The following is a 57,671-nucleotide window of genomic DNA, read 5'->3' on the forward strand; positions in this document are numbered from 1 at the left end:
GCTTCATGCGTTTCTTACCTGCCTTTTGCTTCTCTAGCAATTTGCGCTTACGACTAATGTCGCCGCCGTAACACTTTGCCAACACGTTTTTACGAAGCGCTTTGACGTTTTCACGGGAAATAATATTCACACCAATTGCGGCCTGAATCGCGACATCAAACATTTGACGTGGAATCAGTTCACGCATCTTGGCAGCAACTGCACGCCCACGATGATTACTGTTAGAGCGATGCACAATAATCGCTAAAGCATCGACTTTTTCACTATTAATCAGCATGTCGACTTTGACCACATCGGCTGAACGATATTCTTTGAACTCATAATCCATTGACGCATAACCGCGCGAAGTGGATTTTAGGCGATCAAAAAAGTCCAAAACAATTTCAGCCATCGGCATTTCGTAGATCAGCTTCACTTGCTTGCCGTGATAGTGCATGTCTTTTTGCATACCTCGCTTCAAAGTACAGAGGGTAATAACCGACCCGACGTACTCTTGCGGCATGTATAAATTGACCGTTACGATAGGTTCACGCACCTCTTCGATTCTACTCGGCTCTGGCATTTTTGATGGATTATCGACCATCAAGATAGAACCGTCGCGCAGGACAACCTCATAAATCACCGTCGGCGCAGTGGTGATCAGATCCATATCGAATTCGCGTTCGAGCCGCTCCTGGACGATTTCCATGTGAAGCAAGCCTAGGAAACCACAGCGAAAACCAAATCCTAGTGCTTGTGAAACTTCCGGCTCATATTGCAAAGCGGCGTCATTCAGCTTCAGTTTTTCCAGTGAATCACGTAAAGCATCATACTGATTAGATTCAACCGGAAATAGACCTGCAAAAACCTGAGGCTGAACCTCTTTAAAGCCGGGTAAGGCTCCGGTGGCCGGATTATTTGCCAGCGTCACTGTGTCGCCAACCTTCGCCGCCTTTAGTTCTTTAATACCAGCAATGATGTATCCAACCTGTCCTGCAGACAACGTTTCGCGGACTTGCATTTTCGGCGTAAATACACCAATGCTTTCAGTCAGATGTTGCGAACCGGCGGCCATCAGCTGTATCTTGTCTTTAGGACGCAGGGTCCCATTCACAATGCGCACTAACATCACTACGCCAACGTAATTATCAAACCAGGAGTCTACGATCAGAGCCTGTAAAGGCGCATCCGTATTACCCTTTGGCGCGGGCACCTTAACAATAATGGTTTCGAGAATTTCACGCACGCCTAAACCAGTTTTGGCCGAGCACTGCACTGCGTCGGAGGCATCTATGCCGATAACATCTTCGATTTCTGCTTTTGCGTTCTCTGGATCGGCAGACGGCAAATCGATTTTATTAAGAACCGGCACAACTTCAAGTCCCAGGTCCAGCGCGGTGTAACAATTAGCAACGGTCTGTGCCTCGACCCCTTGTGAAGCATCGACTACCAACAATGCGCCTTCGCACGCAGACAATGAACGACTTACTTCATAACTAAAGTCGACGTGCCCTGGCGTATCGATGAGGTTCAAATTATAGATTTGCCCATCTAGTGCCTTATATGACAAGGCAGCCGTTTGCGCTTTAATGGTAATACCGCGTTCGCGCTCGATATCCATCGAATCAAGTACTTGCGCGCCCATTTCACGATCTGACAATCCTCCACAAAATTGGATGATACGATCCGCCAAAGTAGATTTACCGTGGTCAATGTGAGCAATGATGGAAAAATTACGAATGTTGTTCATTAATGTTGGTCGAGGCAATGCGATTACAAAAAAGGTGCTCTGATCCGGGCTGTTGTCGCCCAGGCGAGCACCATTTATGGCAGGATATTCAATTGACGCCATTTTACCGGATTTTAGTGGCAAAAAACTGACAAATCGGACTTGTGCGAATTCTGGTGAACAGATTTAACGGCCAGATCAACCCCAAACGTCCTACTTCGTCTTATCGAAAATATCCAGGTCTTTCGCCGCGACAAGCCATAAAATCATGAAAACGGCGTCTTAAATCACCCGGGATGCGCACCTTGGGTTCTAAAGCATCCTGACATTAAAGAAATGTTAATTATTCACACGGTTACACAGCGAAACAGTTATTCATTGCTTTAAAAAAGTGTTCACCTTGTCGGAATCCAAAAAATAATGGCAAAGTTGCACAGGTGATTGCCCTTCTTTGTTGCCGATAAGAACAGGGACTAACTCGTCGTAGAGCGCAACCAATTCCGGGGCACCGTCCACATCAATTTGCTCGACAAGGCCTTGCCCGTAAATATTAACCAGTTCTGCCATCGCGGGTAATGCTAATAATGCATGCAACATATCGTCACATAAATGACAATAAGAACGTCCCAAGAGAGTGAAAGTAATTATCGACATCGACTTCCAAAAAAATTCTCATTCGCCACTTAACCCGCGATATGCGCAAATAAAGCGATCTTGTTAGTAGAAAATAAATTACATAAAAAAAGCTGCAAACTTCGCAGTCTGCAGCTTTCATCGCCTTACGGACTATTCTCGCCTGCAGCAAATATCCAGCCTTACAACCCAGCCAAACGTGTTAATTAGTTGGACGTAATGGCACAAACTGCGATGACTCACCACGGCGAACTAACACTACAGCCATTTTTTTCGATTCCAATTTAGAAACTAAAGCATTGAATTGCTTAGCATCCTTCACGTCCGTATTGTTCAAGCGCTGAATCACATCGCCAACCTGTAGACCAACGCGGGCTGCGCTTCCTTCAACTGAATCAACCAATACGCCATAATCAACTTGCATTTCTTTCTTCTTGTCGGCGCTCAAATCACTCACCACCAATCCTAATGCATTGGCTACCGGGCTCGGCTTTGCAGCATCAGCGCTACCAGCCGCGTCATCTGCCTTTTCAACTTTATCCGTTTTCATTTCCGTAATCGTCAACGCTATATCACGACTTGCACCTTTACGCCAAACAGTCAAAACGCCCTTCGTACCCGGTTTGATGTTGCCAACAATGCGCGGGAGATCATTCGCTTTTTCAATCGTCGTACCATTCAATTTCAAGATAATATCGCCTGCCTGAACCCCCGCCTTGGCTGCTGGACCATCAGACTCAACGCGTTCAACTTGTGCTCCTTGCGCTTTCGGTAAGCCCAATGATTCCGCCACCTCTTTAGTGACCTCACCAATCTGGACACCAATACGACCGCGGGTAACTTTTCCTGACGTTTTGAGTTGATCGGAAACCCGCATCGCCTCATCTATCGGTACAGCAAAAGAGATACCCATAAAGCCACCTGAGCGACTATATATCTGGGAGTTAATACCAACCACTTCCCCACGCATATTTATCAAAGGTCCACCCGAGTTACCAGGATTCACGGCCACATCGGTTTGAATCAATGGCAAATAGTCACCAGTATCACGCGCTTTTGCAGAAATAATGCCAGACGTGACCGTATTTTCAAGATCGAAAGGTGATCCTATCGCCAAAACCCATTCGCCAGCCTTGATCTTATCGGAATCGCCCATAGTCAGGCGTGGCAGGTTAGTACCTTCGATTTTCAGCAGCGCAACATCAGTGCGACTATCCGCCCCAATCACTTTAGCTTTAAATTCACGCTTATCTGTCAGCTTTACATATACTTCACTGGCCCCATCAACAACGTGGGCATTAGTCATAATGTAGCCGTCTGCTGAAATAATGAACCCTGAACCAACACCGCGCGGCACCTCTTCAGGTTGCTGCGCCTTGGCACTCGGTTTACGCCCCTTAGGAACAAGTGGTTGTGGCTTACCAGCACCGTTTGGTGGGACGCCGAAGAATCGTCGCAAAAACTCCTGCATTTCATCATCACTCGGCTGACCGGTAGCCGCAGCATCAGCTTTCGCTTTTTCGGTAGTACGAATATTGACGACAGCCGGCCCTGCTTTTTCAACTATTTCCGTGAAGTCGGGCAATCCGACCATAGGAGCCGCGACTGCAGAAGGTAGCGTGTCGAATATGACGGGAACAACAAAAGATACAGTCGCTCCTAACAAAAGTGCTGAAAAAACATGATGAGCAGTGCGAGCCATTTTCATAGTGTATAGGTCTTATTTATTTTTGAGTTCAATCGAATTGGCAACCTGACGAATTGCCACGGCAGGTACTTCACCGACAATTGTCAACCAGAAGTCACCTTGACGTTTTCCTACAATATTCAAAGCTCCTTGCTGCATCGAGCCTTCCGTGCGACTTTGACTACCCGGCTCAATAAACACCGAGATGGCAGCTAATCCATCAGAAAAAACAATTTGCGACACTTCCCGTCTAACCGGTGCTGCCCCTGAGTTCTGCGCGGGCGCATCAACTACTACACGCTTTAATTCCCGCACCTTCTTGAAACCAGGCGGCATTCCGGTAACGGCCCATTCATTCAAATTTGTGGGGCTCATCGCACTATGCTCTACATGCCAACTACTCGTATTGCCAAAACTTGATCTTATGCGGTTACGTGAAATGTTACCGATGAAAATCTCGGTGAACGAGATCTGTTCAACGATCTCGTTTTTATTATTTAACGTCTGGGCTCTCATCAGCAGACCTGACTTTTTTTCTGCCCAAAGTTTATAGCCATAACGCATTTTATCTTTGGGTTCAAGCAGAACCGCCTGACAATCATGACCCGCTACCCGACCTGATTCGCCAAGTTTGACATTGTAATAATCGGTCAAATCGCTGGGAATGGAAGCAAGGATCGCAGGAAATACATCCTGCGTAACCCGTTTCTCAATCGATAACGTCTTGGTGTCGGGCATGTAACAAGTCACGTCCTCATTGTGACGAATATATTCGCGCGGTTTGCCGTCCAACACTTCTAACTTTTCTAACTCATTGCGCCCCTCCAAGATATGCGTAATGCGTGATGTACGCATTTGATTGCCTTGTTGGTATACGAACGTGCCTGAGTAATTAAGCTTTTGTGCCGCAGACTGAATTCTTTTCAAAAGAGTCTGCGCTTCATGATTGTCGGCAAGCTTTTCTGTCGTTACTCCTTCCGCGCGCGCCGAAAGAGCAAATAAAGTCGACAAAATAATGAAAAACCGAAGCAGAAACTTAGTCTGCCGCATATTAGTTATCAGCATCAATGGCAAATGTAGCTGAGCGAGCGTATTGCGCAGTATTGTAAAGTGAAGGAGAGAAACGCTGGTGCGCCGACAAATACTCATCAATACGCGAATCGCGTAGTACTTCAGAATCTGCTGGCAATGTCACGGTTTGAGACCCATAACCCACATTAATGTTAGAAGCTGACGCCAACGTCATTTGCACCGCAGAAAGCATCGCCGGACTTGTAGACTGATTATTTACATTCATCATGTGCGGCACCGTAATAAACGCAACTGCAGCAACCGCTGCAGCCGCTGCCATACTGGGCAGAGCAAAACGTTTTAACGAGCGCGTGCCGATTGCAGCAGACCCACTGCCTATAGCAATGTGTCTCTCTGCAATCGGCACGACCGCCAGTGGTGCAGCGATCATTGCGGGCTCGGCATTCAGCCGTTCAAGCATGCGCGAAGTAAAGTCTGAACTCAATGAAAATGCCATGTCGTCAGAGCGCAATATATCGCCAATTTGATGGTAAGCATCCCACGTGGCACGCCCCTCATTTTGACGCAATGCCGCCAATGCCACATCCACGTAAGCATTAGATAATTCACCATCAGCCAAGGCAGATATCTGCTCTTGGGGTATTTCATTGGTATTCATAAGTCACCTAGTTAAAACCTGGCCAACCCCTTCGTTCCCGAAAATCGCTATTTCGCTTTTACCAACGTTTGTCGATAGCCGTACCTAATAACGGCCTCAACTTTTCTGCGATAGCTTCTCTTGCTCTAAATATTCTGCTACGTACTGTACCGATCGGACACCCCATTGCTTCCGCAATCTCGTCATAACTCAGCCCCTCAATTTCGCGCAATGTTATTGCCGTCCGAAGTTCATCCGGCAAAGCCTCCATTGCGACATTGACTGTTTGCGCTATTTGCTTGGTTGCCAACAACGACTCAGGAGTGTTTATATCCCTTAGTTGCTCTCCATCGTCAAAAGTTTCTGCATCTTCCGAATTTGATTCCGTTGATGTAGGCGCTCTGCGTCCTTGCGTCACCAAATAGTTCTTGGCGGTGTTAATTCCAATTCTATATAACCAAGTATAAAACGCAGAGTCACCTCTGAACTGAGGGAGTGCGCGATAAGCTTTAATAAAAGCTTCTTGTACAACATCCTCAGCTTCTGCTTGATCACGGACGAGCCGCGACACAAGGCGCATTAGCTTACGTTGGTATTTAATAACCAATAGCTCGAACGCTTTTTTGTCGCCGCGTTGCACGCGTTCAACAAGCAGTTGATCAATTTCGCGTTCTGTCGTCAATGCCCATTCCTTTTGCTTTTGCAACATACGCGCATGACCGAAGCATGGACAAAGTGCACCACAATAAGTTCAACCATTTGGTTGTTCATATCTTACTTTCTTTTGACCGTTCGCATGTCCACGAGATGCGATCCAACGACATGCTACAGAGATTGCCCTGAAAACATTTTCAGGTACACAGTCAGCTAGTATAACGACAGACTTTGTCCGCCCGTTATGCAATTGAAGCCGCAATAGCAGTAAATTCCCCCAAAGGGTGGATCCACTCAACAATTGCGCGGCAACTGGTACCTCAATCGTGTCGACAATCGGTGCATTAGGTAAGATTTCCACAATACTTATCTGGCCAGCGCCAGAGATGATGATACGCAGTGGTTGCGTTGTGCCTCGATAACGAAACCAAGCACCAACGCTGATCAGCAGACCCAAAACGCCAAGAATTATTCCAATTGCGGGCAAAAGACGACCGATGAAGCCTAAGCCGATTAACATGCTAATCAAGGCGGCTGCGATTGCTAATGCAGACACCAAAAGGAACAAGCGCCTGGATGGCAGCACCAACGCAGAAACCGCAATCGACATTCGAGGATTAAGTGGCGTCTCGCCGGATGGAAGAGTGTTCATTGATATACTCATTCAAGCGTCACCTGACGTTTGAATGAGTATATACGGAGCTGCTTAGGCTTTACCAAAAACCAACGTCCCGTTAGTACCGCCAAAACCAAACGAGTTTTTTACTGCAATATCAATTTTCATATCACGCGCTGTGTTGGCGCAATAATCAAGATCACATTCCGGATCTTGATTGAAAATATTGATAGTCGGCGGTGAGACCTGATGATGCAATGCCAGAATCGTAAATACCGATTCCAGGCCGCCTGCGCCACCTAACAAGTGACCTGTCATCGACTTGGTCGAGTTGACAACTAACTTGTACGCATGATCACCAAAAACAGCTTTGATCGCATTAGTTTCATTCTGATCGCCTAGCGGCGTCGATGTACCATGCGCGTTCAAATACTGCACCTGATCGCCATTTATACCTGCATCTTTAAGGGCCGAGCCGACACAACGACGAGGTCCATCGAGGTTGGGTGCCGTCATGTGGTACGCATCAGCACTCATGCCAAAACCAAGCAGTTCTGCATAAATTTTAGCACCACGGGCTATCGCATGCTCGCGCTCTTCAAGGACAAGAACACCAGCACCTTCACCTAATACGAATCCGTCGCGGTCCTTATCCCAAGGGCGGGATGCAGTTTCAGGATCATCATTACGCGATGAGAGCGCTCTTGCCGAAGCAAAACCACCCAAACCTAACGGTGAAATGCTGGCCTCAGAACCGCCGGCAATCATAACGTCAGCATCACCGTATTGAATCATACGTCCGGCCTGCCCGATACAGTGCAAGCCGGTTGTGCAAGCAGTAACTATCGCCAGATTTGGTCCTTTCAGACCGTATTTGATCGACAAGTTGCCTGAAATCATATTAATGATCGAAGCTGGAATGAAGAAGGGACTAATGCGGCGTGGACCGCGATTGGTCAACTCGACATGAGTCTCTTCAATCAGCGGCAAGCCGCCAATACCAGAGCCAATGATGACGCCGATACGTTCGGCATTTTCATCAGTGACTTCCAGGCCGCTGTCTTGCATCGCCTGAATTCCTGCTGCCATCCCATAATGGATAAAGGTGTCCATATGCCGCGCATCTTTTGCGGGCATGTAGTCCTCGACATTAAAGCCCTTTACTTCTCCTGCAAAATGCGTGGAAAAAGCAGAAGCATCAAACTTGGTGATGGCTGCGATACCGGATTTTCCTGATATGACTGCATTCCATGCATCGGCAACAGTATTGCCGACCGGTGAAATGCAACCCAGGCCAGTTATCACAACACGACGTTCACGTGAGCGAGTCAAACGATTCTCCTGGATGCGTTTAAAGCAGAACTAGGCCGCTTTAACATGCGCCTTGGCGTAGTCAATAGCCTGTTGCACAGTAGTAATTTTTTCAGCTTGTTCGTCTGGAATTTCCATGGCGAATTCATCTTCTAGTGCCATCACTAATTCTACGGTGTCGAGTGAGTCTGCACCAAGATCATCAACAAATGACGATTCAATTTTGATGTCAGCTTCTGCGACGCCAAGTTGTTCTGCGACGATTTTCTTTACACGTTGTTCGATATCAGACATGTGATGCCTCCAGTTATTAGGTTACAGAAAGTGCGCGCATTTTAGCAGATTTGCGCTGAGAAAATTTACTTTTAGCATCGGCGGTTAATAAATAGCCAACTCCTGCCAAAAGCCCTTAATTATTTACGACATACTTCACTTTACAGCTCAGGACTTCATCCAAAAATATTCGACTGAACACAATGCCCAAGCCTCGAAACATCTTAATCCAAAGACAGATTAGGACAATTTACTCAATTACAATACATACCACCGTTTACGTGTAAGGTCGTACCGGTGATATAACCAGCCTGAAGTGAGGCAAGGAAACCCACCGCCGCTGCAATATCTTCTGCAGCACCCAGTCTTCCCAGAGGAATTTGTTGTAGGAGCGCAGCGGTTTGCTGCTCACTGAGAGATTTAGTCATATCGGTATCAATAAAACCGGGTGCTACACAATTGACCGTAATGTTTCGACTACCTATCTCACGCGCCAAAGCCCGGCTCATGCCAGAGACACCCGCCTTCGATGCCGCATAATTCATTTGTCCTGGATTTCCGGTTGACCCGACTACAGAGGTAATATTGATGATCCGTCCATGTTTGGCTTTCATCATTCCACGCAATACAGCACGGGATAAACGCGCTACGGCGGTCAGATTCGTGGATATCACAGCATCCCACTCCTCATCTTTCATCCGCATAGCTAGCTGATCATGCGTAATACCGGCATTGTTCACCAAAATCGAGAGCGTTCCGAATTGTTTTTGCACCAATTCGACAACTGCCGCACAAGCTAACGCATCATTAACATTGAGTACTACACCTTGTCCACCGCCTAGTTGCTCCTCATTAAGGTACGCCGTGATAGCAGCAGCGCCGACCTTTGACGTGGCGGTACCCACAACTTTTGCACCCCGGCGCGCCAGTTCAAGCGCAATTGCACGGCCAATACCGCGCGAAGCGCCAGTAACGAGCGCCACTTGACCTTCTAAATTTTGTGTAACCGAATTTTGCATTTTAATTATGATTGTTTAGAGTGTTTATTGAGATAACTTATTAGCTAGCTTAATTAGATACTTTTTTAATTATAAATGCCATGCCAAATGCTGGCGCTGTTATAACACTTACTTCAGCAATGCCAGAACTTTATCCAATGAAGCCTGATCAAAAATCGATTCGCCCACCAATTCACCGTTAATGCGCTTGGTAAGGCTAGCAAGAACCTTGCCAGGACCGCACTCGATAACATGCGTTACGCCGCTATTACCGATTTTTTGAATCGTTTCTACCCAACGTACCGGACTGGCAGCTTGACGAACCAAAGCATCTTTAATAGATGCGGCATCAACAGCAGTTGCGACATCGACATTATTTATTAACATGATCTGCGGCGCCTCAAAAACCAGACTCTCCATGTATTCGCGCAAACGATTTGATGCAGGAACCAAAAGCGAAGAGTGAAATGGTGCTGAAACTGGTAATGACAAGGCACGTTTGGCACCTTTTAACTTCGCTGCTTCGCAGGCTCGCTCAACTGCTGCCTTGTGGCCCGCTATCACGACTTGTGCGGGCGCATTAAAGTTAACTGCCTCGACTACTTCACCCTGTGCAGCCTCTGCACAAACCGCCCTTACGTCATCGTCCGATAAACCTAAAATAGCAGCCATTCCGCCCTGCCCAACCGGCACTGCCTGTTGCATTGCCATCGCGCGAAAACGCACCAGCGGCACGGCATCTTTAAAGTTGATCACTCCGGCTGCGACCAACGCAGAATACTCACCTAAACTATGCCCTGCAACGATAGATGGGACGCCTCCACCCGCCGCTATCCAAGCCCGATAAAACGCCACGGCCGCTGTGAGCATGACAGGTTGCGTATTAGTGGTCAGATCTAAATCTTCTTTGGGTCCATCGGCGATAAGCTTCGCGAGATCAAACTGCAGTGCCTCCGAAGCTTCAGCGACAGTGTCCTGCACAACTTGATTATCCGAAAAGCCGTTCAACATACCTACCGCTTGCGAGCCCTGCCCAGGAAAAACAAATGCAAATTTAATCATACGTTTTTTATAATGCTATAAATTAATGAGGTAGACGGAAAATAAAAAAGCCAGCGTATTGGGTAATGTGTGCCAAAAAATTTCAGAAGCGACCATCAAGCATTTTTTCATACTGCGCGCTTGGGAGCCGATCCGACTAGCGACCAACTTACATTCTTGCCACAATAGCACCCCAGGAAAAACCACCGCCAACAGCTTCCATTAGTACATTCTGTCCAGCTTTGACGCGACCATCACGCACAGCCTTATCAAGCGCTAACGGGATTGAAGCGGCAGATGTATTCCCATGCTGGTCAACGGTGACAACCATCCGCTCTGGTGGCAGACCAAGTTTGCGCGCGGTACTTTGCATGATGCGAATATTCGCCTGATGAGGAATCAGCCAGTCGATTTCAGATGCTGAAATACCAGCGATCTCCAACGCTTCCTTAGCGACTTTTTCCAGTACCGATACCGCTAGCTTGAACACCGCCGGGCCATCCATATATAAGAAAGCACTACCATCAACCGCCCCACTACTTACGTTGCCAGGAACGCATAGGATATGCCCATAGCGGCCATCAGCATGCAGCTTGGTAGCGAGAACACCTGGTTCCTGTGAAGCAGTCATCACAACCGCGCCAGCGCCGTCTCCAAATAACACGCAGGTAGTGCGATCTTCAAAATTCAAAATACGGGAAAAGACTTCCGTTCCAATGACCAGAACGTTCTTGTGCGTACCGGCTTTGATGAAGGCATCAGCGATTGAAGCGCCGTATACAAAGCCACTACATACCGCTTGCACATCGAATGCAGCGCCACCGGTGGTAATACCCAGTTTCTGCTGCACCACGCAAGCCGTACTCGGAAAACTCCCAAAATGATCAGGAGTCGACGTGGCGACAATAATCAAATCAATGTCGTTTGGCTCCATCCCCGCCATTTCAAGCGCATGCTTTGAAGCAGCAACGGCGAGATCACTAGATTGCACATCAGCCTCAGCGTAGTGCCGCGCCGATATCCCGCTACGCGAAAATATCCATTCGTCCGAGGTTTCAATACCTTTCTCGGCCAATTGCACTGCGAGGTCCTGATTAGTAAGGCGTTTGGGTGGTAAATAACTACCGGTACCCACAATTTTGCTATAAATAGTCATGCTGTCTTCTGTTGGGGTGGCTCAATATTGGTGGCAGCATTTGCAAGCACTTCAACCTGCACCAAAGCTGCTTCTGTCTGCGGCATCAACGCTGCAATGGTCGTTGTAATACGTGATAACACATCATGCTTGGCTGCATCGAACGCACGCTGAATGGCCCATTCGTAGCCATACACGTCAGCACTACCGTGGCTCTTGAACACTAGCCCACGTAAACCGAGCAAACTTGCGCCATTGTATCGTGATGGATTGAGACGGCGCGATATTGCTTTAATAGCACTTTTCGCAATTAAAGCACCGATCATATTAAGAATACTGCTTTTAAATTCTGTCGTCAGCACACTTTTTACCAGCCTTCCGAGGCCCTCGGAGGCTTTAAGAGTAACGTTGCCGACGAAACCGTCACACACCACAATGTCGGTTGTTCCCTCAAAAATATCGTTACCTTCAACATTTCCATAGAAGTTGATAAGACCTTTTTCGTGATCAGCCCGCAGCAATTCTGCGGTTTGCTTGACCATTTCGTTGCCCTTGATATCTTCCTCGCCAACATTGAGCAAACCGACCGTAGGCTTAGCCTTGCCCTCCATGGCTGAGACAAGTGCTGAACCCATGAGAGCAAATTGGTGCAGATGCTGCGGCTCGCAGTCAACGTTCGCGCCAAGATCAAGCATATAAGTCGGCCCGTCCTTTTGATTTGGAAGGATGGTACAAATTGCTGGCCGATCCACGCCAGGGATAGTTTTTAGCAAATAACGCGAGACTGCCATCAGCGCGCCGGTATTTCCAGCTGAAACGCAGGCACGTACCTTCTCGTCTTTCACTAATTCAAGCGCCACGCGCATGGAGGATTTCTTTTTACGCCGTAACGCGGTTTCAACCGAATCATCCATCGTTATCACCTCCTCCGCGTGCACGACTGACAGACGAGGGTGTTCCTGCGCTTTGTGCTTTTTTAATTCGGCCCGAATTTGATCCTCGAGGCCGACCAATACTAATTCAGCCTCTGGTTCGCGTTTGGCAAATGCAATAGCTGCAGGCACTGTTACAGATGGACCATGATCGCCACCCATACAGTCGATAGAGATTTTAATTGTCATTATTTTGATTCAGTGCCGTTTCCAACCAACATTATGGGGCAGATTTGGCTAGCGTCAAAATCACCGCTCACAATTTTTAACTTACAAAAGAAAAGCGGCATCATTGAGAAGCTCAATGATGCCGCTTTTTTTACTTAAGACAACAAGTAAATTACTCGTCGTTCTTAGTCTTCAATACCTTACGGCCACGGTAAAAACCGTTTGGGCTGATATGGTGACGCAGGTGTGTTTCACCTGTAGTTGGCTCAATCGCCAGAGGAGGCGCTACCAAAAAATCGTGGGCACGGTGCATGCCGCGCTTGGATGGGGTCTTTTTATTTTGCTGAACAGCCATGATAACTCCTGAATCTAAGATCTAAAATTTTAACATATCTGGATTTACTACATAGAAAATCCAGAAATTCCTGCCGCTTTTGGGCGCGGAATCCCTTACTCATTGCTACACTTCATGCCACACTTCGTCACGTTCGGTACTGCATAACATCACAACCGCGACACTTAGCGCAACAACGTTACCGCAATCTGGAACGACAACCCCTACAACCTTGCTACTTCAAATTCTTTAACATCGCAAATGGCGAATCTTTTTTACCGGCCTTTAACGCCTCGAGTGCAGACGTATCGGGGCAAACAGCATGCTTAGGTGACAGTGGCAGGGCCAACAGCGCCTCGTCTTCTACCAATTGAATAATATCGAGTGCTTTGGAGCCGATAATGACATCGATCTGGTCATCGTCGAGCAAAGCGTCAATATCATCTGCGCTCGCCTCATCTTTTGCCAAAATCAACACAGATTCCGAGTCGACATCAAACGCAAAAGGGGACAAGCAGCGTTGACACGTTATTTGTAGTGAGCCGGTCACCGTCAATGTTAATTGTGGATGCGCAACATGGTTTGAACCACCAGCCAGCACCCATTTTAACGTCCCCGAAGGGTCAGCCAGTTCTTCTGCCAATCGCCCCAGATCAGAGACCGGGCTTGCACCTTCACGACGTTCTTTCAGGCGGGAAAACTCAAACGCGTCGATAACAAAAGCACTCATAGGCGAAGCGGAACCCTGAAAACCTGCGATAATAACAGCCTTTCCCCTTATTCGTCAAAGTGTTACGGCGCTTTTGTTGAGCTCTCATTCAAAAAAACGTCAAACTTCGTTCCTATGCCCTCTTCGCAACAGCTTCCAGCGCCAACGCGGTCCGGCGTTATATCAAATATCCACATCTCACCTCGTCTTATTCTTGGCTCTAGCTCCAAATATCGCAAGGAATTGCTCTCCCGCTTGCACATTCCGTTCGAGGTGATATCTCCAGAAATCGACGAAACCCCGCGTTTGGGCGAGACACCAGAAGAAACTGCCATGCGACTTGCCAGAGAGAAAGCATTGGCGGTGGCGTTGATGGCGCCAGAAGCACTGATTATTGCATCAGATCAAATTGCGACGCTAGACGGGGAGCAGATCGGGAAACCGGGGACGCATCAAAATGCCCTCCTTCAACTGCAAAAAATGCGTGGTCGACGAGTTGTGTTTCACACAGCACTATGTCTGCTGGACGGACGCTCAATTAAATCCGAGAGCATAGTGCAACTGGAAAATATTCAGACTTTTGTCACCTTCCGTAATTTGCCAGACGCAGAACTGGATGCTTATTTGCATATTGAACAACCATACGATTGCGCAGGAAGTGCCAAAAATGAAGGACTTGGGATCGCCATTCTTGAAAAAATCGAGAGCAGCGATCCAACTGCGCTGACGGGCTTGCCACTCATTGCACTAACCGGCATGTTACGCCGCGCTGGCGTGTCCTTTTTCACCAATTAAAACGGCGCGCATATCTTCCCGTATCGTGACTCTCACATAATCATTCTCATATAGAAATAAAGGTTAGCATGGCAGGTATCCTGTATTTGATTCCCAATACCCTCGGGCAAACCGACGTCGAGCATGGCAATCCTCTGGCTTCCGTTATTCCGGAAGATGTCCAGGGCCTCACTGCGAAACTAGGTTATTTCATTGCCGAAAACGCTAAAACAGCGCGTGCATTTTTGAAGTTAATCAACGCCTCGCATCCACTGACACAATCGCTGCAAACCATTAATATCGCCGAACTTAACGTTAATACACCGGTTACCGCATTACCGGCACTGTTGGCGCCATTACTGGCCGGTCAGGATGCTGGCCTGGTTTCTGAAGCGGGCGTCCCGGCAGTCGCCGACCCTGGTGCTAATCTGGTGCGAATGGCGCATGCGCATGGCATTCAGGTCAGACCGTTGGTTGGTCCGTCATCATTATTATTGGCAGTAATGAGTAGTGGTTTAAATGGACAAAGTTTTGCGTTTAATGGTTACCTGCCAATTGATGTTGACCAGCGGACCAAGCGCATCAAAGCGTTGGAACTGCGCTCCCGTCAAGAAAATCAAACCCAGCTTTTTATCGAAACTCCGTATCGCAATACTGCCTTACTGGAGGCCCTGAGCGCTCAATGCCAGCCGAATACATTGATTTGTGTCGCAACCGATCTTACGCTATTGACCGAGACAATAAAAACGCAAACGGCCGCGCGCTGGAAGACTGCACTCGGCACGAACAAAGGTCCAGACTTTCATAAAAAACCGACGGTTTTCTTGATACTCGCAGAATAGCTAGGAAAAAATTAGTCGAGAACTATCAACTAAAAATACGGATGATTGGTGAGCTATTGCGCATCCGCGTTAGATAGTCTCAATCAAGTGAAGTCAATACGCTCGCACGAGCGTCAAATCTAAATAAACCTTAGCTAGCAATTTTGCGGATCAGAGCAGCGTCCAAAACGCAAAACGGCGACAGTGTTGCGCTGTCGCCGAATTTGCATGTCTCGAAAGACGTATTCTTGAGAAGTCGAAAACTTCTCGGGGCCGCATTTAATGCAGTGGTGTCCAGCATTTAATCGTCATTCTAGTGCAAGGGGTGTATTGCTCCAGATCCGTCAATTTAATACCGGTTGATTACTGTTGAATGGCTAACGATAGTGTGGTTTCTATATTCGCCTCCTCAAATAATTCTGCTGAATGTGACTTCACTATACGACAAAATCATCAGAGTGCAAGACGACTTATTTTCAAGTCGCCTTTATCAACATAATTATTTACATAATATTAACGAAATTATTTACATTAAATTAACTTAAATAATTTATATGTTATTAACGTAATACCGGTTTCTGCAAACTCATCATCGTCCCCACGACGCCCTCGCCAACCGACACGCCAAATTTCTTCAATACACGTTCAGGCAACCCTTCGCTCTTGGTGTAATCAACCACGTCTTCCGCCTTTAAGATATCGCGTGAGACACTCTCGACCGTACCGTAGCCGTCCGCCAATCCCATATCAATCGCCTTACTGCCAGTCCAAAATAAACCAGAAAATGTTTCCGGCGTTTCTTTCAGGCGCGTTCCGCGACCTTTGCGAACTACGTCGATAAATTGCTGATGAATTTCACCGAGCATTTCTTTCGCAAAGCCCTTTTGAGTTTCGGACATCGGACTAAATGGATCGAGAAATCCTTTATTTTCACCAGCCGTTAATAACCGCCGCTCAATACCCAGTTTTTCCATCAGACCGGTAAAACCAAAGCCATCCATCAAGACCCCAATCGATCCGACAATACTCGCCTTGTTGACATAAATTTTATCGGCTGCGGCAGCGATATAATAACCACCGGAGGCGCACATTTCGTCCACCACGACATATAACGGCTTCTTCGGATATTCCTTACGCAAGCGACCAATTTCGTCGTTAATAATTCCCGCCTGAACCGGACTTCCGCCAGGACTATTGATACGCAATATCACACCGACCGAATCAGTCGCCGCAAACGCATTATCAAGCGCCGGGATCAATACGCTTGCAGATCCGTTGCCGTCTGCGTCAATGACACCATTAAGTTTAACCAACGCCGTATGCCGACCAACCGTGGTCGTATCAGCGCTCTCGTAGTGGGCCGCATACCAAACCCCAAAGCCAATCAAGCATAAAGTCGCCAGCTTAAAGAAAATTCCCCAGCGACGGCGCGCACGCTGCTCGCGCAACGAAGCGGTCGCCAACTTTTCCAGTAAATCACGTTCCCAGCCTTCTTTTTTCGGATTTTCCATATTCTCAATATCGGTTTTGCAATTGTTAGTACGCATTCCGGTTTTCGTCCACCGGGGAAATTAAGCCGCGCCTGGCCGCACTACACTCCAGGTGCATTAACATAGTCATCAGGGCGCCAGAATACCTGATTATCATTTTCTTCTACCGCCACTTTGCGCAAACTCGCCCCACGACAAGGGCCGCCAACGCACTTTCCCTTATCGGGCGTGTAAATTGCGCCATGCGTGGCACACATAAGATACAAGCCGCTGGATTCAAAAAAATCACCTTCATTCCAGTCCAACTCTATCGGAACGTGCGCGCAACGGTTCAAATATCCATGTACGCTATTTTCATAACGAACCACAAAAGCGGTCAGCGCTTCACCATTCACTTTTACGGCAAAGCGCACACCCATCCCACGCTCAACGAGATCAGAAGAAGAGCAGATTGGTATCAAACCAGATGTCATGTTGAATTACGCTGAAATAACTGCATTTCACGCATTGTCATTTAGCCAAGCATGTAACGCTATCGCTGAACTAGCAGTAAAGACCGGATGCAACGGCGTTAGTTCACTGGCTGGATGCGCACCATAATCAACCGCAATCGCTGCGGCACCAGCATTGATAGCCATTTGTAAATCATGCGTGGTATCACCAATCATGACTGTGCGCTTAAGGTCTTGGCCAAGTTCACGCGTCAGTTCGTGCAACATCGCTGGATGTGGCTTTGAAAAAGTCTCATCGGCACAACGCGTGGCATCAAATACAGACAGCAAATTGCTTGAGTGCAGGGCACGATTTAGCCCGACACGACTCTTGCCAGTCGCCACAGCCAGAAAATAGCCTTGCTGCGACAGATCCGCCAACATTTCACGAACGCCATCAAATAAGATTAAATCCTCGTCCTGCGCCAGATAGTGGTGGCGATATCTCTCCACTACACGTGGATATAGATGCGACTCTAAACCCGGGATTGCCATGCGTATTGCCTCAGATAGTCCAAGTCCGATGACATGCGACGCGGCCTTCCGATCAGGAATCGCCAGACCAAGATCTTTTGCCGCCGATTGAATACACTTCACAATTGTCGCGGTGCTGTCCATCAGCGTACCGTCCCAATCAAACACAATTAAATCAAAACTTTTCCGCGCCATATTTCTGACAATAACTTGCCAGCTCCTTGTAATTTCTTAAAAAATGCGTTCATAGGTGAGGATTAGCGAAGACATCCTGACCTGAAACTCCTATTTTAATCGTCCTGCGCTGGTTCTGCTGCCGAGCTTGTTTGCGGCAAACTTTTTAGAAACCGTTCACATTCTGGCGGTAGTGGCGCCTTTAACGTGACCGGCTTTCCACTCTCCGGATGGGTAAAAGTAATCTGATAAGCATGCAAAAACATGCGTTTAAATGCAATTCGCTCGCCATCTGCCTTTTGCAAAGCACGATTTAATGAAAAATCACCGTATTTATCATCACCTGCGATCGCAAAACCACTCGAGGCAAGATGCACCCGAATCTGGTGAGTGCGACCCGTTTTTAACTCAGCCTCAAGCAATGCAAAGTCGCCATATCTGCGGATCAGACTAAATATCGTATGCGAGGCCTGACCTCCTTCTTGCACCCTTACCCGACGCTCACCATCGGCGGCAGTATACTTGCGCAAAGGCAACTTTACATGCTGACGCGCATTTTTCCAATCACCATGCACCAAAACCAAATAACGCTTGTCGGTTTCGCCATCACGCATTTGTTCATGCAAATTAGTCAAAGCGGAACGTTTCTTTGCTAATAATAAAATGCCTGAGGTATCACGATCAAGACGATGCACCAGCTCGAGAAATTTGGCATCAGGACGAGAAGCCCTCAGTTGCTCAATCACACCGTAACTGACTCCAGACCCGCCATGCACGGCAACGCCCGCTGGCTTGTCAATGACAAGCAGATGACTATCCTCCAAGAGAATTTTAAATTCCGCACCCGGTGCCGTCTTTTCAGCTCGCTCTGCAATACGAATGGGTGGTACGCGCAGGATATCGCCTTCCAACAATCGATAAGTCTGATCTATGCGGCCTTTATTTACCCGGACCTCGCCCGAACGCAAAACGCGATAGATATGACTTTTCGGCACTCCCTTGCAAATACGTAATAAAAAATTATCAATCCGCTGGCCCGCTTCTTCGTCAGAAATAGTGATTAACTGGACTTGGGGAGCAACTTCGGGTGGTGCGACAACTTCCGCTACTTTCGTTACTTTAGTTAAATTGGTTAATTTGGCTGCCTCAATCATCTTGCTTTGAAGAACAGTTTTGTACTTGGTAGCGGCTGGGGTCCGCACCTGTGCCTTGCCCTGAGTTCGGCCATCGCGGCGGCCCTCAGCCCTTACGCCAGAAAATCTCGCTAAGTCCTTCATTTTGAATATATAATTGTTTCACAGTGGTTACAAACCGCTGTTGGTGTAAGAATAAAAAGACCATTCTACACAGGGGCGTCTCCACCAGCCTCGCCAATTTGCAAATTTGATGGAAAAATGTGTACGCATCACCCCTGCGCGAGTCAAGGTCGCACCGTAGTTGTCATCGGATAACGCGCAAGGATGTTGGACAGTATGTTTGGATGAATAGGATAAGTCTGATGAGAAAGACACACGATTCAGATTATTGAAACGTTATGTGACTAGCTCATTAGTAAATGCAGTAAACGTAACGCCGGTTTTTTGCTGAACAATGTACTTTTTGACTTACCAAGACGCTCGCCGCCAGAATTCATGCTCGCAATGCGTAATTGCGCTAGGCAGGACCTGATTCGATGCACGCTGGTTACGCTCAGCAAGCGGCGATATTGCATTCGCGCCCCGTTGTGTCTCGCCATCGTTGCGCGGACACACTAAGGCAATTCCCTCCCCCCAAACACTCCTTCCTCGCGTACATCCCTGTATTCTGCTGCTGGAATCATTGCTTAATTGCATGATTAGGTGGCATTAAAAATGGCCCCAGGGCCACGGAGTGAAAAAATGAAACGCATGTTGTTTAATGCTACGCAGCAAGAAGAATTGCGCGTAGCGATTGTTGACGGGCAAAAGCTCATCGATATCGATATCGAAACCACCGGACGCGAACAACGCAAGTCCAATATTTACAAAGGTGTGATTACCCGTATCGAACCGTCGCTAGAAGCTTGCTTCGTCAATTACGGCGAAGAACGCCACGGCTTCTTGCCATTTAAAGAAGTTGCCCGCACCTATTTTAAAGAAGGCGTTGATGTTCGTAGCGCCTCTATTAAAGAAGCGTTGCGTGAAGGCCAGGAAATCATGGTTCAGGTCGAAAAGGAAGAGCGCGGCAATAAAGGCGCTGCCCTTACCTCTTTCGTATCATTGGCTGGTCGCTATCTGGTATTGATGCCTAATAATCCACGCGGTGGTGGTGTTTCCCGTCGTGTCGAAGGTGAAGATCGCCAGGAGTTGCGGGAAACGATGGACAAATTGGACCTGCCTTCTGGCATGTCCGTCATTGCCCGCACTGCTGGCATTGGTCGTAATGTTGACGAACTGCAATGGGATTTGAATTACCTGATGCAACTATGGCGCGCTATCGAAGGTGCTGGTACGCAAGGTAATGGCGCATTCCTGATTTATCAGGAATCATCGCTGGTCATCCGGGCTATTCGCGATTACTTCCAGCCTGATATCGGCGAAATTCTGATCGATACCGACGAAATTCACGAGCAAGCGCAACAGTTCATGGCGCACGTGATGCCGGATATGGTTCATCGGGTCAAACGTTATCACGACGACGTGCCGTTATTTTCCCGATTCCAGATCGAACACCAAATCGAAACCGCGTATTCGCGCACCGTTCCGCTGCCATCAGGCGGCGCGATTGTGATCGATCATACCGAAGCACTCGTATCAGTCGACGTCAACTCGGCCCGCGCAACCCGCGGCAGCGATATCGAAACCACCGCATTTAACACCAATTGCGAAGCCGCTGAAGAAGTCGCTCGCCAATTACGTTTGCGCGATCTGGGCGGTCTGATCGTCATCGACTTCATCGACATGGAGAATGCGAAGAACCAGCGCGAAGTCGAAACACGCCTTAAAGACGCACTGCGCTATGATCGCGCTCGTGTTCAAATGGGCAAGATTTCTCGCTTCGGTCTGATGGAGTTGTCACGTCAGCGTCTACGTCCTTCGCTGTCGGAAGGTAGCCACGTAACCTGCCCGCGCTGTAACGGCACTGGCCACATCCGCGATATCGAATCCTCTGCTTTGCAAGTCCTGCGCATCATTCAGGAAGAAGCAATGAAGGAAAACTCTGCTGCTATTCACGTCCAGGCACCGGTAGATGTTGCTGGGTTTCTGCTGAACGAAAAGCGTGGTGAGATACTGAAGATCGAAACCCGTCATCGCGTGGCCGTTATCCTGATCCCAAACAAGCATCTGGAAACGCCGCACTACAAACTGGAGCGTCTGAAGCACGACGATCCACGCCTTGAAGAAACACAAGCCAGTTACGCAATGGCAGAGCAAGCTGATACCGACATCGGTTATAGCAAACGCCAAAAAGAAGAAGGCAAACCGCGTCAGGAAGCCGTGGTCAAGGGCATTACTCCAGACCAACCAGCACCTATCGTCGAGCGTAAGCCAATAGCTGTCGCCCCTGTTGCAGCCTCAGTAGCAGCGACTGGTGAAGGGTTGATTGCCAAGATCATGGCATTCTTCTTCAAAAAACCAGCATCGACTGAAATCGCCGTTACCCCAACTGTTGCCGCAGCAAAACCTACCCGCGAACGTGGCAATGACCGCAATGGTCGTGGCCAGCGTGGCCGCAATCGTGGCGGTCGTAATCGCGACCGTGACGAAGAAGGCGCACCAGTCGAAGCCCGTGAAGAAAATGCTAACAGCACTAAGAAAACTGTCGTAGCAGATGTCGTCGTTGCGGCTAACTCGGAAACCAAAACGCAACAACGTCAACCACGTCCACCAAGAGAGCCACGTGAGCCAAAAGAAGCGCGCGAAGCACGCGAGCCTCGCGAGCCAAGCGAAGGCCGTCAACGCGGCGAACGGACACCACGTCCACCACGCGAAGAGCGTAAAGAGGTCGTAAGCGAAGTAAAGAAAGATGAAACGCTTCTTCATACTCCGGCTGTCGAAGCACCTTTGGTAGCAGTCGGCATCGCAACAGAGAAAGCCATTGACGCTGAATCATTGGATGCGGCCGCTCCTCGTACAGATGGCGAAGCCGGTGAAGGTGAAGAACCACGTCGTCGTCGTCGTCGTGGCGGTCGTAATCGTAACCGTCGTGATCGCGATAGCACTGAAACAGGTGCTGAAGGTAACGAAAACTTCGTGGATGCGGGATCTGAGTTTGCCTATGACCCAGAAACTGCTCCTGTCAGCCATGCGACAACTCCGATTGGTATGGTTATTGCTGCCGATACCGCTCATGCAATCGCGCCAATCCAGGCAACTGCACCGGAAATCATGGCACCAGTACCAGTGGCCGTGACAACTGCTCCCGCAATTCTGGAAAATGCAATTAAAGAAACACACGACGTCGTTGCTCCGGCAGCACTAGTAGTTGCTCCGGTAGTTGCTCCGGTTGAAGCGGTAGCATCCATCGTTCCAACCACATTGTCCGCCGCTATCGCTGCCCCAATTGCGCCTCAGCACGTTGTTTCTGACGTTGTAGCATCTGAGGCTGTTAAAGAGCCAGCTGCTTTGGAAACAACGCCAGCAGCTCCGGTGGTACCAGCAGTCGTATTACCAGAAGTTATGCCAGCGCCGGTCGTCACCACTGCAGCGACAGTTTATGCTGCTGAAGTAACAACACAGGCTACGCTCTCCTCTGCCAATGCGCCTCTGACCGAGATAGCCAAAGAAACGCATATAGCAGATGTCAACGCCCTCATTCCAGCAACTCCTTCAATTGCTAATGAAGTTGTTAGCAAGGTTGAGCATGAAGTCGTTACGACACCATTTGTTGCGCCAGTAGAAGTAACAGTGGCGGAGATAACAGCGGCGGTAGCGCCAATCGCGTCCTCGCCGATTTCTTCTTCGGTTGATGAACTGCAAAATGCATTGAAATCTGCTGGCCTGACGCTAGCAGGAACCGATCCAGCGAAACTGCGCGCAGCGCAAGAGGCGGCGGCGAAAATTGTCGTTGCACCACGTGCACCACGTGAGCGTAAGCCACAACCGGTGTTGGTCGATGAGCCACTGGTTCAGATCGAAACTGAACTGAATCGGCAATAACACATTCGCAACTGGATAGCGAAAAACCATAGTTGAGGAGTGCGGCTAAACCAACGCCCTCCTTAACTGGCCGAACTAGTTAAATCCAGACTGTGATGGATAAAAAGGGAGTTTTTAAACTCTCTTTTTTAACGTCCAAAATTTGGTCCAAAATACCAAAATTCTGCCGCCGTGGTATCTTCTGTATCGTATTGCCAAGATCATAAAATTCATTACTTTTAGAATTTGTGACAAGCTCTATTGCGCCGACCAGCCATCCTGTCATCATAGGACCATAACGCCGCCGAATCTTTACTCGCGTGAGTAAATGTAGATTTCCAAGCTGTTACCCTAAAGGCTAAGTCAGAGCGAACAAGGCAGCCGATCAACAACAAGATCTTAACGCGCTAAGATATTTTGAGATAATTTGCATATAGACAATATGACTAAAAAAGTCATTCCACTGATTGATCACCGCTTACTCGGCCCCATCGTCCCGACTATTCTTGAGGCACCAACGGGAGTTATCACCGATGCATCAGGCCGACCGTTGCACGATTTGCGGATTTCAGTAACGGATCGCTGCAATTTCCGGTGTGTCTATTGCATGCCGCGGGAAGTCTTCGATAAAAATTACGCATTCTTACCACACAACGCTTTGCTGTCGTTTGAAGAAATCACGCGCTTGGCAAAACTCTTCGTGGCGCACGGTGTCAAGAAAATTCGCTTGACCGGTGGCGAGCCGCTTTTGCGTAAAAATATCGAAAAGTTAATAGAACAACTCAGTGCATTGAGGACACCGGACGGCGAGGATATCGATCTGACATTAACCACCAATGGTTCTTTACTGGCAAAAAAAGCACAATCGCTCAAGGATGCTGGATTAAATCGCGTTACCGTCTCGTTGGATGCGATAGACGAAAAGATTTTTAAGCAAATGAATGATGCCGACTTTCCTGTCGCCGATGTATTGCACGGACTGGATGTCGCCCATCAAGTAGGACTTGGCCCGATTAAAGTCAACATGGTCGTTAAGCGCGGTGTCAACGATCACGAAATAGTGCCGATGGCGCGTTACTTCAAGACCTCACCATTTATTTTACGTTTTATCGAATACATGGATGTCGGCGCGTCGAATGGATGGAAAATGGATGAAGTGGTTTCTTCCTCAGAGGTCGTAAAACGAATCCAAAGTGTATTTCCAATATCGCCGTTAGCGGCTAACTACACTGGCGAAACTGCGCAGCGTTGGCGCTATGATGATGGTGGCGAGATCGGCCTGATTTCCAGCGTCACGCAGGCGTTTTGCAGCGATTGCAGTCGCGCTCGGCTCTCAACCGAGGGAAAGTTATATACCTGTTTATTTGCCAGTGAAGGACACGATTTACGCGCCCTTTTGCGTGGCAATGGCGGCAATTGCAGTGATGCAGAAATCGCGACAGTTATCGGCCAGATCTGGCGGGTACGAGATGATCGTTATTCCGAGCTGCGAACGCTTAATACCAATGGCTTGACCCCGGCAAGAAAAAAAGTAGAAATGTCGTATATCGGAGGATAAGTTTTGATGCGCTAATCTCAGGATACTTTCGTCGTATCCAGTTTTTCTTCATCGTCCTGATTTAAGCTGCAAACTGTCCATCAACAACGCCATCCACGCCACCATCTTATGCATATTAGTCAAATAACAGGTTTAATCCTTGCTGGCGGTCGCGGCAGCCGGATGGGCGGTGTTGATAAAGGCTTACAGACAGTAAGCGACGTCCCAATGGTCGCGCACGTCATAGCAACGTTAGCGCCTCAAGTAGGCTCGCTCATGATCAGTGCCAATCGCAATCTAAGCGCATACGCTACCTTTGGCGTGCCGGTCTGGCCCGATGCAAACAATGACTTTGCTGGCCCGCTTGCAGGTATTCAGGCAGGATTAAAAAACTGTCAGACACCTTATTTAGTCACGGCTCCATGTGACTCCCCGTTTTTACCAGACAATGTAGTGTCTGAATTGGCGAAGGCGTTGGAAAATACCGCGGCAGATATTGCTGTCGCAGCGACCTCCGGCATTAACTCAAAGATCCAGCCACAACCGGTTTTCATGTTGATGCAAACGACAGTACTTATAGATCTGACGGCGTTCATAGACGAAGGTGGGCGCAAAATTGAAATCTGGTATCGGCGCTTGCATTACACTGAAGTCCTGTTTCAAGATGCCACGCCATTTCGCAATATCAATACGCCCAATGAATTACGTGAAGCAGACAACCACCAATGACTAAGCAATCCTATCCTTCGCCATCGCTGCCATCGCGATCCTCACGGTCGTTGTTAAGCGCAGCAATCAGTTGCGTCTCCGATTACGATTCCGACGCGCTGCCAGTAAGTCACGCCCAAGCGATTATCCGGGACTGCATTACGCCGATTCATGCGATAGAAAAGGTTGCCATCCGCACCGCACTTGATCGCGTGTTAGCAATCGATATTATTTCGCCGATCAACGTTCCTGCATACGATAACTCGGCAATGGATGGATATGCTTTTCATAGCGAGAGCTTATGCGCCGACGGTGACACGCTGCTCAGCGTCATCGGTACATCCCATGCAGGACGCGCGCATCAAGGTCCCGTTGCACCGGGACAAGCAATACGAATCATGACGGGTGCGCCAATGCCCGACGGCCTTGATACCGTCATTCCACAAGAATTCGTCAGCGCATTCAACGGCGACGTCACAGAATCAAATGATGCGAACGGCTCGTCACAATTACCCCGCTCCAAGCCTTTCATCACGATCGCTGCGGGCGCAGTCAGAGCAGGCGCTAACCGTCGTCTGGCTGGCGAGGATTTGCAAGCAGGTGCCGCGGCATTAAAGAAAGGACGGATTCTGCGCCCTGCCGATCTCGGCTTGCTGGCCTCATTAGGCATCGCCGAAGTACCAGTCCAACGACGCTTGCGTGTGGCTTTTTTCTCCACCGGCGATGAATTACGTTCAGTTGGAGAGGCGCTTGATCCCGGCTGCGTTTATGACTCCAATCGCTACACACTATATGGCATGTTACGCCGACTAGGTTGCGACATCATCGATCTCGGCGTGGTTGCCGACGATCCTGCAGCACTAGAAATCGCGTTCAAAAGTGCGGCTGATAATGCCGATGCCATTATCACTTCCGGCGGTGTGTCTGTCGGTGACGCTGACCATACACGACAGATGATGGCGCAGTTAGGCGAGGTAGCGTTCTGGAAACTCGGGATGCGCCCAGGTCGCCCGCTCGCATTCGGTACAATTAACAGCTCCAACAAACCGGCCGTCTTTTTTGGACTTCCTGGCAATCCGGTAGCCGTCATGGTGTCGTTTTATTTTTTTGCGCGTGATGCGCTTTTGCACATGATGGGAGCACAACCAGCACCGCTTCCTCTTATGCAGGTAACGTCCGCATCGATCATTCGAAAAAAACCGGGACGCACCGAATATCAGCGCGGCATATTGATCCGTCACGAAAGTGGCCGATGGTCGGTGCGGCCAACTGGTGCGCAGGGTTCTGGGATCCTGCGTTCGATGACTGAAGCCGATTGCATGATCGTTTTAGCACACGATCAAAGGGACGTCGCCATCGGCGATCAGGTTGAGGTCATTCTATTTAATGGCCTGATTTAAAGCGACTTCCAGACGGTGCCTGCCCGAATCAATTTCGCATTGCCGATGCACCGCACCGTCGTACAAATTCGTATTCTCAAGCCCGCTGGCTAAGATTTTTAGAGCTTGCCTGAGCGGTCGCATTACGTGGTTAAGCGGATAACCCAGGTAGCGTACCGATAGAGGTATCGGTGCTTCCGACAGTCTTATATCTCGTCAACAATTGATAAAATCAACTTTCTTCGTCTTGTAATTGTTCTGGCTCCTTCCCCAGCACCAATTGCGCTGCCTCGCTAGGTAGCGCCTCAACCGACTTCAATTTACGCGCCATCTGCCGACTACGAACCTCGGCCTGATCGATGTTTTTTGCTGCCCGCTCAAGAGCCAACTTGGTCGCTGCCAACACGTCACCAAACTTGGTGAACTCGGTCTTCACTGCGCCCAGGACTTGCCAGACTTCGGAAGAGCGTTTCTCAAGCGCTAAGGTTCTGAAACCCATTTGTAGGCTGTTTAATAATGCCGACAAGGTCGATGGGCCAGCGATGCTGATGCGATGGAGTCGTTGCAAGTCATCGGCCAAACCTGGACGCCGCATCACTTCTGCGTACAGACCTTCAGTAGGCAAAAAGAGAATCGCAAAATCGGTAGTAAGCGGTGGTGATAAATATTTTTCCGCGATGGTTTTCGCCTCGCCCCGCACGGCTCGCTCCAACTCACGGCCTGCCAAGGCAACGCCATCGGCATCTGCGCGATCAGCGGCCTCGGACAATCTTTCATACTGCTCTTTAGGAAACTTTGCATCAATCGGCATCCACACCGGCGTATTACCGTCATCATGGCCTGGCAACTTAATCGCAAACTCAACACGCTCGCCACTACCGGGAACCGTCTCCACATTTTTAGCATATTGTTCGGGCGTCAAAACTTGCTCCAACAACATTTCCAGCTGCACTTCGCCCCAAGTACCACGCGTTTTAACGTTGGTAAGAACGCGTTTCAAGTCGCCGACGCCAATTGCCAGTTGCTGCATCTCACCCAAACCTTGATGCACTTTTTCCAGCCGGTCCGAGACAATCTGGAAGGACTCACCCAAACGTTTTTCTAACGTTGCGTGCAGTTTTTCATCCACGGTCTTGCGCATCTCTTCAAGGCGCAGACCATTATCATTTTGCAGATCCTTAATTTTTGCTTCCAGCGTGGTACGAATTTCTGTCATCCGCTGCGCGTTCGACTCAGTCAGCGTGGCCAGGGTCTGATTAAGTGTATCGCCAAAACGTTGCAGAGAAAGTGCCTGCTCTTCACGACTGGTCTGCGCCTGTTGATTCATGGCCAGGCGCATGCTGTCGAGTTGCTGTGCATTGGTCTCATTGAGTCGCACCAATTGTTGGGCAAACGCATCGATCTGACTATTCTGCAATGTCGCCACACTGGTCATTTGGGCTAATACGGTCTGTTGCAATTGCCCAAAACTCGCACCGATTTCCTGACGCGTACTCTGGGCACTACCTTGCACCTGATCGCGTAGCTCTCGCTCATTACGATCACCGATATCTTGTTGACTACGCAACAAATCGTCTTTGATTTGCGTCAATTGCGCCTGCTGCGCATCACCTTTTCCAGAGTGACCGGACCGCCAGATCGACACGACCTGAAGCGCTATGATGATCGCGGCAATAATGAGCAAAACAAATAATTCAGATAACGTCATGCTGTCAGTTCAAAAAAAAGGGGCTGCATCCGCAACCCAGTAAAAAAATCCACGTCTGATAAACTACGCTTGCGTATCCACGTTATCGGGCTTATTACGCATCCAGTCAGCGGTATCAAAGAAAGAACTCATCAAACGCTCCTGCAATTGTTCCTCTAACCCGACATCCTGCATCGCCAGCGCCATACACCGCAGCCATTGATCCCGCTCCGGCGTCGAAATCGCATACGGCAAGTGCCGTGCGCGCAAGCGCGGATGACCAAATCGCTCAACAAACAAGTCCGGGCCACCACTCCAACCCGACAAGAACCAATAGAATTTGTCCCGCGACCCATCCAGCGAAGTGGGATGCAAAATCCGCACACCAGAAAACGCAGGCTCCAGATCCATCAAATCATAAAAGCGATCAACTAGCTCGCGCAAACGCTCAGCGCCACCAATCAATTCAAAGATAGAAGGCGGCGTCAGTTCAACAGAAGAATTTTTATCAATAGTCATAGATCGGAATGATAACGCAAACACCCCCTAAATTCATGCCTCTCGCAAAGTCTCCAAAGGCGGCCGAGACAAAACCCCTCTCAACCCAATCCACCCACCCACAAACGTACAAACCGCCCCAATCACCATCCCGGCAACCCAAATCAACGGACTAAACGCCCAGGTAAAACTAAACACATAATGCGCTAACGCCCATCCTGTAGCCGCCGCGCCAGTTGCCGCCAAAAATCCCGCCAAACTGCCAATCAATGCAAATTCAATCCACTGCGCATGCGACAACTGCGTGCGCGTAGCGCCCAAAGCCCGCAATAAACCCGCCTCCCGCGTGCGCTCCCCTTGCGAACTCAACAACGCTGCATACAAGACCAAGCCACCGGACGCCAACGTAAACAGGAACAAAAATTCAACCGCCGCCACGACCTGATCGACCACGTCCTGCAATTGCTGAATAATACTGCCAATATCAACAATGGTCAGATTCGGGAAGTCACGCGTCAACTGGTTACCAAGATTGCTGTGCGCAGGCGGTAAGCGGAACGCCGTAATCCAGGTTTGCGGTGTATTCACCATGGCCTTCGGATTTAAAATGACAAAGAAATTGACCTGCATCGAGCCCCATTCCAACTTACGCAAGCTGGTAATCGGTGCACTGACGGTCTGACCAGCGATATCAAATGTGAGTTTGTCACCTAACTTCAGGTTCAACGTTTTTGCCAGCCCTTCTTCAACCGAGGCTTCCGGCTGATCGTCTTTATACCAATTACCGGCGACTATCTCATTTTTCAGTGGCACAGCCACCATGGTCGACAAATTGAATTCGCGCTCTACCAATCGTTTAGCACGGTCTTCCTGATACGTTTCCGGGTTGATAACATTGCCATTAATTTCAGTCAAGCGACCACGAATCATCGGATAGAGGTTCGGTTGCGTAATACCAGCTGCAACAAGTCGTCGATTGATATCGGCAAGTTGGTCGGGCTGAATATTAATCACAAACCGGTTTGGCGCATCGGCAGGCGTCGATTGCCGCCATGCGCCGATAAGGTCACCGCGGATCACCGTTAGCAATAGTAACGCCATCAAACCAAGCGCCAACGCGACAATCTGCACAATTGTGGCTCCTGGTCGGCGTTGCAATCCGGTCAGGGCAAAGCGCCAACTTGGATGCTTGAAAGCGCCGCGCGCGGTCCGCAAGGACTTCAGTGCTAACCACGAGATCAGCCCAAACATCGCAAAACAACCCAAAAATCCAAGCGCCGTCAGCAAACCCAACTTTACGTCTCCCGCTTGCCAGAGCAACAAGCCGATAAAGGTGAGCGTTCCCAAACCATAGGTTGCCACGACCGCGACTTGCGGCGGGTCTTGCTCGCGTCGTATGACCCGGTTATGCGGCACGTTGCGCAGCTGCAAGATCGGTGGCAGGGCAAATCCAACTAATAATAGCAATCCGGTCACAATTCCCTGCAAGCCAGGGATAACACTCGGAGGTGGCAAATCATGGGCGACGAACTTACCAAGTGTCTCAAGCAACACAAAATGTGCGCCAAATCCGACTAAGGCACCGAGTACACTTCCAATCAGGCCAATCATTAAGAATTCGTATAGATATAGCTGTGTGACCTGATTTTGGGTCAAGCCGAGACAACGCAACATCGCACACGCATCAAGATGACGTAACATGAAGCGCCGCGCTGCCATCGCTACAGCCACAGCGGCCAACATCGCTGACAACAGACCCACCAACGATAAAAACTGCTGCGCCCGATCCAGCGTAGCGCGCATTTCGGGGCGTCCGGTCTCTAACGACTCTATGCGCACGCCCTTAACGTTATCCCGCGCAATCTCAGCTTCTACCCACCCCTGAAATGCCTGAACTTGCGGGGCCGCGCCGGCCAATAATAAACGGTAAGTAACGCGAGAACCGTCTTGCACTAAATGCGTCGATGCCAGATCAGCGAGTGACAGCATCACGCGCGGCGAAAAGTTGACAAAGCCACTACCGCGATCCGGCTCGACCGAGAGAATGTGTGCAATCGTGAAGGTGCGATCACCGAGCTTAAGCGGTGCGCCGACGCTGATGTTTAATGCGGTCAGGATATTCGGATCAACCCAGACCGTACCGGCAGCGGGAACGGCGCGGGTGATGGTGTCTGGCGTTCCTGGCTTATCGGTAATACTTAAATTGCCACGCAAAGGATAGGCGGCGGAGACGGCTTTTAACGAGGCTAACTGAGATTTGGAATCATCGCCCTCGCCCGATAATGCCATGCTAGGGAATACTACGGTGTCGGCAATGGTCAATCCACGCCGCTGTGCCTCGGCGCGCCAATTCGGGTTGACCGGTTGGTCAGCTCCGATCAATAAGTCGGCACCCAACAATTGGTGGGCATCACGCGCTAATCCCGCGCGCATCCGATCAACAAAAAATCCGACCGAAGACAATGCCGCCACCGCCACAATTAACGCCACCAACAAGAATCGTAACTCACCCGCCCGCCAATCGCGTTGGGTCATGCGCAGAGACTGCAAAATCATGTACTAAGCCTTTGAAAAACCCAGCGCAGACTACGCCACAACTTGGGCAACAACCAGATTGCAAAAATAAAGAATACCAGCAAAAATCCGAATAGGACCCAAGGGTGGTAAAACGCTGCCCATAAAGCGCCCAATACGGTGACATCTTCGGAAAATGAGGCCGCCCAATTACTTAATGGTTCTGGTGAAGTATTGATCATGGCGCGACTACCCGCCTTGGTAGCATGGGCACTGGCGGCAAAAGTGCCACCGACCAGCGCGGCAGCCGTCGTCACTGCAGGGTCCATATGTCCCATCGCGGCGGCGCTTAATACAGCACCGGCAGGAATGCGGATAAACGTCTGGACCGCATCCCAGATTGAATCGAGACCCGGTATTTTATCGGCTAAAAATTCGACCAGCATCAACAAGCCGGTAATACCCAAAATCCAGGGAGACTGCAATACTTCTAGCGTGTGCGGAAGGGTGATCCAACCCAAGCGTCCGAATAGTCCGGCGACGAATAACGCCATATACAGGCGAATGCCGCTGGCCCAGGAAAGGCCTGCTGCCATCGCGGCAGTCGAAAGTGTATCCACCATATCGGCTCCCCACAGGATTCTGCTTCACCATCAATCAAGTCGATCGAGAAGCTAATTACATCGGTTAAATGAGAAAAACCTCGCTAAAACAACGTTTTTATACGATATTCCAACTTTGAAAGGTCGGCAAGCATTGCGTGAGCCGTCCGATAGCGCCAACGCCAATCACTATCAACCACGCAACATTAACCGTCCAGCCAACACAATCAAAGCCAGGCTGAAGCACAATCTCAAGCGACGTTCAGGCAACTGATGCGCCAGCGCCACGCCGGATGACACACTCACTATCCCGCCAATAGCCAGCGGAATTCCCACAATCCAGTTGACATGACTGGCGTAGGCAAACGTGCATAAAGCCACCACCGCGCCAGGCGACACCAGGGCGAGGGCCATTCCCTGAGCCGCGGTTTGCGTCGTACCGAAAAAGGCCACCAGTGCAGGCGGAGCAACGACACCGCCGCCTACGCCAAAAAATCCGGAGACCGCTCCGCCGACAACACCGACCACGGGTAAATAATTCAAACCCAAGACCTTTTTCGTACGGGCCAACGATTTTTTACGCAACAAATTCCATAACAAATAGCAACCCAACACTTCCATAAACACCGCAAATGCAAAATGCAACGTATTAGCGGCAATCACGGTGGCGTACCATGCAGTCGCATACGTCACTAAAACGGCTGAACCACCAAGCATGCTTGCCGCCCGCAAATCCAGGCTATTGCGCTGGCGGTAACGCCAAAATCCAATCAAAACGTTCGGCACCACCATGACCAACGCCGTGCCTTGCGACAATTGTTGATCCATACCGTAAAACATACCGAGGACGGGAATCGCTATAAGGCCGCCGCCTATTCCAAATAACCCGCCCACGCCGCCCAAAACAGCACCTAACAGGAGGTTTCCACAAAAATATATCAATACGTCGCACATACTTTAGTGCTAATAAGCAACAATATAATAGTGAACTTGAAGAAATTTTAAAAATATACTTATACAACTACAGTAGATATCAATAAAACACTGAATTCACACTGTATTTGGTGGCCCACCTTGGTTCTCAACAAAATGAAAAAGCACAACACGTTAACATTACAACGCTGAAAAAATAATCGAAGCCCGAAAAAGATGTAAGTGAAGCGATATTATTTACAGGTAAAACAATGGAGCGTTGCGGGTGGTTAAGTGATTAATCCGTGACGCCGAATCCAAAAAACCGAGACGTAGCCCGGTTTTGGTGGTGTACATCACAATCCAACACGACTTACAACTAAAAAATATATCGACCGCAATTTCGCGCTAACGAGAATAATTAATCAGAGTAGTTATTCCGGATTGACCAGACGCGGAACTTTTACATCACCACACTGAGCACGGTCACGCAAAGCATGATCCATCAATACTAGCGCCAACATCGCCTCAGCAATCGGCGTGGCGCGAATCCCAACGCAAGGATCGTGACGTCCGAACGTTTCCACAATTGTTGGCACACCTTGTTTGTCAATCGACTGACGTGGCGTGCGAATACTCGATGTCGGCTTAATCGCAATGGTCACGGTAATATCCTGGCCGGTTGAAATCCCGCCCAGAATACCGCCGGCGTTATTTGTCAGGAATCCTGTTGGTGTGATTTCGTCACCATGGACTGAACCTTTTTGTACGACGGACGCAAACCCCGCACCAATTTCAACCGCTTTGACGGCATTGATACCCATCATCGCGTATGCAATATCAGCATCGAGCCGGTCATACAATGGTTCGCCCAAGCCGACCGGGACATTGGAAGCAACAACGTTGATGCGCGCTCCGCAAGAATCGCCATCTTTGCGTAAAGCATCCATGTACGCTTCCAGCTCAGGAATCTGCGTCCTGTTCGGCGCAAAAAAAGGATTTTGGGGAACATGTTCCAAGGACTCGAAAACAATCGGAATCTCGCCCAATTGGCTCATATAGCCCTTAATGACAGTACCGTATTGCTGCATTAACCATTTCTTGGCAATCGCCGCGGCCGCTACCGATGGCGCGGTCAACCGGGCAGACGAACGGCCACCGCCACGAGGATCACGGATGCCGTATTTTTGCCAATAAGTGTAATCTGCGTGACCAGGGCGAAAGGTTTCGACAATGTTGCCGTAATCTTTGCTGCGCTGATCTTGATTGCGAATCAACAACATGATTGGAGTGCCAGTCGTTTTACCCTCGTACACACCAGAGAGAATTTCAACGGTATCCGGCTCTTGTCGCTGAGTAACGTGACGCGACGTGCCCGGTTTGCGTCGGTCCAAATCCGTTTGCAGGTCGGCTTCCGATAATTCCAGACCCGGAGGACAACCATCCACGACGCAGCCAATGGCTGGGCCATGAGATTCACCAAAATTGGTAACGGTAAATAATGAACCGAAGGTATTGCCGGGCATGGTGATCCTGATTAATTAAACGTTAAAGGATAATTTTACCAGTGCCAATGACACAGCAGTTATTCCGGTGTCAGTTCTGAGGGTTTTTCACGGTTTCTGAAGGTTTTTGGGCCGGTCTTTGCACAGAAGGGTGGATGAGGCGCATCTGGTCGTCCTGCAAACCGACTAATAAAGCCTGTCCGTCCGAAGCGACGCGGAATTGCCCATACCGTGCGTTCGCAAAAGCCGCACCTTGTCCTTCCTGAAAAAAATAAGCATCAGAAACTACTCTCACCCGTCCATTGCGCAGCCGATATTCAATCAGTGCCTCATTCGCCGCTAACGGCTTGCCGTTGTCGATCCGAACAAATTTTGCCGGTATTTGACCCGACTCATCCGGTACGGATATAACTGCCTTGCCAGTGATTGGCAGAGACAAGGAGGATGCCATGATATCTCTGGATAATTGCCAATCCAGCGCCATGTAATCGCCTTGCATCAACGAGCGCGGATCCACCGGCGCCATCGCCAACGATACACTCCGGCCGTATTTGAGCACCTCTTCTTTATGCCAGATAGCTTGATTGATCGCCGCCAGAATCAGCATTAATCCAATCAATATCAATCCTCCCCGATTACTTTTTACGATGCTGCGATCAAACATTCTTCATCTCCGCAGGCAGGCGACTTAAAAAGAAATAGCCAAGTAATAAGAGGCCGCCGGTGACTATTAGACCAATCGATTTCACAAACAAAGTAAAGTCCAAAGAATAATAAAACCATGACAAATAGCACAGCGAGGCGACAATTCCGAGGGCAATTAACCACCGTCGCCCTCTCGCAAAGCCTAGCAATATCAACATCCCACCCAGTACGAGACCAACCACCCAAACGCCGAGAATGGAAAACACCAATCCGCACGTAAGCGCGACACGCCGCCACGCTACCGATAAGGTAGAGGACAACCGGACAACCAGCTCAAAAAATACAATGCCAACAATCGCCGGATCGAGCAGATATAACCATCGATACAAACTGTCACCCAATCCATCATTGCGGTGTCCGTCGGCAACTTGCGTTAACAACCAGGCAGGGAACCATACCGATGTTAGTCCCAGACACAACAGCGCAACCGTCAGTCCCACGGCGATTGGTAGAAATGTATGTCGCAATCGCATCAGCCAATAAGACTCATCCAACCAAAGTAGCGCAACCAACGCGGCACAAATCGGCAGAATAGGGCTTGGCCCCAGCCACATCAAGAATCCCATATGCAATGCCAGCACAGACAATATGGTGCACAGCAAACGATGTAAAAAATCAGGGTTCAGCACGAACAACAAACATTGGACCAATGCAATACAAAACAACGGCCATGCAACATCCACACCATAAGTCGCAAATAACCAAAATCCCGCCATGCCCTGCCCCGCCAAACTCAAGGCCAGCGCTAACTGTTGCCATAGTTCCGTATGGCCAATTCTATTAATGCCGCATGCCATGCCAATCAGTACCAGCCCCACGACAAGTAACGCGCCATCCTCATGCTGTAACTGATCGATTAAGAAAAAGCCACAAAACGCCATGAGGAACAAACCACCCAACCAGCCGCAAACGCCGAGCATCAAACGTATAAACCAAGGAGCGGACGGTTCTGGGTTCAACCAGACTGGTGTTTCGTTTGTCGTTACTTGACCTTCTGCATGCAGTTGCTGCCAGAGGCGCGAACATCCTACTGAAGAATTATCGGAGTCTTGCATTTCAGCTAAAGGCGCGCCAATTTTCATTGCCGTTCCTGAATCCAGCCACGCTGCACCCTACGCAGCCAAAGCGCTGCCATGCTTGAAGCAATCACTAAAAATAATCCTATCACTATCAAGCCAACCAGCCATGTAGGTCTATGCCCGAAAAAAAGTATCCCAACCAATTGCCCCGTCCCTCCCGCTATCAGCGCAAAACAGCATCCAGTTAATATGACCACCTCGCGACGTCGACGATAAAGTACAAAAAATCCCGACAATACGATCAGCATGACAATAGAACTTAACTGAATCCAATCTGGATGAGCAATGAGGCGACCCGGTAAAAATATAATATGGTAAGTGGCTGAGGCCAATGTCAGCAATGCGGCAAAGCGGATAAAGAATCTGTATCTATACACATTGTCGGCAGCTGCAGATTGAGGATGACTACGATGCAAAACAATTTCAGTGCAAGCCCATATCAAACCATTCAGCCAAAATAACGACACGGATAAAGTATTACCGCCTTCATTACCACCGAACAGGCTAAACAATGCACTACCGGGATACAGCGTCAAGGCCACGTTCAATAAACCCAACCAAAGACACCATGCAATATTTAACCGTGAGACCAACACCCAAGGAAATATCAAAATACTCCAGGTTAAAAATAATTGATAAGGATCTGCACCGGTTTGATAAGTCTGCCCAAAGTAGGCCAGCAGCGCTCCGCATAGCAACATCGCCGCCAGCAATGCCGTTTGCCCCTTTAAAGTATCTAGCGTAAAACGCCTGGCAAGTAAGGCAGCGCTAATCAATAGTCCCTGCAATAAAATGAATTTAGCAAATCGTGGCAACGCTTCCCAATTAAATGCAAAGAAGAAAATAACGCCAACAGTCAAAAACAAAATGCCGCCAAACAAACAAACATTCTTCAGAAAATATTTCCAATCGGACCGGCCCGGCAACTCGCCAGACAACTGCCAAGCACGCTCAGCCGCCATCGGGGTTATTTGTTTTTCTTGTAGCCAATGCGTGATGGCAGGACGTACTGAATATGTTTGACATGTCCGTACGAAATCGGATTCAGAATGTAATTTCGGGCTGAGTGGTGTTGGTGGTGTTAATGGGATTGGTGGCATCGTCACTTCCACGCACCCCGCAAATTCTGGACTTGTTGCTGAAGATATTCAGGTGTCGCATCGGCTGGCATAACGGCCTTTCCTACTGCCAGCTCAAGCACCGACAAGGGGCCACGTTTAAACGAGCGCCCAAAAGGATTACCGTTGCCATGTGTCCACATACTGCCCCACAATCCGCGCAAAGCCATCGGAATGACAGGAACAGGCGTGCGTTCGATAATTTTACTGATCCCACCGCGAAACGCATTGATATGGCCGTCAGTCGTCAATTTACCTTCAGGGAAGATACAGATCAGGTCGCCATCCTCAAGTGCCCTGGCAATATCGGCAAAGCCTTTTTCCATCAACACCGAATCTTCTTTCGCAGATGCGATTGGGATCGCTTTACTATTTCTAAACAGCCACGCGAGAACCGGCATTTTAAAAATTCGATGATCCATCACAAACCGAATCGGCCGCGGGCTGGCTGCCATGATCACAATGGCATCCACAAAACTAACATGGTTGCAGACCAATACCGCTGCGCCGTCCTCTGGAATTCTACTGATATCAACAGTGCGTACGCGATGTATCGTATGGATCAATATCCACGCCAGGAAACGCACCAGATATTCTGGTACTACCGAAAAAATGTAGCCAGCAACGACAGCGTTAAGAATCGCTGTGACCATAAAAATTTGCGGAATCGTGAGTCCCATTTTTAGCAGCACCATCGCCAGTAAAGCGGCGACCACCATAAACAAAGCGTTCATGATATTCATCCCGGCTATCGTGCGCGATAAATGCGCTGGATCACACCGCGTCTGAATCACCGCAAACAGCGGGACGATATAAAAACCGCCAAACAATCCTATCATCAGGCAATCAAACAAGATGCGTATGCTGCTCTGCTGTGCGAAAAACCCAATGAAATCAACCGAACTCGTATTCGTATATCCCTGACTGGCAAGAAACAGATCAAAACCAAACACCGATAATCCAATCGACCCGAAGGGGACCAACCCGATTTCGACCTTGTGGCCGGAAAGCCGTTCACACAGCAGCGAGCCACCACCGACGCCGAGCGAAAATACTGTCAGCAATAAAACAAAAACACTATGATCTCCGTGCAAATAATTTTTGGCATACAGCGGAAATTGCGCCAACATAATCGCACCGTAAAACCAGAACCATGAGTTGCCCATCATCGCCAGAAATACAGGACGATTTTGATGGGAAAAACGCAAATTCCGAACTGTTTCGGTAATTGGATTCCAATTAATGATCAGGTCCGGTTCTGGTGCTGGCGTGAGTGGAATCCGGCGACTAAAAAGCCAACCGACGATTGCAATCAAAATTGTGCCGCCCGCTACGAGCTCGATGCCCCAGGATTGATGAACAACCAGCACCGCGCCAAGAATTTCGCCGACAAGAATACCCACAAAGGTACCCATCTCAATGACGCCATTACCGCCGACTAGCTCGTCTTTTTTTAATTGTTGTGGCAAATAAGCGTATTTGACGGGACCAAATACCGTCGAATGTAATCCCATACCAACTATCGCGCCGACTAAAATCCATAGGTTACGCGTCATCCAGCCGTATGCTGCCAACGCCATAATGGCGATTTCAAACACTTTTACAAGGCGTGCGATACGGGACTTTTCAAATTTGTCTGCGAACTGGCCGGAGGTAGCCGAAAACAGCAAAAACGGCAAAATAAACAATCCAGGGATGAGATTATTTAAAAACCCGGGATCCACGCTAGTCCAGCTTAGTGCGTCATAAGTCAGAATCGTCAGCAACGCTGTCTTAAAGACATTATCATTGAAAGCACCAAAAAACTGCGTCCAGAAAAACGGTGCAAAACGGCTTTGGCGCAGCAGAGAAAATTGATTTGGTCGGTTTGATGGTTGCATGGGCGATCAATAAGCGAAAATTACACTATGAAAATGATGACGTCGACAATTGTACGTGGGCTCCATTAGATTGAGAAATAGGCGCTTTCTCTAAGTTTGGATTTACGTTTGAATTTACGTTTGAATCAACGTTCTAATTGATGTTTTTTTGCCTTAGCTTTACCTTCCAGACGTATCGCCTGTTGATGGTGCAAGGCGTTTAATATTCGTCACCAATTCTTAGTGACTCTCCAGCGCTCCCAGTATATTCAGAATCCCGGCAACCCATCATAGATACAAAAAAACCGTCAGCAGCGAATGTTTGCCACTAACGGTTTTTTTCTCATGCTCGACCATTCTTAACTGAAATAGGCACATAAGTGCGGCAATGTCATATTAAGAACCATGCTGACCGATCAATCATCCGGTGACGGCGTACTGATTGGCCAATCCCGAATGTAAGCTTTGAGCATCTTGTTTTCAAAACCTTGCGCATCCAGCACCGCCTTTGCGACATCATAAAATGACATAACACCCAGCAATGTATTCGCATCCATTACGGGAACATAGCGCGCATGACGCTCTAGCATAATACGGCGCACTTCATTCACCTCCGTGTCGGGTGTGATCGTGATCGGGCTGTCATCCATGTGCTTTCGCACGGTATTGGTCCCAACTTCGCCGCCATTTTCATGGATTGCTTTCAGCACTTCGCGAAACGTCAGCATCCCCACCAACGTGCCGAATTCCATCACCACGAGCGAACCGATGTCCTTTTCGGCCATCGTGTTAGTCGCCTCTAGTAGCGGTGTCTCCGGTGTCACCGTATAGAGGATGTTGCCTTTGACTTTGAGTATTTCAGAAACTTTCATTGGGTCATCCTGCCTTTGCTTGTTATGCTTGTATTGAGAAACCTGCGAATCTCTGCAGCCGGTAGAAAAAGCCTCCGAAAGTTTCATTTTTGACTGATCTTATTATCAAATAGTCCCAATATTGGGGCAATTGACACAAAAAAATCAAAAAATGTATTCGCTTAGCTACTTTTTGCTTCGACTCACTAAAACCTTCAGATGCCTTGAATGTAGCGTAAGCCCGTCGAAAAATCTAGCACTGACTGAAGCACTGGAAATACGCCTTAAGAAAAACGTTCCGGGTTCAATAATAAAACAAACAGATTAATAGGAGAAATCGTCGTCATGAGCAAGCCAACATCCCCTGGTTTTGATACCTTATCACTCCACGCGGGCGCTATCCCGGATCCCACTACCGGGGCTAGAGCGACACCGATTTATCTCAGCTCCGCCTTCGTCTTCAAAGACTCAGATCACGCTGCCTCATTATTTAATATGGAACGTGCAGGACACGTTTATTCACGCATTTCGAACCCTACCAATGCCGTTTTGGAAGAGCGCATCGCAGCGCTCGAAGGTGGAGTTGCAGGAATTGCGGTCGCCAGCGGTCAGGCAGCGCTACACCTTGGACTAGCAACCATTGCTGGCGCAGGATCACACGTCGTCGCATCCCGTGCCCTGTACGGCGGTTCGCATAACCTGCTGGCATACACCATGAAACGTTTCGGCATCGATACCACCTTCGTCGATCCACGCGATCTGGATGCCTGGCGCGCCGCGATCCAACCAAATACAAAGGTATTATTTGGTGAGACTCTGGGTAATCCAGGCCTAGACGTACTCGATATTGGGCGAGTAGCCGCAATCGCACACGAGCACTATCTGCCATTGTTGGTCGATTCAACCTTCACCACACCCTATTTGCTGCGCCCGTTCGACCATGGAGCCGATCTGGTTTTTCACTCGGCGACCAAATTTCTTTGCGGTCATGGCACCGCTATTGGCGGTCTGCTGGTAGATGGGGGCACCTTTGACTGGCAACAAGCATACGAAAAGACTGGCCATTTCGCCGAACTTTGCGCACCCTACGACGGTTTTCACGGCATGGTATTTTCGGAAGAGTCAACGGTCGCGCCGTTCTCTCTGCGCGCCCGCCGCGAAGGTTTGCGTGACTTCGGCGCAGCCATGAGTCCGCACAATGCTTTTGCCATATTGCAAGGCGTAGAGACGCTCGCCTTAAGAATGGAAAAGCATGTCGCAAACACGCGCAAAGTGGTCGAATTTTTAACACGGCAAGACGCCGTAGAGTCGGTCGCCTATCCCGAACTTTCATCCCATCCCGATTATGCGCTGGCGAAAGAACTTCTCCCGAAAGGCTGCGGCGCAGTATTTTCCTTCAACCTGAAGGGTGATCGCGCTGCGGGTCGCCGCATGGTGGAGTCATTAAAAATATTTTCCCACCTGGCCAACGTCGGTGATGCCAAGTCATTGGTAATCCATCCTGCATCAACCACCCATTTCCGCGTACCAAGTGACCAGCTGGCCGCATCCGGGATTGGCGAAGGCACACTCAGATTATCTGTCGGACTAGAGAATGTCGACGATCTGATAGAGGATCTGGCTTACGGCTTGAAAGCCGCGCACCGAACCTCAATTCAACCGAATACAGGAGCTTGAAATGCTGATAAATGTTCAGGGGCATGATGCTTATTGCTACACGGGCGGCAAACCGTTTGACGCTACATTACCGACCGCGGTGTTCATTCACGGGGCACAAAACGATCATTCGGTCTGGATTTTACAAACCCGCTATTTTGCTCACCACGGATTTAGCGTGCTTGCGGTTGATTTGCCAGGACACGGACGAAGTCAGGGCGCGCCACTAACAACCGTTGAGTCGATGTCCGACTGGCTTTTGGCTCTGCTCAAGGCCGCCAATGTCACCAAGGCGCTATTAGTCGGACACAGCATGGGTTCGCTCATTGCATTGGAAACCGCCGGCCGAACACCTTCGTCGGTCTTGATCGGCGGCATCGCCATGGTCGCAAGCGCCTATCCGATGAAAGTATCCGAAGTGTTGCTGGAAGCGGCGAATAGTGACCAGCCGACAGCCATCGCAATGGTCAACAAGTGGTCGCATGCGAGTTTTGTCCAGAAACCGTCCAACCCCGGTCCCGGTTTCTATGTTTTGGGCGGCAGCCAGCGCTTAATGGAACACATCGCAACGCGCGATGAACGCAATGTCGCCAAAGCGACGGATCTGCCGAGCACAGAAAATATACGCAGCGGAGACACCGTTTTTTATACTGATTTCATGACCTGCAATACTTATCAGCATGGCGATGCTGCAGCTTCGGCAATCCGCTGTCCAGCCCTGTTTCTATTAGGAAAACGCGATGCCATGACGCCGCCCAAAGCGGCGAAAACCATCATCAGCAACATTCCGCATGCGAAAGTCGCGCTGATAGACAGCGGACATGCGCTAATGGCAGAGCAACCGGATGCCGTGCTCGATGAATTATTTCATTTCGCAACTGGCATCGACTGGCTAAAATAAATTTCTGCCCCCTAACAAGCTGCATCAAAACTGAGTTGATGTATTTTGTTATGGCATTGAAAACATTTCACGCCCATAAGGCTTCTGAAGGGAGTTCTACATGCCTAAATATATAAAGGATACGGAGGGCAAGAAAGAAAATTTTGCCTCCTTTGCGCAGTTCTATCCCATGTATCTTAACCAACACGGTAACCGCATTTGTCGCCGATTGCACTTTATTGGATCGACCTTCGCCCTTTTATCGTTCATCGCCCTCCTGTTTACCGGAAATGGATGGTGGCTATTGAGCGGCGTTCTGAGTGGATATGGCTTTGCGTGGATCGGCCACTTCTTCATCGAAAAGAACCGGCCAGCGACGTTTCGCTATCCGCTCTATTCATTCATTGGTGATTGGGTGATGTACGGTCAAATGCTGACTGGCAAAGTAACTTTCTAAATATATTTATTTTATTTCAACATTCCCTGCAAGAAAGGATTATTATTTCTCCGGTAAAAGAATACATTTTACTTTTTAGCAGTATCGGTCCTCGAAAAAACGTAATCAAGCGTTAATCGTCAGGCACACAACGCTATCGACATCAAAGCTGCACGCCACGTTATACGTTGGTCAGTTAATACGCGTTAATGACACATTCGACGTCTAAGCACTAAGAAAACAAGCAGGTAGCACGACTCTCAATGTAATCCATGTGGAAATTGTATTTTGAATGATATTCAAACATCTTTTGGAGAAACACGATGAAAATTACGCTCGCGATGCTCACTTTGGCCGCAGGATTAACCTTTGCTGCCAGTGGGTTCGCCCAAACTGCGCCTGCTGCCGCGCCAGCCGGTACTTCTGGAATGTGCAAAGATGGCTCCTACTCTTCGGGCGCCACAAAAAAGGGCGCTTGCTCAAAACATGGGGGAGTCAAAGATTGGTATGTGAAGGCTGCTGACAGCCCTGCCGCAATGGCTGCCGCACCTGCCGCACCAGCGCCCGCCGTCGCAGCCGCTGCAGCATCTCCCATGAAAACGCCCGCCCTTCCGGCGGCGACCCCAGCCGCAGGTGGTGGCGCTGGTAAAGTCTGGGTAAATGCCAGCTCCAAGACCTATCATTGCTCCGGTTCCAAATGGTACGGAACAACTAAAGCAGGTTCGTATATGACGGAAGCTGCAGCGAAAGCCGCCGGTAACCACGCTGATCATGGCAAAGCATGTACTTAAGATGATTTTGTAGATAATTTTTTTGGTTGACCTTTTTGGCCGAATGCAAAAGCGCCCCTTTTTTGGGGCGCTTTTTCTTTCATGCGGTTACTTTTAGACGTCTTTTTAGAATATCTGGGTAAGTTCTGTAGGAAGGAGTTACAACGACTCTTGCGAGGATTGACCAAAATAACGCGCCAAAGACTGGTCCAATCCCAACTCAATCGTTTCTTCTACCCGCTTCGCCAACGGTGGCGCATCAACGGCATACGAAGCAGTATTGAAGACGAACAGGCGATAGATCTCCGCTAATTTTAAGCTATCAGGATTAGCCAGTAAAGTCCACTGATCCAGGTGCGACAACGCATGACGGTTCCAGCGCAAGCGTTTTGGCAGCGCTTTGCTAATCCGCCCGACCCATCCTGCCTCGAGCATTTGTTGCAACAAATTTTCCGACTCATCAAAACCTAATCGCGTCGCACGTCGAATCTGAGTTGCACTCACTGCAGAAGAGCTATTCGCTATTCTAGCCTCATGCAATACCTGCAAAACCGCCATGGCATCAACAAACGCGCTGCCGGGCGTCGGCACGTGCCACCATCGTTCGTGCTTGATCACCGGTAGCGCCGCCACTACCAGCGCGCCGACCAGCGTGATCATCCATAGCATATAAATCCATAGCAGAAAAATTGGCAATGCTGCCAACGCACCGTAAATGATCGTATAAGTCGGGAATTTGATCACATATGCAGCAAAAATCCGTTTAGCAACTTCAATGGCTATCCCCGCGAAGAGTCCGCCCCACACCGCATCGCGCCAATTGACGAACCGATTCGGTACAACTACATACAATAAGGTGAATGCCGCTGTCGTCAAAGAAACCGATACCACTGTGTAAAACCATTTTCCTAACCAGCTGATGACCAGACCGTTGGTGGCTTCTGTCAGATAGGAGGTAGCCGTAATCGAGATACCGATCAGCAATGGTCCTAATGTTACTAGCGCCCAATATACAAGCGCCCGTTGAATAAAGGGACGCTGGGTTTTGACCCTCCAGATGCTATTGAAAACCTGATCTACGGTCGACATCGTCATACCGGTTGTCACAATAAGGGCAACACCACCGACTGCCGACAGGCTTGCAGATTTGCTGGCAAACTGATTCAGGTTACTCAAAATTGTATTGGCAATCCCCTTAGGCATCAGGTTATGCACGAAGTATGCTTCCAGCGATGCACGGAAGGTACTAAAGAGCGGAAAAGCGGTGAAAATTGCCAACGCAATGGTCAGCATGGGAACCAACGCCAAAATAGTCATAAACGTCAAACTACTGGCAACTTGCGGTAAACGCTCTTCGCTCAGGCGGCGACCCGCAAAACGAAATAAGTCGCGCAACTCATCCAATGACAAACCGCGCAAGTGGGAAAATTTAAATGGAAACATATTTTTGTTGTGACCTTTACAGCACGACAGCAAAGTCGGACGCATTTTTAGATGCTTACAAGCGCTATCGGTCAGCGTAAAGTATTGATAAAGCGCCCTATAATACCAACCTATGAGCTCAACCCACACATCCCACAGTATCAACCGCAAAATCGTCATTCTGGTTTTGTATTACTCGCGCCATGGCGCAACCAGAAAACTTGCCGAATTAATCGCGCAAGGTATTGACGCAACACCGGGCTGCGAAGCCCGTTTGCGCACGGTACCAGCGGTGTCCACTGTCACCGAAGCGACCGAATCAAGCATTCCGGAGCAAGGTGCGCCTTACGTTGAATTAATGGATTTGGAGCAATGCGCCGGATTGGCACTAGGCTCACCAACACGGTTTGGCAACATGGCGTCGGCCATGAAATATTTTTGGGATGGTACCAGCGCCCAATGGCTCGGCGGTGCTTTAGCCGGCAAACCGGGTTGCGTATTCACGTCCACAGGCAGTCTGCATGGTGGCCAGGAAACCACATTGATGTCCATGATGACACCGCTATTTCATCACGGTATGTTGATGATGGGTCTGCCTTATACGCTGCCGGAATTGATGACCACCAGTAGCGGCGGCACACCTTACGGTGCCAGCCACTGGGCGGGAATGAATGGCAATCAGCCCATTTCGGCGGAAAGCCGTATTTTGGCAATCGCGCAAGGTAGTCGCCTGGCTGAGACCGCGCGCAAACTGCAAGGAGCATGACATGACAAAAGACGCGAGGAAAGAAGTCAAAAAAGACGTCAAAAAAGACGCCGAAAATAACCTCATCACCAACCCAGCCGGGGCAACCATGGTCGAAGCCCAAACTTCTGCACAACTACGTCCATGCCAGTGGTTTTACTTCGGCACTTCCGGTACGTTGCTGATTCTGATCGCTCTGTGTGTTGCCTGGGAATTATTTTTAGCACCGTTGCGCCCGGGTGGATCATGGATGGTATTGAAGGTTATCCCACTTTTGCTCCCCTTACGTGGCATTCTGAAGCGCGATATCTACACGATGCAATGGTCGTCCATGCTCATTCTGATTTACTTTGCAGAGGGCATCGTGCGCGCTACCAGCGACAGCAATCATCTCTCGGCGATGCTGGGATGGGCCGAAGTGGCGTTGACCTGCCTCTTTTTTGTTTGCTCGATCATGTATTTGCAGCCCTACAAAAAAGTGGCGAAAGCGCTCGCCAAAGCAGCCATCGAAAAAGCTTCCCGATCCCGATCGACGTAACTTCATTCCCACACGCGGTTTCACAATCATCCAGACATGACCAACTCAGCTGACTTTATAAACGCCTGTAAAAAAACCATCGGTGACGCTTACGTGCTGACCGCCAACGATGACAAGGCGTCTTATTTGACAGACCAGCGTCAACGCTTCACAGGTCAGGCAATAGCGGTAGTCAAGCCGGGTAATACTGCCGAGGTCGCCGCAATTGTGCGCCTGTGCAATCAATACAACGTACCGCTCGTTCCGCAAGGCGGCAATACCGGACTCGTTTTAGGCAGTGTTCCCGACACCAGCGGCGTCGCGATTGTGTTATCGCTGACGCGCCTTAGCCGGATTCGATCAGTCGATCCGGTCAACCATACCATCACCGTAGAAGCGGGTTGCATCTTGCAGCACGTGCAAGATGCCGCATTCGCAGCCGAGCGTTTGCTCCCCTTATCGTTAGCTGCCGAAGGCAGTTGCACCATTGGCGGCAATCTCGCAACGAATGCAGGCGGCACGGCTGTTTTGCGCTATGGCAACACGCGTGAGTTATGCCTGGGACTCGAAGTCGTGACCGCACAGGGCGACATCATGGAGGGGCTACGCGGCTTGCGTAAAGATAACACCGGCTATGATTTACGTGACCTATTTATAGGAGCTGAAGGCACACTTGGGATTATTACTGCTGCAGTAATGAAAATATTTCCATTGCCAAAATCGCAATTAACCGCACTGGTTGCGTTACAAACGCCAGTTCAAGCTTTACGTCTGCTGACCTTAGCGCAAGGCCATTGCGGAGCCACGCTAACCGGTTTCGAATTAATGTCCGATCTGTGTTTACAATTGGTAGCCAAACACATGCCGCACCTGACTTTTCCATTCTCGATGCACCATCCGCACTATGTACTGCTTGAACTATCCGACAGCGAATCAGAAGCCCATGCCAGCGCCTTGCTGGAATCCTTACTGGCGAGCGCTCTGGAACACGACATTTGTCAGGATGCTGTCCTGGCGTCCTCTTCCGCGCAGTCAAAAACATTATGGAACTGGCGAGAAAGTATCTCATCGGCGCAAGCTAAAGAAGGCAAAAACATCAAACATGACATCTCTTTGCCGATTTCGCGTATTGCTGAATTCATTACGGTCACCGACGCCCTGTTGCAGCAACATTTTCCCGCATGCCGCAATGTCACTTTCGGCCATTTGGGCGACGGAAATTTACATTACAACGTTTCACCAGCCATCGGCTATTCCGCTGACCTGTTCCTCGCGCAACAATCCAATATCAATCTTGTCGTACACGACAGCGTACACAAATTTGGGGGTTCAATTTCAGCGGAACATGGCATCGGCGTCCTAAAGCGTGAGGAGTTACTACGTTACAAATCACCGGTAGAAATTTCCTTGATGAAAACAATTAAACAAGCATTAGACCCACTCAATCTAATGAATCCCGGGAAAGTCATCTAGGACCGCTCAGTTACAAAGCGCGAACCTCTTAATTATTTACGTTCTTTGTCTCTGGTTTCATACTTCGTGGTTCGCACAACCCATTCTACAAACCTTGGCTTACACACTGTTACACAGAGTTTGTCTACCAAAAAGCAATCGCCACGTTATCCTCTGAAGAACCACGGTCACCATCGCAATTAGCTGGTGTAGTCACAACGAGCTTCTTCACCTTAAGCGGAATAAGATGTTGCCGACCATTCAAAAATCTCGCTTCAACTTGCCATTGGTTACGATCTCATTTTTGTTCAGCGTAGGACTCGGCACACTGAATCCGCTCAGCGCGATTGCTGCGCCAGCATCACCGACACGCACTCCCGACTTCACTCCCCCACTCGCTCCAACCATTGCTCCCACGCCGTCGTCCACCGCACCGTTATGGGAAAACGAAAAAGCACTGCATGTGTTGAATCGTCTGGCGTATGGTCCACGTCCGGGTGATGTGGATGAAATCAAAAAAATGGGCGTAAAACGCTACATTGACCTGCAATTAAATCCCGAACGTATTCCGCTTCCCCAAACGCTAATCGACCAGTTGGCTAGCCTTCCTACCTATCAACTCAGCACCACGCAGCTTTATCAACAATACGGCCCGCCCTCTTTCCCCCCCAATACTGCAACCCCGGAAGAGAAAAATCAGGCACGTCAGCGCGCCAACAAAGAAATCACATTGCAAGCGCATCAGGCCCGATTATGGGAGGCGACTGAAAGCCCGCGTCAGTTGCAGGAAATCATGACCGAATTCTGGTTCAACCACTTCAATGTTTTTGAAGGTAAAGAATGGGTTCGCTACTGGAACGGCGAGTATGAAAAAAATGTGTTGCGTCCCAATGCATTGGGTAATTTCAGGCAATTGTTAGGATCGGTGGCGCATCATCCAGCCATGCTGTATTACCTCGATAACTGGTTGAGTAGTGGCGTCAATACGCCGGAGGCCCGCGGTCGATTTAAAGGTTTAAACGAAAACTATGGACGTGAATTACTCGAACTGCATACACTAGGTATCAATGGTGGCTATACCCAAGCCGACGTGATTGCATTAGCACGCATTTTGAGTGGCTGGACTATTGATGTAAAAGACATGAAAAATGGAGCCAATAACAGCTCCAGTGGCGGCTACAGTTCAGACCAGCCCACCTTCATTTTCAATCCACGCCGCCATGACACCGGTGACAAAATTTTTCTCGGTCAGACCATCAAAGGACTCGCCGGTCAGGACGGTGAACAGGAAGGTGAGCAAGCGCTTGACATCGTAGCGCGGCAACCTGCCACGGCACGGTTTATTTCCACCAAATTAGTCCAATATTTTGTCAGCGACAAACCCGATCCGGCATTAGTTGAAAAGCTGGCGCAGCGGTTCCTGAGCACCAATGGGGATATCAAAGCGGTGCTGCACACCTTATTTGATAGCCAGCAATTTTGGTCTCGTGCCAATTATCAAACCCAGTTCAAGACACCTTATCAGTACATCGTTTCCGCTTTGCGGGCCAGTGACATTCCGGTCATGAATGTCAGGCCGGTTGATAACGCGTTGAATCAATTGGGTCAACCTTTATATGGTTGGCTGACGCCGGAAGGGTATAAATTTTCCGAAGAAGCGTGGCTCAATCCGGATGCGCTATTACGCCGAATCAATTTTGTCAGCAGCCTTGGTAATGGCAAATCGCCGATTGGATTTCCGCCACCGCCGCCCGGACCACCTTCTAATGCAGTCCCATTAGACCCGCAGCAGTTGATAAAAACACTGTCGCCGTTACTCGATCAACGCAGCATCGATACCATCACAACCGCACCCGCCAACTTGCAAGCCAGCATGATTCTGGGTAGCCCCGATTTTATGAAGAGGTAAATCATGAAACGCCGCGATTTTATCCGCAGCATTAGTCAACTTGGCATCGTCGGCAGCGGTGCGATTCTGATTCCGATTGGACTTTCTGGCTGTGTCGTTGCGCCGCCCAACAAGCCAAATACCGCTAATCTGCAAAAGAGCAATCGAGAACCGGCACCACTCGCCTACGGCACACCGCCGAAGCGTGACCGTCTGGCGGGTGACGGCACGCCGCGCATGGTTGTAGTTTTTTTACGCGGAGCGGTGGATGGCCTTAATGTTGTTGTACCGCATGGCGACCAGCATTATTATCAGGCCCGCCCTACCATCGCAGTGGCACGTCCTGGCGACAACAATGGTGCAATCGATTTAACCGGATATTTCGGGCTTCATCCGGCATTGCAACCGCTCAAGCCTTATTGGGATAACGGCCAACTGGCGTTCATTCATGCATCCGGCTCGCCCGATATGTCGCGTTCGCATTTTGAGGCGCAGGACTATATGGAAACCGGTACACCCGGTCAACACAACACACACGACGGCTGGATGAATCGCCTGCTGGGCACTATGCCGCCCAAAGAAGCGCCCATGCAAGCACTGACACTAGGCGAGTCGATACCACGCATCCTGACCGGCCGTGCCGTCGTCGCCAATATGCCGACCGGGCGCGATGCCACCCGACCAACGCAGATCGACAAACCGGACGTCAATCTTGCCTTCAACGCGTTATATCAACAGGATCCAACGTTAGGAAAAGCATTTCGGGATGGCCTTGCAGCGCGTAAGGAAATGATGATGGACCTGAATAGCACGGAACAACGCGCCGCCAATAACGGTGCGCCACTTCCAAACGGACTCTCCATTGATACGACAAGACTAGGCCGTCTTATGCGCAGCAACCCCGCGATCCGGCTTGGCTTTGTCGCCGTGGGCGGATGGGATACGCACGCCAATCAAGGTAACGGTACGGGCCAGTTAGCCAACAGACTGCGCCCTTTGGCCGATGGCTTAACCACGCTCGCGACAGAACTCGGTCCAGCCTTTAACGACACCGTGATCGTCGTCATGTCGGAATTTGGCCGAACCTTCCGCGAGAACGGCAATGGTGGAACCGACCATGGACACGGCAATGTGATGTGGCTGCTCGGCGGCAATGTACGTGGCCGCACGATATACGGCAACTGGCCTGGCATCGATGACAAATCTCTCAACGAAGGTCGCGACCTGGCAATCACCACAGACTTTCGCACCGTATTAGCGACGCTGGCAGAAAAGCACATGCGCGTCGGAGATACCGCGCTCCAACGTGTCTTCCCGCAATTTCCTGGCGCTAATAATCAAAAATTAAACTTCCTGATATAACAAAATTTTTGGGCTCAAGGACGGGCCTCAAAACCAACATAAAAAGGCTCCGTCATCTGCTGTAACATCTCCGTCTATTGCCTATCATCATCTTCAATCGCGTTCACTTTCGACATCAATTCGACATAAATTCGTCATGCGTTGACGGAAACGCCGCCACGCGCATCTGTGCGCGTGGCTATTTCCTACACAAAAATCAGGTTTCTTCCTATACCAATTTCGGCCCGGAAGTCTAAGCTACTTCAATCGGGCAACATCTTGCGCGCGCGTTTTTGCGCCTTTACAGAATCGAAAAGTCCGCTGCACAAGGTGAGTAACTGTGCCGCTTCACCCCAGGGTGGTCGTTTAATTGACGTACTTTTTCCTATGCCTACTTCTATTTCCCTACTTTTTATTGCGAGGTAAAACTAATGGTGACGCGCAAAAAAAATCCGTCTTCAGTGGACGGTGCCGGATCGATTTTCAGTACAATTTCAGGGCCATCAGACGCCGCACCGCCGAGCAGCGTTGGTAGTAAAGATGGTTTACCGAATAAATTACGCGAAAAGGTGATTAGCGGACAAGCCCTATCCGCGCAAATGCCCTATAACGATAGCAAGCAGGCCGAATATGGAAACGGCGAAAGTGGCGCACCCGACCCGCAAACCGGTTCAGTTGGCAAGCCTGCGGGCGAACTAGCTACCGCGAGCACCACAACCGAAAACACTGTATCGCCCAAGGTGGGAGATGGTCACCCACAAATCGGCGGTAATCCGACCTCCGGTCCTCTCGATCGCGTCCGCGTCGACGCGGGCAATCAAGCGCTCACCACCAATCAGGGCGTGCCGGTTGCGGACAACCAAAGCTCTCTTAAAATTGGATTGCGTGGCCCGACTGCATTAGAAGATTTTATTTTGCGCGAGAAAATTACCCATTTTGACCATGAGCGGATTCCTGAAAGAGTCGTCCACGCACGCGGCACGGCGGCGCATGGCTATTTTGAATCTTATAAGGACTTAAGTGATTTAACTCGCGCCGCACCTTTTGCGCAAGCCGGTAAACGCACGCCGGTTTTCGTCCGCTTTTCGACCGTCGCTGGCGAACGTGGCTCCGCCGATACAGCTCGCGACGTGCGTGGATTCGCGGTCAAATTTTATACAGATGAAGGCAACTGGGATCTGGTCGGCAATAACATGCCGGTCTTTTTTATCCAGGACGCGATGAAATTTCCGGATCTGGTTCACGCGGTGAAGCCCGAGGCGCACAACGGCATTCCGCAAGCATCAAGCGCTCACGATACCTTTTGGGATTTTGTGTCGTTAATGCCCGAATCAACACATATGTTGATGTGGGTTATGTCAGACCGGGCGATTCCGCGCAGTTTGCGCATGATGCAAGGCTTTGGCGTGCATACATTCAGGTTGGTGAATGTTGAAGGTGAATCAGTATTCTGCAAGTTTCATTGGGAACCCGTTGCTGGGACGCATTCCCTGGCATGGGACGAAGCGGTAAAGATTGCTGGCGCTGACGCCGATTTTCATCGCCGTGATTTGTGGGAAGCAATCGAAGCTGGCGCCTATCCCGAATGGGAGCTTGGCCTGCAAGTATTCACTGAGGAAGAAGCCGAACAGTTTGGGTTTGACGTACTTGATCCTACCAAGCTTGTCCCTGAAGAAATGGTGAAAGTCATTCCCGTCGGCAAAATGACGCTCAATCGCAATCCCGATAATTTCTTCGCTGAAACCGAGCAAGTAGCCTTCTGCACTGCGCACGTCGTACCTGGAATTGACTTCAGCAACGACCCATTATTGCAAGGTCGCATTCACTCCTATATTGATACGCAAATCAGTCGCCTTGGCGGCCCCAACTTTCATGAAATCCCCATCAACGCACCGCTAGCGCCGGTCTATAATAATCAGCGTGACGGAATGCATCGCCAGGCAATACATCGTGGTCGCGCCAGTTACGAACCCAACTCTTTAGGCGGCGGTTGCCCGTTCCAGGCCGGGGCACGTGGCTTTACAAGCTTCCCGCAGCCGGTCGCCGCCGATAAAGTGCGCGGAAAAGCGGAGCTGTTTGCTGACCACTATTCCCAAGCCCGATTATTCTGGAATAGTCAGACACCAGCCGAACAAGCACACATTGCCTCAGCTTTCCGCTTCGAATTGACGCGCGTACAAACACCCGCAGTGCGCGTGCGCGTGATATCGATGCTAGTGAACGTTGATCCAATACTTGCGGACGCAGTCGCACATGGCTTGGGTTTAGAATTGCCACCAGCAATGCCGCTGGCGTCTGATTTGCCGATACCTGAGTATGCGCTTTCTCCAGCTTTATCTCTGACGTTTCGGCCCGGTGAACTTGGCATCAAAACACGCAGAGTCGCCATCCTGATTACCACAGGCGTAGAAGGTGCAACTGTGAGAACAATCTACGCCTCATTACTTGCTGACGGCGCAGTACCAAGGCTGGTTGGAGCACAACTAGGCAAAGTGGCGACTAGTGATGGCGATTTTCTAGACGTGGAAATTTCACTGGAAGCCGCACCGTCAGTGCTTTACGACGCCGTGGTCATCGACGCCAATAGCACTGATATCGCCGCAAAATGGACGAAGAACATGCAAGCGATGGATTTCCTTCGGGACCAATATCGCCATTGCAAACAAATAATGGTAGTGGGTAACGGCGCTGCTTTATTTGAGGCCGCAGGTGTCACGTTGGCACCAGTACCGCAACACGATCCTTCTTTCATCGATACCAACGCGCACACTTTAACGCAGGCAATTGACGCCTTTAAACTGGCATTAGCTAGCCCACGTGAATTGATGCGGGAATCCGAATCACTACCTATTGCAAATTAAAAATAGGCTCATCTCCCCGACTAGATAGCTCGTGTCAGGGGAGATGGGTTACGTCCTTTTATTTCGTCCGACGTTTTTCATGACGCCGCCACCTTGCTCAGATCAAGTCCGAAGGGGAATGTGTTGGCCGCCAGGAACAGGATCGCCAACCGGCGGTGGAGATGTGGGAACGGGTTGTGTGGGTGGAATTTCCACCGGTGGTGGCTCTTGATGCATCAGCATATTTACTCCTTCGCGATTGTGATTTCAATGAACAGCTGCAGCTGGTCTTTACCAAGACACCTTTACGGCATTCCTGATCAACCATGAATGTAGTAACGAAATAGCTGGAGTAAAGATATCCCACATCAAGCTATAAGATTTTGCCGCCATACACAATTTAAAATCTTGGCAAATAGATGCCTATCAGCGGAACGCTGATTCAAGTGTAGGGAAGAAGGCGCTTTGAAGTTGGCCGATGACGTTAGCTTACGAAATTAGCTTATTAAGCGATGTCGTAAAGGGCGTTTTACGATGATGAAAATTGATTTATCTTTTAGCATCGTACCAACGCCCGAATAATGCTCCACTGCCGTCGGGATATCGGCAGTTTTTGCTCTACATCGCGCAAAATAACATTCCACGTTTGCTGCAATACCGGCAACAATTTTTTCTCTGATCCATCGTCGTCATTTTTATCAAACGTAAGGCTGCCACGCTCCACACCGACGATCGCGTTTCTCGCGACCAAAGTATTCCGATGAACCCGAACGAACTGCGCACGTAATTCTTCCTCTATCGACATCAACGAATCTTCGATTAAATATTCCTTCGATTTGGTACGCAAGATAACGTACTTCAATTCTGCTTTTAAAAATCGCACTTCATCTATCGGAACAAGTAATACCCGACCGCGCTCCTGAACCGAAAAATGCGTCCGCACCGCTGCTGATCGGGTTACAGGATCGGAACCTGGAAGAGAAATGTTTTCCTGTATTTTTGTTGCACTCGGAAAGCGCAATTGCGTCGCGCGCAGCAGCGCCTGTTGCAGCCGCACTGCGCGCACAGGCTTCAACAGATAATCAAACGCGTGCACATCGAAGGCGTTCACGGCATAGTGTTCATACGCCGTGACAAAAATAATGATCGGCATTTCCGCCGCGATAGAAAAATTCGCGTTACCGTCCTTAACAAGACCTGCATAACCGGCATAGCCCTGCTTCAGTTGCTGCACCAATTGCAACCCCGTTACTTCTGGCATCTGAACATCCACTAACACCACATCAGGTGCCGTCGCCGCAATACCTTCCAACGCAGCTTGCGCATGCTCGGCCTCGCCAACAAGAATATGTGGACAAGCTTCGGCGATGTCAGACAATACAGTGCGCAGACGCGCACGCGCTGGCGCTTCGTCATCAACTATATAAATGCGAGGAATCATGCCATTGATGGTCTGGTAATCCAGCAGTGTAGTCATGCCTGTTAATAAAAAATGTTAACTTCCATCGAGAATCAAACCCGTTACTTCAACCTGCTTAGGACATTTTGTAAGGACTAATCCTCACTCTCCACTCACTTCGTAAGATCGTAGCGTCGTGAAAACTACCCTCACATTTCAAACAATTTTTTTATCCAACTTCCCTGTTGCGGCGTCGCTTATAGACGTTTTCACATAAGGGAATCGCACACGCACCTCAAACTGTCCATTAACGACCGCTGTTGTCAACTGTCCCTCAACGTCATATAACAATGCAAGGCGCTCACGAATATTATTTAACGCCATTTGATTGCCATCCGACAACACCAATCCAGTCTGCGCATAATAAGGATTAATCACCGCGATCTCGATCCGCTCCACGGTCTTCTTTAATTGAATACGTATGATCGATTCTGTGGTGCTTGGCTCGACCCCATAATGCACCGCGTTTTCTACCAGCGGCTGCAATAACAAGGTAGGGATTTGCGTCCTATGCACCACTTCATCGTCAATTCCTTCGCGCTCCCATTGCACCTTCAAACGGTCACCGAGACGAATTTTTTCAATTGATAGGTATTGCCGACATAACTGGCATTCGTTTTCCAGCGTCGTCATTGCGCGAGGATCACGCATCAACACGCGAATTAAATCGGCCAGATCCTCCAGCGCCGTTTCTGCCCGCCTCGGCTCGGTACGAATGAGCGCCAGGACCGCATTTAAACTATTAAACAGAAAATGCGGCCGTATCCGCGCCTGTAACGCCTGCAATCGCGCCTCAACCAACACTGGTGAAAAAGCACGTCCGCGCAACTCAAAATAGTGCTGCAAAGAAATGCCGAATAATGCGGCAATTAACATCGGACCGATGATCGACAAATCCACAAAGCTTTGAAGAAACCAATCATAACTCGACAGCAAAAGTATCACCAGACCGGTGACGCCAGCGGGAATCACTGCGCACAACAAACGCTGCCCCCAAAACGGAAATCGATAACTAATCCTTCGCATCCCACACAAAAAAAACAGTGACAAAAAACACGTCAATTCAACCAGCATGGATGACTCAACAAATTTCATCACCATGGATATCAGTCCATCCACCCGCAGTAAAGTCGTCGCCAACAAAGCGACATTGACCACAATTAAGGTCCGCGCTACCACACCCAAATTACAGCAATCGGGAATAACAGACTGACCGGATAGGTCTTTGGCAACTTGCTGCATGCTATCGATTGGACTGATTGGGTTATTTTTACGCATTCTCAGTACTGGGTTGGATGCCATGAAAAATGGACCGGTACGCGCGAACCCGGACAATTACATAAAGGCCAGAATAAATGTTCAGGCAACAAATAATAACTAAATCAACAACAAAATAGACGTTTGATCACATAAATGCACGTAAAACTACCCTGATTGAAGGTCAATCGGAGTAAAAATGCAGGCTTGTTTTATAATCGTGCACTAATTAAAGTCGTTAAAGTCGTAAGCTTCACGCAATGGCCACGCATTAGCCACTTATTAACCAGTTTTGTACGCGATTTATACCTATTATTTCTTACCGAATTTACCCGATACCATGACAGAACAATTCTCCAAGAAGGCCGAAGCCTGGTCAGCGCGCTTTTCCGAACCGGTTTCCGACCTGGTCAAACGTTACACCGCCTCGGTATTTTTCGATAAGCGTCTGGCAGAAGTCGACATTCAAGGCTCTTTAGCCCATGCCGATATGCTGGCACACCAAAAAATTATCACTGCCGATGATTATGCCGCGATTCAAAAGGGCATGACACAAATTCAAGAGGAAATAGCTGCCGGCAAGTTTGAATGGCTGCTCGACCTTGAAGATGTCCATTTGAATATTGAAAAGCGACTGACCGAACTGGTCGGCGACGCGGGCAAGCGCTTGCACACCGGACGCTCCCGCAACGATCAGGTCGCCACCGATATTCGCCTCTATTTGCGCGGCGCTATCGATGATATCTGTGGTTTGTTGCGTGATTTGCGCCTGGCATTGCTGACATTGGCAGAACAACATGCCGATACCATTTTGCCGGGCTTTACCCACATGCAGGTCGCGCAACCGATTACTTTCGGCCACCACG

At 49.4% G+C, this 57,671-nt stretch carries 50 protein-coding genes (2 of these 50 running past the window's edge); 17 read left to right on the top strand and 33 right to left on the bottom strand.

Annotation, left to right across the window (positions count from 1 at the left end; translation table 11 throughout):
* From lepA to RGU75_RS01780, 15 genes are all read right to left on the bottom strand, one after another.
* On the bottom strand, positions 1-1,729 hold the 5' portion of the coding sequence (lepA, locus tag RGU75_RS01710; protein ID WP_322240161.1) for a translation elongation factor 4. 65 nt of this gene lie to the left of the window's left edge; only the first 1,729 of its 1,794 coding nucleotides appear in the window; its start codon is at positions 1,727-1,729; the stop codon falls past the left edge of the window.
* Between the two features lie 354 nt (positions 1,730-2,083).
* Positions 2,084-2,362 (bottom strand): glutaredoxin family protein, encoded by a 279-nt coding sequence (locus RGU75_RS01715; RefSeq protein WP_322232525.1) that lies wholly within the window; start codon positions 2,360-2,362, stop codon positions 2,084-2,086.
* Positions 2,363-2,543: 181 nt separating this feature from the next.
* Positions 2,544-4,049: a DegQ family serine endoprotease gene (locus RGU75_RS01720; protein ID WP_322232526.1), complete on the bottom strand. Its 1,506-nt coding sequence runs from the start codon at positions 4,047-4,049 to the stop codon at positions 2,544-2,546.
* Between the two features lie 12 nt (positions 4,050-4,061).
* Complete coding sequence (locus RGU75_RS01725; RefSeq protein WP_322232527.1) at positions 4,062-5,078, bottom strand: MucB/RseB C-terminal domain-containing protein; 1,017 nt, start codon at positions 5,076-5,078, stop codon at positions 4,062-4,064.
* 1 nt (position 5,079) lies between these two features.
* The gene (locus RGU75_RS01730) at positions 5,080-5,718 is read right to left on the bottom strand and encodes a sigma-E factor negative regulatory protein (protein ID WP_322232528.1); all 639 of its coding nucleotides are present in this window, start codon (positions 5,716-5,718) and stop codon (positions 5,080-5,082) included.
* 58 nt (positions 5,719-5,776) lie between these two features.
* Entirely contained in the window at positions 5,777-6,406 is a 630-nt protein-coding gene (rpoE, locus tag RGU75_RS01735) for an RNA polymerase sigma factor RpoE (protein WP_322232529.1), read from the bottom strand.
* A gap of 42 nt (positions 6,407-6,448) precedes the next feature.
* Entirely contained in the window at positions 6,449-7,003 is a 555-nt protein-coding gene (locus RGU75_RS01740) for a flagellar hook-length control protein (protein WP_322232530.1), read from the bottom strand.
* Between the two features lie 54 nt (positions 7,004-7,057).
* Positions 7,058-8,299, bottom strand: coding sequence for a beta-ketoacyl-ACP synthase II (gene fabF / locus RGU75_RS01745; protein WP_322232531.1), 1,242 nt, complete (start codon positions 8,297-8,299; stop codon positions 7,058-7,060).
* 30 nt (positions 8,300-8,329) lie between these two features.
* A complete protein-coding gene (gene acpP / locus RGU75_RS01750; protein ID WP_205321776.1) occupies positions 8,330-8,572 on the bottom strand; it encodes an acyl carrier protein in 243 nt (80 codons plus the stop codon).
* Between the two features lie 233 nt (positions 8,573-8,805).
* The gene (gene fabG, locus RGU75_RS01755) at positions 8,806-9,570 is read right to left on the bottom strand and encodes a 3-oxoacyl-ACP reductase FabG (protein WP_322232532.1); all 765 of its coding nucleotides are present in this window, start codon (positions 9,568-9,570) and stop codon (positions 8,806-8,808) included.
* Between the two features lie 108 nt (positions 9,571-9,678).
* On the bottom strand, positions 9,679-10,611 hold the full coding sequence (gene fabD, locus RGU75_RS01760; RefSeq protein WP_322232533.1) for an ACP S-malonyltransferase: 933 nt from the start codon (positions 10,609-10,611) through the stop codon (positions 9,679-9,681).
* Positions 10,612-10,759: 148 nt separating this feature from the next.
* Entirely contained in the window at positions 10,760-11,746 is a 987-nt protein-coding gene (locus tag RGU75_RS01765; protein ID WP_322232534.1) for a beta-ketoacyl-ACP synthase III, read from the bottom strand.
* Complete coding sequence (gene plsX, locus RGU75_RS01770) at positions 11,743-12,846, bottom strand: phosphate acyltransferase PlsX (protein WP_322232535.1); 1,104 nt, start codon at positions 12,844-12,846, stop codon at positions 11,743-11,745. The genes RGU75_RS01765 and plsX overlap by 4 nt, the downstream gene beginning before the upstream one ends.
* Positions 12,847-12,997: 151 nt before the next feature.
* Positions 12,998-13,180, bottom strand: a complete 183-nt coding sequence (gene rpmF, locus RGU75_RS01775; RefSeq protein WP_014006864.1) for a 50S ribosomal protein L32 — start codon at positions 13,178-13,180, stop codon at positions 12,998-13,000.
* Positions 13,181-13,394: 214 nt separating this feature from the next.
* Positions 13,395-13,889, bottom strand: coding sequence for a YceD family protein (locus RGU75_RS01780; protein ID WP_322232536.1), 495 nt, complete (start codon positions 13,887-13,889; stop codon positions 13,395-13,397).
* Between the two features lie 114 nt (positions 13,890-14,003).
* Here RGU75_RS01780 and RGU75_RS01785 point away from each other — a divergent pair, with 114 nt between their 5' ends.
* Positions 14,004-14,663: a Maf-like protein gene (locus tag RGU75_RS01785; RefSeq protein WP_416186772.1), complete on the top strand. Its 660-nt coding sequence runs from the start codon at positions 14,004-14,006 to the stop codon at positions 14,661-14,663.
* Between the two features lie 68 nt (positions 14,664-14,731).
* A complete protein-coding gene (locus RGU75_RS01790; RefSeq protein WP_322232537.1) occupies positions 14,732-15,484 on the top strand; it encodes an SAM-dependent methyltransferase in 753 nt (250 codons plus the stop codon).
* 539 nt (positions 15,485-16,023) lie between these two features.
* On the opposite strand, the gene RGU75_RS01795 is transcribed toward RGU75_RS01790, so the two are convergent.
* From RGU75_RS01795 to RGU75_RS01810, 4 genes are all read right to left on the bottom strand, one after another.
* Positions 16,024-17,010, bottom strand: coding sequence for a S49 family peptidase (locus tag RGU75_RS01795; protein WP_322232538.1), 987 nt, complete (start codon positions 17,008-17,010; stop codon positions 16,024-16,026).
* Between the two features lie 44 nt (positions 17,011-17,054).
* A complete protein-coding gene (locus RGU75_RS01800) occupies positions 17,055-17,426 on the bottom strand; it encodes a Rieske (2Fe-2S) protein (protein WP_322232539.1) in 372 nt (123 codons plus the stop codon).
* 27 nt (positions 17,427-17,453) lie between these two features.
* Positions 17,454-18,113 carry an HAD-IIIA family hydrolase gene (locus RGU75_RS01805; RefSeq protein WP_322232540.1) on the bottom strand — a complete coding sequence of 220 codons (660 nt, stop codon included), beginning with the start codon at positions 18,111-18,113 and terminating at the stop codon, positions 17,454-17,456.
* A gap of 95 nt (positions 18,114-18,208) precedes the next feature.
* Complete coding sequence (locus RGU75_RS01810; RefSeq protein ID WP_322232541.1) at positions 18,209-19,369, bottom strand: RluA family pseudouridine synthase; 1,161 nt, start codon at positions 19,367-19,369, stop codon at positions 18,209-18,211.
* Positions 19,370-19,969: 600 nt separating this feature from the next.
* On the opposite strand from RGU75_RS01810, the gene RGU75_RS01815 reads away from it, so the two are divergent.
* The 4 genes from RGU75_RS01815 to glp all read left to right on the top strand — a co-directional run bounded on the left by RGU75_RS01815 (position 19,970) and on the right by glp (position 26,833).
* Positions 19,970-23,209 carry an Rne/Rng family ribonuclease gene (locus RGU75_RS01815; protein WP_322232542.1) on the top strand — a complete coding sequence of 1,080 codons (3,240 nt, stop codon included), beginning with the start codon at positions 19,970-19,972 and terminating at the stop codon, positions 23,207-23,209.
* A 421-nt stretch (positions 23,210-23,630) separates the two neighbouring features.
* Positions 23,631-24,746, top strand: coding sequence for a GTP 3',8-cyclase MoaA (moaA, locus tag RGU75_RS01820; RefSeq protein WP_322232543.1), 1,116 nt, complete (start codon positions 23,631-23,633; stop codon positions 24,744-24,746).
* A 108-nt stretch (positions 24,747-24,854) separates the two neighbouring features.
* Positions 24,855-25,454: a molybdenum cofactor guanylyltransferase MobA gene (gene mobA, locus RGU75_RS01825; RefSeq protein ID WP_322232544.1), complete on the top strand. Its 600-nt coding sequence runs from the start codon at positions 24,855-24,857 to the stop codon at positions 25,452-25,454.
* Complete coding sequence (gene glp, locus RGU75_RS01830; RefSeq protein ID WP_322232545.1) at positions 25,451-26,833, top strand: gephyrin-like molybdotransferase Glp; 1,383 nt, start codon at positions 25,451-25,453, stop codon at positions 26,831-26,833. The genes mobA and glp overlap by 4 nt, the downstream gene beginning before the upstream one ends.
* A gap of 211 nt (positions 26,834-27,044) precedes the next feature.
* Here the strand turns inward: glp and RGU75_RS01835 are convergent, their stop codons facing one another.
* The 11 genes from RGU75_RS01835 to RGU75_RS01885 form a co-directional block, all read right to left on the bottom strand.
* Positions 27,045-28,520 carry a DNA recombination protein RmuC gene (locus RGU75_RS01835; protein ID WP_322232546.1) on the bottom strand — a complete coding sequence of 492 codons (1,476 nt, stop codon included), beginning with the start codon at positions 28,518-28,520 and terminating at the stop codon, positions 27,045-27,047.
* 63 nt (positions 28,521-28,583) lie between these two features.
* On the bottom strand, positions 28,584-29,018 hold the full coding sequence (locus tag RGU75_RS01840; protein ID WP_322232547.1) for a group II truncated hemoglobin: 435 nt from the start codon (positions 29,016-29,018) through the stop codon (positions 28,584-28,586).
* A 33-nt stretch (positions 29,019-29,051) separates the two neighbouring features.
* Entirely contained in the window at positions 29,052-31,553 is a 2,502-nt protein-coding gene (locus RGU75_RS01845; protein ID WP_322232548.1) for an ABC transporter permease, read from the bottom strand.
* Positions 31,550-32,134 carry a DUF4126 domain-containing protein gene (locus RGU75_RS01850; protein ID WP_322232549.1) on the bottom strand — a complete coding sequence of 195 codons (585 nt, stop codon included), beginning with the start codon at positions 32,132-32,134 and terminating at the stop codon, positions 31,550-31,552. Before RGU75_RS01850 ends, RGU75_RS01845 begins: the two co-directional genes overlap by 4 nt.
* Positions 32,135-32,305: 171 nt before the next feature.
* Positions 32,306-33,067, bottom strand: a complete 762-nt coding sequence (locus RGU75_RS01855; RefSeq protein WP_322232550.1) for a sulfite exporter TauE/SafE family protein — start codon at positions 33,065-33,067, stop codon at positions 32,306-32,308.
* A gap of 392 nt (positions 33,068-33,459) precedes the next feature.
* Positions 33,460-34,551 carry a chorismate synthase gene (gene aroC / locus RGU75_RS01860; RefSeq protein ID WP_322232551.1) on the bottom strand — a complete coding sequence of 364 codons (1,092 nt, stop codon included), beginning with the start codon at positions 34,549-34,551 and terminating at the stop codon, positions 33,460-33,462.
* A gap of 70 nt (positions 34,552-34,621) precedes the next feature.
* On the bottom strand, positions 34,622-35,194 hold the full coding sequence (locus RGU75_RS01865) for a GDYXXLXY domain-containing protein (RefSeq protein WP_322232552.1): 573 nt from the start codon (positions 35,192-35,194) through the stop codon (positions 34,622-34,624).
* Positions 35,187-36,317: a DUF4401 domain-containing protein gene (locus tag RGU75_RS01870; RefSeq protein ID WP_322232553.1), complete on the bottom strand. Its 1,131-nt coding sequence runs from the start codon at positions 36,315-36,317 to the stop codon at positions 35,187-35,189. Before RGU75_RS01870 ends, RGU75_RS01865 begins: the two co-directional genes overlap by 8 nt.
* Entirely contained in the window at positions 36,314-37,414 is a 1,101-nt protein-coding gene (locus tag RGU75_RS01875; protein ID WP_322232554.1) for a DUF2157 domain-containing protein, read from the bottom strand. Before RGU75_RS01875 ends, RGU75_RS01870 begins: the two co-directional genes overlap by 4 nt.
* 2 nt (positions 37,415-37,416) lie before the next feature.
* The gene (locus RGU75_RS01880; protein WP_322232555.1) at positions 37,417-39,312 is read right to left on the bottom strand and encodes an MFS transporter; all 1,896 of its coding nucleotides are present in this window, start codon (positions 39,310-39,312) and stop codon (positions 37,417-37,419) included.
* A 395-nt stretch (positions 39,313-39,707) separates the two neighbouring features.
* Complete coding sequence (locus tag RGU75_RS01885) at positions 39,708-40,163, bottom strand: CBS domain-containing protein (RefSeq protein ID WP_322232556.1); 456 nt, start codon at positions 40,161-40,163, stop codon at positions 39,708-39,710.
* A 324-nt stretch (positions 40,164-40,487) separates the two neighbouring features.
* Here RGU75_RS01885 and RGU75_RS01890 point away from each other — a divergent pair, with 324 nt between their 5' ends.
* The 4 genes from RGU75_RS01890 to RGU75_RS01905 all read left to right on the top strand — a co-directional run bounded on the left by RGU75_RS01890 (position 40,488) and on the right by RGU75_RS01905 (position 43,905).
* A complete protein-coding gene (locus RGU75_RS01890) occupies positions 40,488-41,819 on the top strand; it encodes an O-acetylhomoserine aminocarboxypropyltransferase (RefSeq protein WP_322232557.1) in 1,332 nt (443 codons plus the stop codon).
* A gap of 1 nt (position 41,820) precedes the next feature.
* A complete protein-coding gene (locus RGU75_RS01895; RefSeq protein WP_322232558.1) occupies positions 41,821-42,699 on the top strand; it encodes an alpha/beta hydrolase in 879 nt (292 codons plus the stop codon).
* A gap of 100 nt (positions 42,700-42,799) precedes the next feature.
* Positions 42,800-43,135, top strand: coding sequence for a DUF962 domain-containing protein (locus RGU75_RS01900; protein ID WP_322232559.1), 336 nt, complete (start codon positions 42,800-42,802; stop codon positions 43,133-43,135).
* A gap of 302 nt (positions 43,136-43,437) precedes the next feature.
* A complete protein-coding gene (locus tag RGU75_RS01905; RefSeq protein ID WP_322232560.1) occupies positions 43,438-43,905 on the top strand; it encodes a DUF3761 domain-containing protein in 468 nt (155 codons plus the stop codon).
* 138 nt (positions 43,906-44,043) lie between these two features.
* On the opposite strand, the gene RGU75_RS01910 is transcribed toward RGU75_RS01905, so the two are convergent.
* Positions 44,044-45,327, bottom strand: a complete 1,284-nt coding sequence (locus RGU75_RS01910) for a YihY family inner membrane protein (protein ID WP_322232561.1) — start codon at positions 45,325-45,327, stop codon at positions 44,044-44,046.
* Positions 45,328-45,439: 112 nt separating this feature from the next.
* Here RGU75_RS01910 and wrbA point away from each other — a divergent pair, with 112 nt between their 5' ends.
* The 6 genes from wrbA (at position 45,440) to RGU75_RS01940 (ending at position 54,110) form a co-directional block, all read left to right on the top strand.
* Positions 45,440-46,072, top strand: coding sequence for an NAD(P)H:quinone oxidoreductase (wrbA, locus tag RGU75_RS01915; protein ID WP_322232562.1), 633 nt, complete (start codon positions 45,440-45,442; stop codon positions 46,070-46,072).
* 88 nt (positions 46,073-46,160) lie between these two features.
* Complete coding sequence (locus RGU75_RS01920; protein ID WP_322240165.1) at positions 46,161-46,589, top strand: DUF2069 domain-containing protein; 429 nt, start codon at positions 46,161-46,163, stop codon at positions 46,587-46,589.
* 36 nt (positions 46,590-46,625) lie between these two features.
* On the top strand, positions 46,626-48,041 hold the full coding sequence (locus tag RGU75_RS01925; RefSeq protein WP_322232563.1) for an FAD-binding oxidoreductase: 1,416 nt from the start codon (positions 46,626-46,628) through the stop codon (positions 48,039-48,041).
* Positions 48,042-48,267: 226 nt separating this feature from the next.
* Positions 48,268-49,929 (top strand): DUF1800 domain-containing protein, encoded by a 1,662-nt coding sequence (locus RGU75_RS01930; protein ID WP_322232564.1) that lies wholly within the window; start codon positions 48,268-48,270, stop codon positions 49,927-49,929.
* Positions 49,930-49,932: 3 nt separating this feature from the next.
* Positions 49,933-51,270, top strand: coding sequence for a DUF1501 domain-containing protein (locus RGU75_RS01935; protein WP_322232565.1), 1,338 nt, complete (start codon positions 49,933-49,935; stop codon positions 51,268-51,270).
* Between the two features lie 410 nt (positions 51,271-51,680).
* Entirely contained in the window at positions 51,681-54,110 is a 2,430-nt protein-coding gene (locus RGU75_RS01940) for a catalase (protein ID WP_322232566.1), read from the top strand.
* Between the two features lie 535 nt (positions 54,111-54,645).
* On the opposite strand, the gene RGU75_RS01945 is transcribed toward RGU75_RS01940, so the two are convergent.
* The gene (locus tag RGU75_RS01945; protein WP_322232567.1) at positions 54,646-55,566 is read right to left on the bottom strand and encodes a LytTR family DNA-binding domain-containing protein; all 921 of its coding nucleotides are present in this window, start codon (positions 55,564-55,566) and stop codon (positions 54,646-54,648) included.
* 138 nt (positions 55,567-55,704) lie between these two features.
* Positions 55,705-56,850: a sensor histidine kinase gene (locus tag RGU75_RS01950; protein WP_322232568.1), complete on the bottom strand. Its 1,146-nt coding sequence runs from the start codon at positions 56,848-56,850 to the stop codon at positions 55,705-55,707.
* 295 nt (positions 56,851-57,145) lie between these two features.
* Here RGU75_RS01950 and argH point away from each other — a divergent pair, with 295 nt between their 5' ends.
* Positions 57,146-57,671: the 5' end (the start) of an argininosuccinate lyase gene (gene argH, locus RGU75_RS01955; protein WP_322232569.1), read on the top strand. Its footprint extends 869 nt past the window's final position; only the first 526 of its 1,395 coding nucleotides appear in the window; the start codon lies at positions 57,146-57,148; the stop codon falls past the right edge of the window.

Source organism: Glaciimonas sp. CA11.2, from assembly GCF_034314045.1.
GTDB lineage: Bacteria > Pseudomonadota > Gammaproteobacteria > Burkholderiales > Burkholderiaceae_D > Glaciimonas.

What these genes read in the sequence shown, in the direction of transcription:
- RGU75_RS01715 (WP_322232525.1), bottom strand. Translation starts at nt 2,362, where the DNA reads ATGTCGATAATTACTTTCACTCTCTTGGGACGTTCTTATTGTCATTTA.
- RGU75_RS01720 (WP_322232526.1), bottom strand. Translation starts at nt 4,049, where the DNA reads ATGAAAATGGCTCGCACTGCTCATCATGTTTTTTCAGCACTTTTGTTA.
- RGU75_RS01725 (WP_322232527.1), bottom strand. Translation starts at nt 5,078, where the DNA reads ATGCGGCAGACTAAGTTTCTGCTTCGGTTTTTCATTATTTTGTCGACT.
- RGU75_RS01730 (WP_322232528.1), bottom strand. Translation starts at nt 5,718, where the DNA reads ATGAATACCAATGAAATACCCCAAGAGCAGATATCTGCCTTGGCTGAT.
- rpoE (WP_322232529.1), bottom strand. Translation starts at nt 6,406, where the DNA reads ATGTTGCAAAAGCAAAAGGAATGGGCATTGACGACAGAACGCGAAATT.
- RGU75_RS01740 (WP_322232530.1), bottom strand. Translation starts at nt 7,003, where the DNA reads ATGAACACTCTTCCATCCGGCGAGACGCCACTTAATCCTCGAATGTCG.
- acpP (WP_205321776.1), bottom strand. Translation starts at nt 8,572, where the DNA reads ATGTCTGATATCGAACAACGTGTAAAGAAAATCGTCGCAGAACAACTT.
- fabG (WP_322232532.1), bottom strand. Translation starts at nt 9,570, where the DNA reads ATGCAAAATTCGGTTACACAAAATTTAGAAGGTCAAGTGGCGCTCGTT.
- fabD (WP_322232533.1), bottom strand. Translation starts at nt 10,611, where the DNA reads ATGATTAAATTTGCATTTGTTTTTCCTGGGCAGGGCTCGCAAGCGGTA.
- RGU75_RS01765 (WP_322232534.1), bottom strand. Translation starts at nt 11,746, where the DNA reads ATGACTATTTATAGCAAAATTGTGGGTACCGGTAGTTATTTACCACCC.
- plsX (WP_322232535.1), bottom strand. Translation starts at nt 12,846, where the DNA reads ATGACAATTAAAATCTCTATCGACTGTATGGGTGGCGATCATGGTCCA.
- rpmF (WP_014006864.1), bottom strand. Translation starts at nt 13,180, where the DNA reads ATGGCTGTTCAGCAAAATAAAAAGACCCCATCCAAGCGCGGCATGCAC.
- RGU75_RS01780 (WP_322232536.1), bottom strand. Translation starts at nt 13,889, where the DNA reads ATGAGTGCTTTTGTTATCGACGCGTTTGAGTTTTCCCGCCTGAAAGAA.
- RGU75_RS01785 (WP_416186772.1), top strand. Translation starts at nt 14,004, where the DNA reads ATGCCCTCTTCGCAACAGCTTCCAGCGCCAACGCGGTCCGGCGTTATA.
- RGU75_RS01790 (WP_322232537.1), top strand. Translation starts at nt 14,732, where the DNA reads ATGGCAGGTATCCTGTATTTGATTCCCAATACCCTCGGGCAAACCGAC.
- RGU75_RS01795 (WP_322232538.1), bottom strand. Translation starts at nt 17,010, where the DNA reads ATGCGTACTAACAATTGCAAAACCGATATTGAGAATATGGAAAATCCG.
- RGU75_RS01800 (WP_322232539.1), bottom strand. Translation starts at nt 17,426, where the DNA reads ATGACATCTGGTTTGATACCAATCTGCTCTTCTTCTGATCTCGTTGAG.
- RGU75_RS01805 (WP_322232540.1), bottom strand. Translation starts at nt 18,113, where the DNA reads ATGGCGCGGAAAAGTTTTGATTTAATTGTGTTTGATTGGGACGGTACG.
- RGU75_RS01810 (WP_322232541.1), bottom strand. Translation starts at nt 19,369, where the DNA reads ATGAAGGACTTAGCGAGATTTTCTGGCGTAAGGGCTGAGGGCCGCCGC.
- RGU75_RS01815 (WP_322232542.1), top strand. Translation starts at nt 19,970, where the DNA reads ATGAAACGCATGTTGTTTAATGCTACGCAGCAAGAAGAATTGCGCGTA.
- moaA (WP_322232543.1), top strand. Translation starts at nt 23,631, where the DNA reads ATGACTAAAAAAGTCATTCCACTGATTGATCACCGCTTACTCGGCCCC.
- mobA (WP_322232544.1), top strand. Translation starts at nt 24,855, where the DNA reads ATGCATATTAGTCAAATAACAGGTTTAATCCTTGCTGGCGGTCGCGGC.
- glp (WP_322232545.1), top strand. Translation starts at nt 25,451, where the DNA reads ATGACTAAGCAATCCTATCCTTCGCCATCGCTGCCATCGCGATCCTCA.
- RGU75_RS01835 (WP_322232546.1), bottom strand. Translation starts at nt 28,520, where the DNA reads ATGACGTTATCTGAATTATTTGTTTTGCTCATTATTGCCGCGATCATC.
- RGU75_RS01840 (WP_322232547.1), bottom strand. Translation starts at nt 29,018, where the DNA reads ATGACTATTGATAAAAATTCTTCTGTTGAACTGACGCCGCCTTCTATC.
- RGU75_RS01845 (WP_322232548.1), bottom strand. Translation starts at nt 31,553, where the DNA reads ATGATTTTGCAGTCTCTGCGCATGACCCAACGCGATTGGCGGGCGGGT.
- RGU75_RS01850 (WP_322232549.1), bottom strand. Translation starts at nt 32,134, where the DNA reads ATGGTGGATACACTTTCGACTGCCGCGATGGCAGCAGGCCTTTCCTGG.
- RGU75_RS01855 (WP_322232550.1), bottom strand. Translation starts at nt 33,067, where the DNA reads ATGTGCGACGTATTGATATATTTTTGTGGAAACCTCCTGTTAGGTGCT.
- aroC (WP_322232551.1), bottom strand. Translation starts at nt 34,551, where the DNA reads ATGCCCGGCAATACCTTCGGTTCATTATTTACCGTTACCAATTTTGGT.
- RGU75_RS01865 (WP_322232552.1), bottom strand. Translation starts at nt 35,194, where the DNA reads ATGTTTGATCGCAGCATCGTAAAAAGTAATCGGGGAGGATTGATATTG.
- RGU75_RS01870 (WP_322232553.1), bottom strand. Translation starts at nt 36,317, where the DNA reads ATGAAAATTGGCGCGCCTTTAGCTGAAATGCAAGACTCCGATAATTCT.
- RGU75_RS01875 (WP_322232554.1), bottom strand. Translation starts at nt 37,414, where the DNA reads ATGCCACCAATCCCATTAACACCACCAACACCACTCAGCCCGAAATTA.
- RGU75_RS01880 (WP_322232555.1), bottom strand. Translation starts at nt 39,312, where the DNA reads ATGCAACCATCAAACCGACCAAATCAATTTTCTCTGCTGCGCCAAAGC.
- RGU75_RS01885 (WP_322232556.1), bottom strand. Translation starts at nt 40,163, where the DNA reads ATGAAAGTTTCTGAAATACTCAAAGTCAAAGGCAACATCCTCTATACG.
- RGU75_RS01890 (WP_322232557.1), top strand. Translation starts at nt 40,488, where the DNA reads ATGAGCAAGCCAACATCCCCTGGTTTTGATACCTTATCACTCCACGCG.
- RGU75_RS01895 (WP_322232558.1), top strand. Translation starts at nt 41,821, where the DNA reads ATGCTGATAAATGTTCAGGGGCATGATGCTTATTGCTACACGGGCGGC.
- RGU75_RS01900 (WP_322232559.1), top strand. Translation starts at nt 42,800, where the DNA reads ATGCCTAAATATATAAAGGATACGGAGGGCAAGAAAGAAAATTTTGCC.
- RGU75_RS01905 (WP_322232560.1), top strand. Translation starts at nt 43,438, where the DNA reads ATGAAAATTACGCTCGCGATGCTCACTTTGGCCGCAGGATTAACCTTT.
- RGU75_RS01910 (WP_322232561.1), bottom strand. Translation starts at nt 45,327, where the DNA reads ATGTTTCCATTTAAATTTTCCCACTTGCGCGGTTTGTCATTGGATGAG.
- wrbA (WP_322232562.1), top strand. Translation starts at nt 45,440, where the DNA reads ATGAGCTCAACCCACACATCCCACAGTATCAACCGCAAAATCGTCATT.
- RGU75_RS01920 (WP_322240165.1), top strand. Translation starts at nt 46,161, where the DNA reads ATGGTCGAAGCCCAAACTTCTGCACAACTACGTCCATGCCAGTGGTTT.
- RGU75_RS01925 (WP_322232563.1), top strand. Translation starts at nt 46,626, where the DNA reads ATGACCAACTCAGCTGACTTTATAAACGCCTGTAAAAAAACCATCGGT.
- RGU75_RS01930 (WP_322232564.1), top strand. Translation starts at nt 48,268, where the DNA reads ATGTTGCCGACCATTCAAAAATCTCGCTTCAACTTGCCATTGGTTACG.
- RGU75_RS01935 (WP_322232565.1), top strand. Translation starts at nt 49,933, where the DNA reads ATGAAACGCCGCGATTTTATCCGCAGCATTAGTCAACTTGGCATCGTC.
- RGU75_RS01940 (WP_322232566.1), top strand. Translation starts at nt 51,681, where the DNA reads ATGGTGACGCGCAAAAAAAATCCGTCTTCAGTGGACGGTGCCGGATCG.
- RGU75_RS01945 (WP_322232567.1), bottom strand. Translation starts at nt 55,566, where the DNA reads ATGACTACACTGCTGGATTACCAGACCATCAATGGCATGATTCCTCGC.
- RGU75_RS01950 (WP_322232568.1), bottom strand. Translation starts at nt 56,850, where the DNA reads ATGGCATCCAACCCAGTACTGAGAATGCGTAAAAATAACCCAATCAGT.